At 69.9% G+C, this 56,866-nt stretch carries 53 protein-coding genes (1 of these 53 cut by a window edge); 32 read left to right on the forward strand and 21 right to left on the reverse strand.

Going from position 1 to position 56,866, the window contains the following annotated elements; genetic code table 11:
• The coding region (locus tag QSK05_RS10310) for a hypothetical protein (protein ID WP_285596512.1) at positions 1-233 on the forward strand (233 nt) is incomplete at its 5' end.
• Positions 234-480: 247 nt separating this feature from the next.
• Here QSK05_RS10310 and pgl read toward each other — a convergent pair.
• From pgl to tkt, 6 genes are all read right to left on the reverse strand, one after another.
• Positions 481-1,245: a 6-phosphogluconolactonase gene (gene pgl, locus QSK05_RS10315; protein WP_285596514.1), complete on the reverse strand. Its 765-nt coding sequence runs from the start codon at positions 1,243-1,245 to the stop codon at positions 481-483.
• Positions 1,242-2,171, reverse strand: coding sequence for a glucose-6-phosphate dehydrogenase assembly protein OpcA (locus QSK05_RS10320; protein ID WP_285596517.1), 930 nt, complete (start codon positions 2,169-2,171; stop codon positions 1,242-1,244). Before QSK05_RS10320 ends, pgl begins: the two co-directional genes overlap by 4 nt.
• The gene (gene zwf / locus QSK05_RS10325; protein ID WP_285596518.1) at positions 2,168-3,712 is read right to left on the reverse strand and encodes a glucose-6-phosphate dehydrogenase; all 1,545 of its coding nucleotides are present in this window, start codon (positions 3,710-3,712) and stop codon (positions 2,168-2,170) included. The genes QSK05_RS10320 and zwf overlap by 4 nt, the downstream gene beginning before the upstream one ends.
• 176 nt (positions 3,713-3,888) lie before the next feature.
• Positions 3,889-5,514 (reverse strand): phosphoglucose isomerase-related protein, encoded by a 1,626-nt coding sequence (locus QSK05_RS10330; RefSeq protein WP_352301016.1) that lies wholly within the window; start codon positions 5,512-5,514, stop codon positions 3,889-3,891.
• Between the two features lie 41 nt (positions 5,515-5,555).
• A complete protein-coding gene (tal, locus tag QSK05_RS10335) occupies positions 5,556-6,677 on the reverse strand; it encodes a transaldolase (protein ID WP_285596521.1) in 1,122 nt (373 codons plus the stop codon).
• Positions 6,678-6,833: 156 nt separating this feature from the next.
• Positions 6,834-8,945, reverse strand: coding sequence for a transketolase (gene tkt / locus QSK05_RS10340; RefSeq protein ID WP_285596522.1), 2,112 nt, complete (start codon positions 8,943-8,945; stop codon positions 6,834-6,836).
• A 354-nt stretch (positions 8,946-9,299) separates the two neighbouring features.
• Between tkt and QSK05_RS10345 the strand changes: the two genes are divergently transcribed.
• The 11 genes from QSK05_RS10345 to QSK05_RS10395 all read left to right on the forward strand — a co-directional run bounded on the left by QSK05_RS10345 (position 9,300) and on the right by QSK05_RS10395 (position 18,841).
• Entirely contained in the window at positions 9,300-10,346 is a 1,047-nt protein-coding gene (locus tag QSK05_RS10345) for a heme o synthase (RefSeq protein WP_502879753.1), read from the forward strand.
• Positions 10,347-10,449: 103 nt separating this feature from the next.
• Positions 10,450-11,346 (forward strand): LLM class F420-dependent oxidoreductase, encoded by an 897-nt coding sequence (locus tag QSK05_RS10350; protein ID WP_285596527.1) that lies wholly within the window; start codon positions 10,450-10,452, stop codon positions 11,344-11,346.
• 122 nt (positions 11,347-11,468) lie between these two features.
• The gene (locus tag QSK05_RS10355; RefSeq protein ID WP_285596529.1) at positions 11,469-14,054 is read left to right on the forward strand and encodes a putative bifunctional diguanylate cyclase/phosphodiesterase; all 2,586 of its coding nucleotides are present in this window, start codon (positions 11,469-11,471) and stop codon (positions 14,052-14,054) included.
• A 20-nt stretch (positions 14,055-14,074) separates the two neighbouring features.
• Positions 14,075-14,968, forward strand: coding sequence for an aminoglycoside phosphotransferase family protein (locus tag QSK05_RS10360; RefSeq protein WP_285596531.1), 894 nt, complete (start codon positions 14,075-14,077; stop codon positions 14,966-14,968).
• 71 nt (positions 14,969-15,039) lie between these two features.
• The gene (locus QSK05_RS10365; RefSeq protein ID WP_285596534.1) at positions 15,040-15,345 is read left to right on the forward strand and encodes a hypothetical protein; all 306 of its coding nucleotides are present in this window, start codon (positions 15,040-15,042) and stop codon (positions 15,343-15,345) included.
• Between the two features lie 47 nt (positions 15,346-15,392).
• Positions 15,393-15,707: a sulfurtransferase TusA family protein gene (locus QSK05_RS10370; protein WP_285596536.1), complete on the forward strand. Its 315-nt coding sequence runs from the start codon at positions 15,393-15,395 to the stop codon at positions 15,705-15,707.
• Positions 15,708-15,876: 169 nt separating this feature from the next.
• On the forward strand, positions 15,877-16,197 hold the full coding sequence (locus QSK05_RS10375; protein ID WP_231481783.1) for a histone-like nucleoid-structuring protein Lsr2: 321 nt from the start codon (positions 15,877-15,879) through the stop codon (positions 16,195-16,197).
• Positions 16,198-16,245: 48 nt separating this feature from the next.
• Positions 16,246-17,019 carry an SDR family NAD(P)-dependent oxidoreductase gene (locus QSK05_RS10380; protein ID WP_285596542.1) on the forward strand — a complete coding sequence of 258 codons (774 nt, stop codon included), beginning with the start codon at positions 16,246-16,248 and terminating at the stop codon, positions 17,017-17,019.
• Positions 17,020-17,217: 198 nt separating this feature from the next.
• Positions 17,218-17,856: an NAD(P)-dependent oxidoreductase gene (locus QSK05_RS10385; RefSeq protein WP_285596543.1), complete on the forward strand. Its 639-nt coding sequence runs from the start codon at positions 17,218-17,220 to the stop codon at positions 17,854-17,856.
• Between the two features lie 25 nt (positions 17,857-17,881).
• The gene (locus tag QSK05_RS10390) at positions 17,882-18,259 is read left to right on the forward strand and encodes a winged helix-turn-helix transcriptional regulator (protein WP_285596544.1); all 378 of its coding nucleotides are present in this window, start codon (positions 17,882-17,884) and stop codon (positions 18,257-18,259) included.
• A gap of 318 nt (positions 18,260-18,577) precedes the next feature.
• Positions 18,578-18,841, forward strand: a complete 264-nt coding sequence (locus QSK05_RS10395) for a hypothetical protein (RefSeq protein WP_285596546.1) — start codon at positions 18,578-18,580, stop codon at positions 18,839-18,841.
• Positions 18,842-18,856: 15 nt separating this feature from the next.
• On the opposite strand, the gene QSK05_RS10400 is transcribed toward QSK05_RS10395, so the two are convergent.
• Positions 18,857-20,014, reverse strand: coding sequence for an epoxide hydrolase family protein (locus QSK05_RS10400; RefSeq protein ID WP_285596548.1), 1,158 nt, complete (start codon positions 20,012-20,014; stop codon positions 18,857-18,859).
• 84 nt (positions 20,015-20,098) lie between these two features.
• Between QSK05_RS10400 and QSK05_RS10405 the strand changes: the two genes are divergently transcribed.
• The 3 genes from QSK05_RS10405 to QSK05_RS10415 all read left to right on the forward strand — a co-directional run bounded on the left by QSK05_RS10405 (position 20,099) and on the right by QSK05_RS10415 (position 22,129).
• Entirely contained in the window at positions 20,099-20,752 is a 654-nt protein-coding gene (locus tag QSK05_RS10405; protein WP_285596550.1) for a GDSL-type esterase/lipase family protein, read from the forward strand.
• A 220-nt stretch (positions 20,753-20,972) separates the two neighbouring features.
• Positions 20,973-21,563, forward strand: coding sequence for a hypothetical protein (locus tag QSK05_RS10410; protein ID WP_285596552.1), 591 nt, complete (start codon positions 20,973-20,975; stop codon positions 21,561-21,563).
• On the forward strand, positions 21,563-22,129 hold the full coding sequence (locus QSK05_RS10415) for a signal peptidase I (RefSeq protein ID WP_285596554.1): 567 nt from the start codon (positions 21,563-21,565) through the stop codon (positions 22,127-22,129). Before QSK05_RS10410 ends, QSK05_RS10415 begins: the two co-directional genes overlap by 1 nt.
• Positions 22,130-22,149: 20 nt before the next feature.
• Here QSK05_RS10415 and QSK05_RS10420 read toward each other — a convergent pair whose 3' ends face one another.
• The gene (locus QSK05_RS10420) at positions 22,150-22,674 is read right to left on the reverse strand and encodes an ATP-binding protein (protein ID WP_285596557.1); all 525 of its coding nucleotides are present in this window, start codon (positions 22,672-22,674) and stop codon (positions 22,150-22,152) included.
• 178 nt (positions 22,675-22,852) lie between these two features.
• Positions 22,853-23,299: an STAS domain-containing protein gene (locus QSK05_RS10425; protein ID WP_285596559.1), complete on the reverse strand. Its 447-nt coding sequence runs from the start codon at positions 23,297-23,299 to the stop codon at positions 22,853-22,855.
• A 162-nt stretch (positions 23,300-23,461) separates the two neighbouring features.
• Between QSK05_RS10425 and QSK05_RS10430 the strand changes: the two genes are divergently transcribed.
• Entirely contained in the window at positions 23,462-25,153 is a 1,692-nt protein-coding gene (locus QSK05_RS10430; RefSeq protein ID WP_285596561.1) for a SpoIIE family protein phosphatase, read from the forward strand.
• Positions 25,154-25,185: 32 nt separating this feature from the next.
• On the opposite strand, the gene QSK05_RS10435 is transcribed toward QSK05_RS10430, so the two are convergent.
• The gene (locus QSK05_RS10435) at positions 25,186-26,124 is read right to left on the reverse strand and encodes a GIY-YIG nuclease family protein (RefSeq protein ID WP_285596563.1); all 939 of its coding nucleotides are present in this window, start codon (positions 26,122-26,124) and stop codon (positions 25,186-25,188) included.
• Positions 26,125-26,513: 389 nt separating this feature from the next.
• On the opposite strand from QSK05_RS10435, the gene QSK05_RS10440 reads away from it, so the two are divergent.
• The gene (locus tag QSK05_RS10440; protein WP_285596565.1) at positions 26,514-28,514 is read left to right on the forward strand and encodes an AfsR/SARP family transcriptional regulator; all 2,001 of its coding nucleotides are present in this window, start codon (positions 26,514-26,516) and stop codon (positions 28,512-28,514) included.
• Positions 28,515-28,630: 116 nt separating this feature from the next.
• Entirely contained in the window at positions 28,631-29,191 is a 561-nt protein-coding gene (locus QSK05_RS10445; protein WP_285596567.1) for an RICIN domain-containing protein, read from the forward strand.
• A 43-nt stretch (positions 29,192-29,234) separates the two neighbouring features.
• On the opposite strand, the gene QSK05_RS10450 is transcribed toward QSK05_RS10445, so the two are convergent.
• On the reverse strand, positions 29,235-30,098 hold the full coding sequence (locus tag QSK05_RS10450; protein ID WP_285596569.1) for an SMP-30/gluconolactonase/LRE family protein: 864 nt from the start codon (positions 30,096-30,098) through the stop codon (positions 29,235-29,237).
• Positions 30,099-30,422: 324 nt separating this feature from the next.
• On the opposite strand from QSK05_RS10450, the gene QSK05_RS10455 reads away from it, so the two are divergent.
• The gene (locus QSK05_RS10455; RefSeq protein WP_285596570.1) at positions 30,423-31,448 is read left to right on the forward strand and encodes a zinc-dependent alcohol dehydrogenase; all 1,026 of its coding nucleotides are present in this window, start codon (positions 30,423-30,425) and stop codon (positions 31,446-31,448) included.
• Positions 31,445-32,461, forward strand: a complete 1,017-nt coding sequence (locus QSK05_RS10460) for a zinc-dependent alcohol dehydrogenase (RefSeq protein WP_285596572.1) — start codon at positions 31,445-31,447, stop codon at positions 32,459-32,461. Before QSK05_RS10455 ends, QSK05_RS10460 begins: the two co-directional genes overlap by 4 nt.
• 50 nt (positions 32,462-32,511) lie before the next feature.
• On the opposite strand, the gene QSK05_RS10465 is transcribed toward QSK05_RS10460, so the two are convergent.
• The 3 genes from QSK05_RS10465 to QSK05_RS10475 form a co-directional block, all read right to left on the reverse strand.
• Positions 32,512-33,102, reverse strand: a complete 591-nt coding sequence (locus QSK05_RS10465; RefSeq protein WP_285596574.1) for a class I SAM-dependent methyltransferase — start codon at positions 33,100-33,102, stop codon at positions 32,512-32,514.
• A 67-nt stretch (positions 33,103-33,169) separates the two neighbouring features.
• Positions 33,170-33,619: a hemerythrin domain-containing protein gene (locus QSK05_RS10470; protein WP_285596576.1), complete on the reverse strand. Its 450-nt coding sequence runs from the start codon at positions 33,617-33,619 to the stop codon at positions 33,170-33,172.
• Between the two features lie 102 nt (positions 33,620-33,721).
• Positions 33,722-36,043, reverse strand: a complete 2,322-nt coding sequence (locus tag QSK05_RS10475; protein ID WP_285596578.1) for a hypothetical protein — start codon at positions 36,041-36,043, stop codon at positions 33,722-33,724.
• A gap of 211 nt (positions 36,044-36,254) precedes the next feature.
• Between QSK05_RS10475 and QSK05_RS10480 the strand changes: the two genes are divergently transcribed.
• From QSK05_RS10480 to QSK05_RS10505, 6 genes are all read left to right on the forward strand, one after another.
• Complete coding sequence (locus tag QSK05_RS10480; protein ID WP_285596580.1) at positions 36,255-36,611, forward strand: DurN family substrate-assisted peptide maturase; 357 nt, start codon at positions 36,255-36,257, stop codon at positions 36,609-36,611.
• A 57-nt stretch (positions 36,612-36,668) separates the two neighbouring features.
• Positions 36,669-36,905 carry a cinnamycin family lantibiotic gene (locus QSK05_RS10485; protein ID WP_285596582.1) on the forward strand — a complete coding sequence of 79 codons (237 nt, stop codon included), beginning with the start codon at positions 36,669-36,671 and terminating at the stop codon, positions 36,903-36,905.
• Between the two features lie 123 nt (positions 36,906-37,028).
• The gene (locus QSK05_RS10490) at positions 37,029-40,247 is read left to right on the forward strand and encodes a type 2 lanthipeptide synthetase LanM family protein (RefSeq protein WP_285596584.1); all 3,219 of its coding nucleotides are present in this window, start codon (positions 37,029-37,031) and stop codon (positions 40,245-40,247) included.
• 25 nt (positions 40,248-40,272) lie between these two features.
• Positions 40,273-41,184 (forward strand): Nif11-like leader peptide family natural product precursor, encoded by a 912-nt coding sequence (locus QSK05_RS10495; RefSeq protein WP_285596586.1) that lies wholly within the window; start codon positions 40,273-40,275, stop codon positions 41,182-41,184.
• Positions 41,181-42,119 carry an ABC transporter ATP-binding protein gene (locus QSK05_RS10500; RefSeq protein WP_285596588.1) on the forward strand — a complete coding sequence of 313 codons (939 nt, stop codon included), beginning with the start codon at positions 41,181-41,183 and terminating at the stop codon, positions 42,117-42,119. The genes QSK05_RS10495 and QSK05_RS10500 overlap by 4 nt, the downstream gene beginning before the upstream one ends.
• 1 nt (position 42,120) lies before the next feature.
• Positions 42,121-42,999: an ABC transporter permease gene (locus QSK05_RS10505; protein WP_285596590.1), complete on the forward strand. Its 879-nt coding sequence runs from the start codon at positions 42,121-42,123 to the stop codon at positions 42,997-42,999.
• A gap of 1 nt (position 43,000) precedes the next feature.
• Here QSK05_RS10505 and QSK05_RS10510 read toward each other — a convergent pair whose 3' ends face one another.
• The gene (locus QSK05_RS10510; RefSeq protein WP_285596592.1) at positions 43,001-43,753 is read right to left on the reverse strand and encodes an AfsR/SARP family transcriptional regulator; all 753 of its coding nucleotides are present in this window, start codon (positions 43,751-43,753) and stop codon (positions 43,001-43,003) included.
• Positions 43,754-44,325: 572 nt separating this feature from the next.
• Here QSK05_RS10510 and QSK05_RS10515 point away from each other — a divergent pair.
• The 3 genes from QSK05_RS10515 (at position 44,326) to QSK05_RS10525 (ending at position 47,500) form a co-directional block, all read left to right on the forward strand.
• Positions 44,326-45,042, forward strand: a complete 717-nt coding sequence (locus QSK05_RS10515) for a GNAT family N-acetyltransferase (protein ID WP_285596594.1) — start codon at positions 44,326-44,328, stop codon at positions 45,040-45,042.
• Positions 45,043-45,104: 62 nt separating this feature from the next.
• Entirely contained in the window at positions 45,105-45,806 is a 702-nt protein-coding gene (locus tag QSK05_RS10520) for a glutathione S-transferase C-terminal domain-containing protein (RefSeq protein WP_285596596.1), read from the forward strand.
• A 101-nt stretch (positions 45,807-45,907) separates the two neighbouring features.
• Positions 45,908-47,500 (forward strand): LCP family protein, encoded by a 1,593-nt coding sequence (locus QSK05_RS10525; protein ID WP_285596598.1) that lies wholly within the window; start codon positions 45,908-45,910, stop codon positions 47,498-47,500.
• Here QSK05_RS10525 and QSK05_RS10530 read toward each other — a convergent pair.
• The 5 genes from QSK05_RS10530 to QSK05_RS10550 all read right to left on the reverse strand — a co-directional run bounded on the left by QSK05_RS10530 (position 47,497) and on the right by QSK05_RS10550 (position 53,313).
• Positions 47,497-48,822 (reverse strand): sensor histidine kinase, encoded by a 1,326-nt coding sequence (locus QSK05_RS10530; protein WP_285596600.1) that lies wholly within the window; start codon positions 48,820-48,822, stop codon positions 47,497-47,499. The two genes, QSK05_RS10525 and QSK05_RS10530, sit on opposite strands and share 4 nt — an antisense overlap.
• A complete protein-coding gene (locus QSK05_RS10535) occupies positions 48,815-49,489 on the reverse strand; it encodes a response regulator transcription factor (RefSeq protein ID WP_285596602.1) in 675 nt (224 codons plus the stop codon). Before QSK05_RS10535 ends, QSK05_RS10530 begins: the two co-directional genes overlap by 8 nt.
• A 90-nt stretch (positions 49,490-49,579) precedes the next feature.
• Positions 49,580-50,917, reverse strand: a complete 1,338-nt coding sequence (locus QSK05_RS10540; protein ID WP_285596604.1) for a carbohydrate-binding protein — start codon at positions 50,915-50,917, stop codon at positions 49,580-49,582.
• 108 nt (positions 50,918-51,025) lie between these two features.
• The gene (locus QSK05_RS10545) at positions 51,026-52,504 is read right to left on the reverse strand and encodes a glycosyl hydrolase family 18 protein (protein ID WP_285596605.1); all 1,479 of its coding nucleotides are present in this window, start codon (positions 52,502-52,504) and stop codon (positions 51,026-51,028) included.
• A gap of 224 nt (positions 52,505-52,728) precedes the next feature.
• Positions 52,729-53,313: a TetR/AcrR family transcriptional regulator gene (locus QSK05_RS10550; protein WP_285596607.1), complete on the reverse strand. Its 585-nt coding sequence runs from the start codon at positions 53,311-53,313 to the stop codon at positions 52,729-52,731.
• Positions 53,314-53,366: 53 nt separating this feature from the next.
• Between QSK05_RS10550 and QSK05_RS10555 the strand changes: the two genes are divergently transcribed.
• Positions 53,367-54,776 (forward strand): FAD-dependent monooxygenase, encoded by a 1,410-nt coding sequence (locus QSK05_RS10555; RefSeq protein ID WP_285596610.1) that lies wholly within the window; start codon positions 53,367-53,369, stop codon positions 54,774-54,776.
• On the opposite strand, the gene QSK05_RS10560 is transcribed toward QSK05_RS10555, so the two are convergent.
• Positions 54,777-55,076, reverse strand: a complete 300-nt coding sequence (locus QSK05_RS10560; protein ID WP_285596612.1) for a CBU_0592 family membrane protein — start codon at positions 55,074-55,076, stop codon at positions 54,777-54,779.
• A gap of 126 nt (positions 55,077-55,202) precedes the next feature.
• On the opposite strand from QSK05_RS10560, the gene QSK05_RS10565 reads away from it, so the two are divergent.
• Together QSK05_RS10565 and QSK05_RS10570 are read left to right on the forward strand one after the other, a co-directional pair.
• Entirely contained in the window at positions 55,203-56,123 is a 921-nt protein-coding gene (locus tag QSK05_RS10565) for a LysR family transcriptional regulator (protein ID WP_285596614.1), read from the forward strand.
• 37 nt (positions 56,124-56,160) lie between these two features.
• Positions 56,161-56,866, forward strand: partial view of a diacylglycerol/lipid kinase family protein gene (locus QSK05_RS10570; protein ID WP_285596616.1) — the 5' portion only. 167 nt of this gene lie beyond the right edge of the window; the window shows 706 of its 873 coding nt (coding positions 1-706); the start codon lies at positions 56,161-56,163; the stop codon falls past the right edge of the window.

Genomic DNA, 56,866 nt, shown 5'->3' on the forward strand with positions numbered 1-56,866 from the left:
CCGAGCCCGCGGTGGAGAAACTGATCGAGAAAGATCTGATGAACTCGACCGAGCGCACAGCCCGCCGCACCCGCCGCTGGCAGAACGACCTGGCCTGGCACGCCAACCGGCAAGACCGGCTACGCCGGGCGGCTGCATCGGTGTCCAGTTCCCCGGTAGGACGTCCGTCTCCCCGGCCTCCGTGGGGGGAGGGCACGGAAAAGCTTGCAGACTACGGAAGTCCACCTTTCTAACCGGTCTGCGCAGAGAAGGCGACGCGGGAGAATGGAGAGTGATGCGGGGATGATGTCAGAGTCTGGCAGGCGGGCTGACCAGTGCCGAGCCGAGCCGAGCCGAGCCGAGCCGAGCCGGGCCAAACGAAGAACGGCGCCGGGATCAGAAGAGATCCCGACGCCGTCCGGATGGCGGTCCACTGGAACACGGGCACCACTAAAACACGGGCACCACTAAACACGGGCACCACTAAAACACGCTGGACGCCTACAACTTCGAAGCGGCCGCCCGGTCAAGCAGCCACAGTGTGCGCTCGGTGCCCCGCACCGCACCGGCGGGCAGGTCCACACCGCCGAGCGCCTGGGAGACAGCCTCGGCCTTGCCCTCGCCACCGGCGAGCAGCCAGACCTGACGGGCCGCGCCGATGGCACCCAGGGTCAGCGAGATCCGCTCCGGCGGAGGCTTCGGCGACTCACGCACGGCGATCGCCGTGCCCTCCGTCACCGCGTAGCCGGGGTGACCCGGGAACAGCGAGGCCACATGGCCGTCCGGGCCGACGCCGAGCATGAGCACGTCGAACGCCGGGACCCCGGGAACCGCAGACCCGCTGGGGGAGAGCTGTTCCCGTGACGCGGCGGCGGCCGTGGCCAGCTCCGCGGTGTAGGCCGCGGCGGCACTGTCCAGGTCGTCCCCGAACTCGCCGTCCGAAGCAGCCATCACGTGCACCCGCTGCGGTTCCAGCGGCAGCGCGTCCAGCAGGTACCCGCGAGCCTGTACCTCGTTGCGCTCCGCGTCACCGGCGGGCAGGAACCGCTCGTCGCCCCACCAGAGGTCGACACGGCTCCAGTCCACGGTGTCACGGGCCGGTGAGCTCGCGACCGCCTTGAGCAGCGCGCCACCGTTCGAACCCCCGGTGAGCACCACGTGCGCCACACCCCGGGCGTTCTGGGCGTCGCTGATCGCGGTGATCAGGCGGGCCGCCGTGGCGGTGGCCAGCTGCTCGCCGTCGGCGAAGACGAAACGCTCGCTCATGCGGGCACCGCACCCTTCAGGCGCGGCATGCCCTTTGTGAGGACGTCGCTGAAGAGCTCGTCCTCCTCGAGCCGGCGCAGCTCCTCGATCAGGCAGTCCACGTCGGTGCGGCGGTGCAGCGCGACCCGGCGTACGGGCTGGCCGGGCTGGGTCATGGTGGCGACCGTGCCGTCCTCCCGCACGATCGAGATGTCACCGGAGGCGCGGGTCAGCGTGACACCGACCATGCCGGTGCCGGCCTCGGTGTGCTCGATCGTGACCGGGCACTCCAGTGCGTAGGCCAGCCAGGCGGCCATCAGCTCGACGCTCGGCTTGTCCTGCGCGCCCCGCACGACAGCCGAGGTGACCTCCTCGTACGGCGGCTGGTCCAGCGCCGCCGCGAGCAGGGCCCGCCAGCGGGTGATCCGGCTCCAGGACAGGTCGGTGGTGCCCGGGGCGGTGACCGAGGCCAGACGGGACAGGGCCGCGCGCGGGTCGGCCGCCTTCGAGGAGTCGACGATGCGGCGGGTGGCCATGGTGCCGATGCGCTCGTTCACCGGGTCGGCCGGGGGCTCGCCGGCCCACCAGACCACGACCGGTGCGTCCGGCAGCAGCAGCGGGGTGACCAGGGCGGAGCCATGGTTGGCGAGCTCACCGAACAGGCGCAGCACCACGACCTCGGCGGCCCCGGCGTCACCGCCGACCCGGATCTGCGCGTCCAGCCGGGAGTCGCCGTCGGTGGAACCCCGCACGATCACCAGCACGCGGGAGGGATGCTCCCGGCTGGCGTCGTTCGCCGTGCCGATGGCGTCGTCCGAACCAGATTCGTCGGTGACCAGGATCAGCGTGAGTACGCGCCCCTGGGCGACCGCGCCGCTCTCGCTGCGGGCCTCGACGAGCCGCTTGCTGATCTCGTTGGTGGTGGTGTTCGGCAGGTCGACGATCACGGGACCCTCCAGCTGCGTCCGTCGCGGGAAAGCATGTCGTGGGCAGAGGCCGGGCCCCACTGGCCGGGGTAGTAGGCCTCGGGCTGCTTGCCGGCGCTCTCCCAGTGCTTGGTGAAGGGGTCGAGGATCTTCCAGGAGAGCTCGACCTCCTCGTGGCGCGGGAACAGCGGCGGGTCGCCGAGCAGGACGTCGAGGATGAGCCGCTCGTAGGCCTCGGGGGAGGACTCGGTGAACGATTCGCCGTAGCTCATGTCCATGTTGACGTCGCGCACCTCCATCGCCGTGCCGGGCACCTTGGACCCGAAGCGGATGGTGACGCCCTCGTCGGGCTGTACGCGGATCACGATGGCGTTCTGGCCGAGCTCGCCGGTCGCGGTGTTGTCGAACGGCAGGAACGGGGCTCGCTTGAACACCACGGCGATCTCGGTGACGCGGCGGCCCAGGCGCTTGCCGGCCCTCAGATAGAACGGCACCCCGGCCCAGCGACGGGTGTCGATGTCCAGGCGCAGTGCCGCGAAGGTCTCGGTGATCGAGTCGGGCGCGATGCCGTCCTCCTCGAGGAAGCCGATGACCGCCTCGTTACCCTGGTAGCCCTTCGAGTACTGCCCTCGGGCGGCCGCCGAATCCAGGTCGGTGGGCACGCGTACCGCGGAGAGCACCTTCTCCTTCTCCGCGCGCAGGTCCTTGGCGTCGAAGGAGATGGGCTCCTCCATCGCGGTCAGCGCGAGCAGCTGGAGCAGGTGGTTCTGGATCACGTCGCGGGCCGCGCCGATGCCGTCGTAGTAGCCGGCCCGGCCACCGATACCGATGTCCTCAGCCATCGTGATCTGCACGTGGTCCACGTAGTGGGCGTTCCAGATCGGCTCCCACAGCTGGTTCGCGAAGCGCAGCGCCAGCAGGTTCTGCACCGTCTCCTTACCCAGGTAGTGGTCGATGCGGAACACCGAGTCGGGCGGGAACACCGACTCCACGACCTCGTTCAGCTCACGGGCGCTCTCGAGGTCGTGCCCGAAGGGCTTCTCGATGACGACGCGGCGCCAGGAGTCACCGTCCTGGCGGGACAGGCCGGAGCGGGCCAGCTGCTTGGTCACCACCGGGAACGCACCCGGCGGGATGGACAGATAGAAACCGTAGTTGCCGCCGATGCCGCGCGTCGTGTCCAGCTCGGCCAGGACCTCGGCGAGCCGGTCGAACGCGGCGTCGTCGTCGAAGTTGCCCTGCACGAAGCGCAGACCTTCCGCCAGCTGCTCCCACACCTCGGCGCGGAACGGCGTGCGGGCGTAGCGGCTCACCGACGACCGGACCTGCTCGGCGAAGTCGGCGTCGGACCAGTCGCGGCGGCCGTAGCCGACCAGGGAGAAGCCCGGCGGCAGCAGCCCGCGGTTGAACAGGTCGTAGATGGCCGGCATCAGCTTCTTGCGGGCCAGGTCGCCGGTGACCCCGAACATCACCAGGCCACTGGGCCCCGCGATCCTGGGGAGCCTGCGGTCACGGTCGTCGCGCAGCGGATTCTCGCTGGCACTCACCCGGGTCGGGCTCACCGTTGTTCCTTTCAGAGCTAACGACAAACGAAAATGGTGGACGCCGGTCACGCCGGCGTACGCACGTACTGGGGGCCAAGTCCGGCGAAGCGCCCGGCATTCCCGTCACGTACACGCGAAGGGTGGTTCTGCTGGTCCGGGGACCAGCAGAACCACCCTTCGTCGGGCACTGGTGACTACCTGCTGAGCACCTGGATCAGCTGGGCCAGCCCGGCCTTACGGTCGGTCAGGTGCAGGCGCAGCACCGGACGGTCGTGCTCGGCGAGCACGGTGGCGTCACCGGCGGCCTGGGCCGCGATGAGCTGACCGAAGGTGAACGGCCGGTCCGGGATCTCCAGGTCGTCCGCGGAGTCCGCGGTGATCTGGAGGTAGACCCCGACCGGGGCGCCGCCCTTGTGGAACTGCCCGGTGGAGTGCAGGAACCGCGGTCCCCACCCGAAGGTGACGGGGCGGCTCGTGTGCTTCGCCAGGGCGTCGCGCACCTGCGCCAGCTCGCTCTCGGCGAGCCGGTCGAGGTAGGCCATGACGGACAGGTAACCGCGGCCCGGCAGCTGCGCGAGCAGCGCGTCCACGGCCGCCTCGACGGTGGTGGCACCCTTGAGAAGACCGGGCGTGGCCCGGATCTCGATGCCACCGTCGACGGCCTCGGCCGTCTCCGGCTCGGGGCGGGCGTCGAGCATGCCGCGGGCGGCGGCCTTCGCGCTCTCCACGTCGGGCTGGTCGAACGGGTTGATCCCGATCAGGCGCCCGGCCACCACGGTGGCGTACTCCCAGAGCAGCATCTGCGCCCCGAGAGGCCCGTTCACCGTGACCGCGGCCACGGCGGAGGAGTCGGAGGGCGCCGCGGTGGCGTCCGAACCGACCGGTGCCAGTCGCACGACGACCGTGTCGTCGCCGGGGGTGGTGACGTCGGCCGCCGTGGGGGAGGCGACGACCGGCAGCAGGCCGGTGCCCTCCTTGCCCGTGGACTCGGCGATCAACTGCTCGACCCAGTCGCCGAAACCGCTGATGCCCGAGCCGTAGTCGGCGAAGACGGTCTTGTCGCGGAAGCCGCCCGAGGGAGCCGGCGAGCCACCGATGACGGCGCCCAGCACCAGGCCCGGGTTGGCCTCGCTGTCCTCGGCCAGCTGGTCGCTGACCCCGGCCGCCTCGTCGAGCAGCTGGCCGATGTCCGCCCCGGCCAGACCGGACGGCACCAGGCCGAACGCGGTCAGTGCCGAGTAACGGCCGCCGATGGTCGGGTCGGCCTGGAAGATCGCCCGGTAACCGGCCTCCTGGGAGGCCTTCTCCAGCGGCGAGCCCGGGTCGGTGACCACGACGATGCGGCTCTTGGCGTCGATGCCGGCCTTGGTGAAGGCGTCTTCGAAGATCCGGCGCTGACTGTCGGTCTCGAGCGTGCCACCGGACTTGCTGGAGACCACGATCACCGTGCGCTCCAGCTCGACCAGGGCGGCGCGGACCTGACCGGGATCGGTCGAGTCGAGCACCACCAGGTCGACACCCGCGGTCTGGGTGATGACCTCGGGAGCCAGCGACGAGCCGCCCATGCCGCACAGCACGACCCGGTCGATGCCCTCGGCGAGCAGCTCGGCCCGCAAGGACTCGATCGGCTCGACCAGCGGCCGGGAGGAGTCGGCCAGGCCGACCCAGCCGAGCCGGACGGAGGCCTCGGAGACCGCGGCCTCTCCCCAGAGGGTGGGGTCCTTGGCCAGGATCCGGGAGGCCACCTTGTCGGCGACCAGCGTGGCGAGGTGCTTCTCGAGCGCCTTCAGTGCGTCCGGGCCGGCCGGGGTGACGGTCACGTCAGCAGCCACGTCGTCGGCGGGCCATACGTCAGCCTCGCTCACTCGGACACCCGGGCCTTGGCCCGCTCGAGCTCGTCGGTGATGGAACCGAGCAGCTCGCCCCAGCTCTTCTCGAACTTGTCCAGGCCCTCGACCTCGAGCAGGTTCACCACGTCGTTGTAGTCGACGCCGGCGTTCGCCAGGGCGTCCATCGTGGCGGTGGCGGCGGCGTAGGAGCCGGTCACCGTGTCGCCGGTGATGACGCCGTGGTCGAAGGTCGCCTCGAGCGTGGCGCCCGGCATGGTGTTGACCGTGTCCTTCGCGACCAGCTCGGTCACGTACAGGGTGTCGGGCAGCTTCGGGTCCTTCACACCGGTGGAGGCCCACAGCGGACGCTGCACGTTGGCGCCGGCCGCGGCCAGCTCGCTCCAGCGGGCGGTCGCGATGGACTCCTCGAACGCCTGGTAGGCGAGCTGGGCGTTGGCCAGGCCGGCCTTGCTCTTCAGCGCCAGGGCCTCGTCGGAGCCGATCGCGGTCAGGCGCTTGTCGATCTCGGTGTCCACGCGGGACACGAAGAACGAGGCGACGGAACGGATGGTGGAGAGGTCGATGCCCTTGGCCTTGGCCTGCTCCAGGCCGGCCAGGTAGGCGTCGATGACGGCGCGGTAGCGCTCGAGGCTGAAGATCAGGGTGACGTTGACGCTGATGCCCTCGCCGATCACGGCGGTGATCGCGGGCAGGCCCTCGACGCTCGCCGGGATCTTGATCATGGCGTTGGCGCGGTCGACGGTCGCCCAGAGCTTCTTGGCGCTGTCGATCGTGCCGGCGGTGTCACGGGCCAGACGCGGGTCGACCTCGATGGACACCCGGCCGTCCTGGCCCTTGGTGTTGTCGAACAGCGGCTTGAAGACGTCGCAGGCGCTGCGCACGTCGTCGGTCGTGATCTCGAAGACCGCGAGGTCGACATCCGCGTTCTTCTTGGCCAGGGCGTCGACCTGGTCCTGGTAGCGGTCACCCTTGGAGAGGGCGTTCGCGAAGATCGTGGGGTTGGTGGTGACCCCGACGACGCCGCGCTCGTCGATCAGCTTCTGCAGGTCGCCGCTTTCCAGCAGCTCACGGGAGAGGTCGTCGAGCCAGACCGAGACGCCATTAGCGGCAAGGTCTTTCGTAGCGTTGGACAAGATGTGCCTCCGGTTGCGGTCGCCGTGCGGCGTCCGCACGGCTCATCGTCGAAACCGGCCCTGCCGCCTGGGACTGCGTCGGCACAGGCGGCGGGCCGGGTGGTTCTGGTCGTGCTAGTGGTGCTGGTGATGCGAGGAGCTGCCGGGTGCCGAGGCTCAGGCCTCGGTGCCGCGCAGGCTCTCCTTGGCGGCGTTCACCACGGCCTCGGAGGTGATGCCGTACTCCTGGTAGATCCGCTTGTAGTCAGCGGAGGCGCCGTAGGTCTCGACGGAGACGCTGCGACCGGCGTCACCGACGAAGTCGCGCCAGCCGAGGGCCAGACCGGCCTCGACCGAGACACGGGCCTTCACCGTGTGGGGCAGCACGCTCGCCTTGTAGTTGGCGTCCTGCTCGTTGAACCACTCGACGCACGGCATCGATACCACGCGGGTCGGGATTCCCTCGGCCTGCAGGGTCGCCCGGGCCTCGACCGCGAGCTGGAGCTCGGAGCCGGTACCGATGAGGACGACCTTCGGGTCGCCGCCGTCGGCCTCGGCCAGGATGTACCCACCGCGGGCCACACCCTCGGGGCCGTTGAAGCCGGGGGCCTCACGGTCGAAGGTGGGGAGGTTCTGGCGGGACAGGATCAGGCCGACCGGGCCGGAGTTGCGCTCCAGCAGAGCACGCCACGCCCACGCCGTCTCGTTGGCGTCACCGGGACGCACGATCGAGAGGTTCGGGATCGCGCGCAGGGCGGCCAGGTGCTCGACCGGCTGGTGCGTCGGGCCGTCCTCGCCCAGACCGATGGAGTCGTGGGTCCAGACGTAGGTGACCGGGATGTTCATCAGCGACGTGAGCCGGACGGCGCCGCGCATGTAGTCGCTGAACTGCAGGAAGGTACCGCCGTAGGGGCGGGTGTTCCCGTGCAGGCGGATACCGGCCAGGATCGAGCCCATCGCGTGCTCGCGGATGCCGAAGTGCAGCGTGCGGCCGTACGGGTTACCGGTCCAGGTCTCCGTCGAACGGTGTGACGGGATGAAGGACGGCTCGCCCTTCATCGTGGTGTTGTTGGACTCGGCCAGGTCGGCCGAGCCGCCCCACAGTTCGGGCAGCACCGGGGCCAGGGCGTCGAGGACGGCGCCGGAGGCCTTGCGGGTGGAGACGTCCTTGCCGGCCGGGAAGGTCGGCAGCGCGCTCTCCCAGCCGTCGGGCAGACGCCCGGCGGCGAGACGCTCGTGCAGCGAGGCCTGCTCGGGGTTCGCGGCCTCCCACTTCTTGAAGCCCTCGAGCCACTGCGTCTTCAGCGCCGCACCACGGTCGACCGCGCCGCGGACGTGCTTGAACACCTCGGGCTCGACGACGAAGTCCTGGTCGGTCGGGAAACCGAGCAGTTCCTTCGTGGCCTTGATCTCGTCCAGGCCGAGCGCGGAACCGTGCGAACCGCCGGTGCCCTGCTTGGTCGGGGCCGGCCACGCGATGATCGTGCGCAGCAGGATGATCGACGGCTTCGAGGTCTCGGCCTTGGCCGCCTCGATCGCGTCGTGGAGGGCCTGGACGTCCTCGACGTACTCGCCGGTGACGGTCCAGTCCACCTTCTGCACGTGCCAGTGGTACGCCTCGTACCGCTTGGCAACGTCTTCGGTGAAGGCGATGTCGGTGTCGTCCTCGATGGAGATGTGGTTCTGGTCGTAGATCACGACCAGGTTGCCCAGCTCCTGGTGACCGGCGATCGACGAGGCCTCGGCGGTGACGCCTTCCTGCAGGTCACCGTCGGACGCGATCACGAAGATGTTGTGGTCGAACGGGCTCGTGCCCGGAGCGGCCTCGGGGTCGAACAGGCCACGCTCACGACGGGCGGCCATCGCCATGCCCACGGCGGAGGCGAGGCCCTGGCCCAGCGGGCCGGTGGTGATCTCGACGCCGGCCGTGTGGCCGTACTCCGGGTGGCCCGGGGTCAGCGAGCCCCAGGTGCGCAGCGCCTTGAGGTCTTCCAGCTCGAGGCCGTAGCCGGCCAGGAAGAGCTGCACGTACTGCGTGATGCTGGAGTGGCCGGCGGAGAGCACGAACCGGTCACGACCGACCCAGTTCGGGTCGGTGGGGTCGTGCTTCATGACCTTCTGGTAGAGCATGTAGGCCGCGGGGGCGAGGCTCATGGCCGTGCCGGGGTGCCCGTTGCCGACCTTCTGCACCGCGTCCGCGGCGAGCAGGCGCACGGTGTCCACCGCGCGCTTGTCCAGGTCGGTCCATTCGAACCTGTCATTGGCGCTTGTTGCCGCGGTGTCTGTCACGACGATCCGGATCCTTCCCTTGCATGGTCTTCTCAAGATCGAGCCTAGACCCGGCGGGTATACCCAGCCGTTCCAGACGCGGGTGAACTCTTTCAGGCGAGCTGGCACCGTTGGTGTCCGGACAGATTTTACGTCAGCCCGACGACAACGAGGTCACGAGGGGTGGGTGTGAGATCCGCCCGCTGACCGTTTCGGAACGCAGGCGCTGGTCCTGAACTGCGCAGACACCGCGATCGCGGATCGCTCCGGTGCATCACTAGGGTTACCCGGACGTTCTGCCGAGCTTCTAGAAGGGTTACGGGGTGCCGCGTCGGAAGAGCCAAGAGCCCCGCGTAGAGTGACGACCGTCCGAATCTGAACATCGAGGGAATTGTGACTGCAGTCGAACCTCGCCCGGCACCGGCCTCGGGGCTGACGGCGCCGCCAACGCATGTCCCGACCGTGCCCGCGCTGAGGGCCGCCTTCCCGGAGCTGACGGGTGAGAGCGAGCTCTTCCTCGTCCGCGCCCGCCGCAGCCTGAAGGTGCGCCGGACGGTGCTCGCCTATGTCGCGCTGACCAAGCCCCGCATCATCGAGCTGCTGCTCGTCACCACTGTGCCGGCGATGATGCTCGCCGAGCGGGGCGTGCCGTCGCTGTGGCTGGTCCTCGCCACGCTCTTCGGGGGATCCCTGGCGGCGGGCAGTGCCAACGCGCTGAACATGTACATCGACCGCGACATCGACGCGGAGATGAAGCGCACCGGCAACCGCCCGCTGGTCACCGGTGAGGTGAGCCCCCGCGGCGCCCTCACCTTCGGGCTGGCCCTGGGCGCGATCTCCGTGGTGGTGCTGGCCGTTCTGGTGAACGTGCTCTCGGCGCTGCTCGGTCTCGCGGCCATCCTGCTGTACGTCGTGGGTTACACGATGATCCTGAAACGCCGCACCCCGCAGAACATCGTGTGGGGCGGCGTGGCGGGCTGCCTGCCCACGCTGATCGGCTGGTCGGCCGTCACGAACAGCCTCGACTGGGCGCCGTTCGTGCTGTTCGGCATCGTCTTCCTCTGGACCCCGCCGCACTACTGGCCGCTGTCGATCAAGTACCGCGAGGACTACGCCAAGGCCGGCGTGCCGATGCTGCCCGTGGTCGCCGACCCGGTCGTGGTCGGCCGGCAGATCGTCGTCTACTCGTGGGCCATGGTGCTCTGGTCGTTCCTGCTGATCCCGGCCGCCGACACCGGCTGGCTCTACACGATCGGTGCGGCGGTGTCCGGCGGGTACTTCCTGCTGGAGGCGCACCGGCTGTACGGCCGGGCCAAGCGGCAGGAGGCCGAGCTCAAGCCGATGCGGCTGTTCCACGGCTCGATCACCTACCTGACCGTGGTGTTCCTGGTGGTCGCGCTCGACCCGCTGCTGCACTTCTGAGCCATTTCTCACGGCTTCTTACAGCTTCTTACAGCGGGGTCGGAACACTTCTCGGTGTTCCGGCCCCGCCGCGGTTTGTCCCGGGCCTGACATCCTGACGTCCATGCGGATCGGACTTCAGGTCAACAAATTCACCTGGGACGGCGGCCCGGCCGAGATCGGCACGACGTTCGGGAGGATCGCCCGGGACGCCGATCAGGCCGGACTGTCGAGTTTTTGGGTGATGGATCACTTTTTCCAGATCTTCGGTGGTTCCGAGCTGGAGATGCTCGAGGCCTACACCGCGCTGGGTTACGCGGCCGCCCTGACCGAGCGGATCACACTCGGCACGCTGGTGACCGGCGTGACCTACCGGCATCCGGGCCTGCTGATCAAGACCGTCACCACGCTCGACGTGCTCTCCGGGGGCCGTGCCTGGCTCGGGATCGGCACGGCCTGGCACGAGGAGGAGCACCGTGGTCTCGGCGTGCCCTACCCCCCGACGGCCGAGCGGTTCGAGCGTCTGGAGGAAACGCTGCAGATCGCGCACCGGATGTGGGACGGCGACGAGAGTCCTTTCGAGGGCCGGTACTACCAGCTGGAGCGGCCCCTGAACTCCCCGCCGGCCCTGAACCGGCCGAAGATCCTCATCGGCGGCGGCGGGGAGAAGAAGACGCTGCGCCTTCTCGCCCGGTACGGCGACGCCTGCAACCTGTTCGACGGCCCGGACCCGGCCGTGATCCCGCACAAGCTCGCTGTGCTGCGGGGGCACTGCGAAGCGACGGGCCGGGACTACGCGCAGATCCACAAGACCGTGCTGAGCAACCTGTTCCTCACCCGGGACGGCGCGGACGGGCGCAGCGAGACGCCGGCCCAGGCGATCGAGCGGCTTTCGAAGCTGGCTGCGCTCGGTGTGGACGAGGTCATCGTCAACAGCCGGGTGGTGTCGCAGCCCAGGGTGTTCGACCTCTTCGCTGAAGTGGCCGAAGGGCTGGCCGGGGTCGTGCCGGCCGGACGCTGAGCTTCCTTTGCGTGCACACCCGCCGGTCGTCGCTGGGCCGTCCGGGTCAACTGCCCGCGGCCGCGCGAAAACTCGTGACGCTGTGTACTTGATTCGGTTCGGGCCCGGCCGATCTGGTGGTCATGAAGGAGACGACGGGCGTCCTGGTGGCCCGGCCCCTACCGCTCGTCCTCCCTCTTCTGGGGCTTCTCACCCTGGTCGTCATGGCCGGTCACCCGGACCTGCAGCCGTGGTTGCTGCTGGCCGGGACGTGGGTCTCCGTGGGTACGACGCTCGGTGGGATCGCCTGGTACCGGCCCGCCGAGTGGTTCACCTGGTGCCTGGTCGCGGGAATGCTGGCGTTGTGGGGCGGTGCGGGTCTGGTCGACCTGCTGTTCGGAAGCGGTGCGGTGCTCGGCGCGGTGCTGGTGTCGGCGGGGCAGGTCTGTGCGGTGGGCGTCGTGATCCGGCTGTTCTGGATCCGGCGCCGCGGTGAGGATGCGGGCAGCACGGGTACGGATGCAGGCAAGAGCGCTGGTACGGACGCGGGCAAGAGCGTGGGTAGGGACGCGGGCAAGAGTGTCGGTACGGATGCGGGCAAGGCTGGTGCAGGTGTCAGTGGTGCGGGCGGTGTCGGTAGTGCGGGTGGTGTCGGTAGTGCGGGTGGTGTCGGTAGTGCGGGCGGTGTCGGTAGTGCGCGCAGTGTCAGTGGTACGACCGGTTTCGGTGGTGCGAGCAGCGTCAGTGGTGCGGGCAGTGTCAGTGGTGCGGGCAGCGCGAGTGGTGTGAGTTCGGGTGTTGCTGACGGGAAGACGCGGTGCATCTCCTTCCCCGGCGCCGGCGAGGAGTTCGGCGGGCGCGGTGACCGGTTGTCCCGGTACGCCGACCTGCTGCTCCTCGTCGGCGTCTTCGGCGTGGTGGTCGCCCAGATGGTGGCGACCGTGCACGTCCTGCCCAACGGTGTCTCGGTCACGGCCGCGATCGTCCCGGTCGTGGACGTCGTGCTCGGCGGTCTGCTGGTGCGGTTCCTGATCTCCCGGGACCAGGTGCCGCGCAGCACCTTCCTGGGCGTGGCCGCAGCCTTCCTGACCATCGTCAACGATCTCGTGGTCGTGGTCGGGACGGGGGAGCGCGCCCCGGCGAGTGCCCTGCTCGGCCGGCTGGCGGCCGCGGTCGCGGTCGGGCTGTTCATCTGGGCCCCGCTGGAACCCTCGATGCGGGCGGCCTTCTCGCCCGCGTCCCTCCTTCGTCGCCGTTCCGAGTCGTCGCGCCTGATCGCGCTGATGCCGCTCGCGGCCGTGCCGGTGCTGCTGTACCTGGTGGGCCGGGACGACGCCGGCCGGCTTCCCGATCTGGTCTATGTGCTGACCGGTGTGCTGGTGGCCCTCGTGGCGCTGGTGCGGGGGGCCGCCGCGGTGCTCGACAACGAGCGCCTGATCGAGAGGGACTGGTACACCGGCCTCCTCAACCGTCGCGGGATGGTACGGGCCTTCCTCGAGCTCGATCCGTCACCGGAACGGCCCTGGCAGGTGGCCCTCCTCGACATCGACGACTTCAAGCAGGTCAACGACACGTTCGGGCACTACGCCGGGGACGACCTGCTGGTCCAGATCGCCCGTCGGCTGCGCGGTCAGCTCGGGCCCGGGGCGGTCATCGCCCGGCCCGGCGGCGACGAGTTCCTGCTCATGCTCCCGCCCGGCCACCTGCCCGTCGACGCGATCCGCGAGCGGGTGTTCACGACACCGTTCACCGTCGCCGGGCACGAGATGCCGGTGCGGGCCAGCTTCGGTGTCACCGAGGTCAGTGACCCCGGGCGCGACGAGGCCGAGGTGCTGACCGAGGCGGACATCGCCCTCTACTCGGCCAAGGCCGCGGGCCGCAACACCGTGGTGGTGTACGACCCGAAGCAGCGCGAGCAGGTGCTCGGCCGCCAGACCATGCTCACCGACCTGCGTCGCACGATGGACGGGGACACCACGGCCGGTGTCTTCGAGGTCTACTACCAGCCACTGGTGGAGCTCGGTACCGGTCTGATCACCGGCTGCGAGGCCCTGATGCGCTGGCGGCACGCCGAGCGTGGCATCGTGCGCCCCGACGACTTCTTCGGCCTGGCCGAGACCTCCGGCCTGGCTGGTGAACTCGACCGCTGGGTACTGCAGGAGGCGCTCGGCCAGGTCGCGGCCTGGGGGGCCGAGGGCATCGGCTCGATCTACGTCAGCGTGAATCTCGGTCGCACCAGCATGCTGGACCCCCGCCTGGCCGACGCCACGCTGGAGTCCTTGGCGTGCGCCGGGGTGCGGGCCTCGCAGCTTCACCTGGAGATCACCGAGCATGACGAACTGCCGCCCGAGGCGGGCGCTCTGGCGCTGGCCCTGCTCACCGAGGCCGGTGTGCGCGTGAGCCTGGACGACTTCGGTATCGGCTACACCTCACTGGCCTACCTGCACCGTTACCCGGTGCGCCAGCTCAAGCTCGACCGCTCGATCACCTGCAACCTGCAGACCGCGCAGACCTCACCCCTGCTCGAGGGGATCGTGGCTCTGGCCCGCTCGCTCAAGGTCGACGTGGTGGCCGAGGGCATCGAGACCGAGCCCCAGCGCGAGCGCCTGGCCGATCTGGGCATCGCCTACGGCCAGGGGTACCACCTCTGCCGTCCCCAGCCGGCGGCCCTGATGACGACTCTGTTGCGCGAAGCCGGCGCCGCGAAGCTGATCCCCATCTCGTCGTGATCAGGTGACACCCTGGGCGCATGTCACGAACGCCCCCGTCCGACGTGGAGATCACCGCCGACACGGTGCGCCGATTGCTGCGCGAGCAACATCCTGACCTGGCGCCCGAGCCGGTCACCGTGCTCGCGAACGGCTGGGACAACGTCATCGCCCGGGTCGGTGACGATCTGCTGGCCCGACTTCCGCGTCGTGAGAAGGCCGCGCAACTGGTTCTTGCCGAGCAGGCCTGGCTTCCCACGCTGGCCCCGCGACTTCCGCTCTCGGTTCCGGTGCCGGTGCGTACCGGCGTCCCCACGTCTTTCTACCCCTACGCCTGGAGTCTCACGCCGTGGCTGCCCGGCCGCCCGGTGGTGTCGGGCGACGGCGGGACGGCCGAGATCGACCCGCTGGGAACGGCTCTCGCGCTGGGGGAGTTTCTCGGCGCCCTGCATCACCCCGCGCCGCCGCACGCTCCCACCCACCTGACCCGGGGCGTCCCCCTGCTCGATCGCCGGGTTCTTGACGACCGCAATGCGGCCCTCGTGGCTGACGGGGCCCACCTCGTCGAAGCCCTGGAGACCGGCCGGGACGTGAAACCGTGGCCGCACGAGCCGCTCTGGCTGCACGGTGACCTGCATCCGGCCAACATTCTGGTGCACGAGGGGCAGATCGGCGCGGTCATCGACTTCGGCGACATCACCGCGGGCGATCCGGCCACCGACCTGGCCGTGGCCTGGATGCTCGTCCCGGCGCATACCCGGGACGCGTTCTGGGGGCAGTATGCGCAGGCTGTGCCCTTTCTCGACGAGAACCTGGTGGTCCGGGCCCGGGCCTGGGCCGCCGCGTTCGCCCTGGTCTTCCTCGCGAACTCCGCGGACAATCCGCAGATGGCGGCGATCGGGCGGGCGACCTCCCGGGCCCTGAGAGCTGAATGACGGACGATGTGAGCCTTTTGGTCCCCAGGGCCCCTGGGTGAGGGGCGGGAGTGCGGTGTTACGGTCGCGATATGCGTCTTCCCACGGCAGCAGTCACGGCAGGTTCTCTCATCGGGGGCTGGCAGGTCGCCCGCCGCACCGGCGTCCGGCCCCTGGGCGGTGTGGTGCTCGCGGCCGGCGGGGCGCTGGCCGGCCGGGAATGGGCGCGCAAGACCGGGCCCGTGACCACCGGCGTGCTCGTCGCCACGTACGTCGGGGCCTTCGGCCTCAGCCATCCCCTGGCCAAGAAGGTCGGCGCCTGGCCCTCGGTGCTCGCGGTCTCGGCCGTCACCGCCGCGGCCTCGTACGTGGTGTCCGACCGGCGCCGGACGCCTTGATCGCGCTGACCCCTTGATCGCGCTGACCCCTTGATGCGGAGGTGGACATGGATGCAGAGGTGGACATGACCGAGCCTCTCGTCGTCGACGGCACCGGGATGCTCTGCGTGCGCCTGCTGATCAAGCTGCGCGGGGTGGTGGCACAGGCGGATCCGGGCACGGTCGTGCACGTGCTCACCACCGATCCGGCCGCGCCCATCGACCTGCCGTCGTGGTGCCACCTCACCGGTCATGAATATCTCGGGCCGGTCGGGGAGCACCCCGCCCATGTGGTGCACGCGGTGAAGGTGACGGCCGGTGCGCGACGCACCCGCCCCGATCGTCCATGGCATCTGGAACCGGAATCCGGGCCGTCCGATTGACACGAATGGCGTCGGCATTCGACAGACCGTGCGCTTCGCGAATGCCGGGACCGGATAAAACGTCCGTCTGCGTAGTCGTCTGGTCCGTCCGGGTGAATGGTGCCCTCGGCAATTAGTCGGTGGCCACCCCGAATTACTCCTCGCCACAATCTCGCCCTATGCTCTGCTCATGGCGCAGAGAACAATTGTGGAATTCACCGACGACCTCAACGGAAAGCCCGCGGCCGAGACGGTCACGTTCTCGCTCGACGGCAAGACCTATGAGATCGACGTGACCGACAAGAACGCCGCGAAATTGCGTCAGGCTTTCGAGCCCTGGACCGAGAGCGCGCGTCGTCTCACCAAGTCCGGCCGCACCATCCGTAAGGTCGCCACCGACGTCGACACCGCTGCTGTGCGTGCCTGGGCCGCCAGTAACGGCATCGAGGTCTCCGCCCGTGGCCGTATCTCCTCGACCGTGCTCGAGCAGTACCGCGCCGCCGGAAACTGATCGAAACCCGATCGAACGCGGGCCGGTTGTTCCTCTAGGTTGACCGGCATGCATCCCGCGGTGGAAAGACTCTTCTCCTGTGCCGGGCGCACGGCGCTGATCACGGGCTCCAGCTCTGGAATCGGGCTGAGCATGGCCGAGGCGATCGGCCGGGCCGGTGCACAGGTGATTCTCGTGGCGCGTCGTGAGGCGCAGCTCCGGGAGAACACAGAGCGACTGCGGGACGACGGCGTGGAGGCCGGCTGGATCACGGCCGACCTCTCCGACCGTGACGAAGCGGCGCGCGTGGCCGAGCAGGCGCAGACCCGGTTCGGTCCTGTCGACATTCTGGTGCACTCGGCCGGCCTGAACCTGCGGCCCCCGATGGACGAGCTCACTCCCGGCGACTACGACCGCATGATGGCCGTCAACGTCGACGCCGCCTTTCTGCTCGGTCAGGCCCTCGGCCCGGTGATGGCCGCACGTGGCTGGGGCCGGATCATCAACATCGCCTCGCAGCAGTCGGTGCGGGCGTTCGGCAACAGCGGCGCCTACGGCATCTCCAAGGCCGCGGTCACCGGCCTCACCCGTTCCCAGTCCGAGGCCTGGTCGTCGCGGGGCGTGTGCTGCAACGCCGTCGGCCCGGGGTTCGTGAGAACCCCGCTCACCGAGCCCACCTTCGCCATCCCCGGCCGGGCCGAGGCACTCGCCGCCCGCACCCAGATGCTCCGCAACGGTGAACTTCCCGATTTCGCGGGCGTCGCGGTCTGGCTGGCCTCGGACGCCTCCGCCTACGTGACCGGGCAGACCGTCTTCGTGGACGGCGGGTTCTCGGTCGCCTGAACCGATCTCGATCCGCACTCCAGCACAGGACGCCGGTGGTCACCACCGGCGTCCTGTGCTGTCGGTTTGGGCACGGGTTTCGCACAGCCCTCAGGGATCTGCCCGCTGGCGTTCTGGCCATCTGGCCATCTGGCCATCTGGCCATCTTGATACTATCTTTTCGGTAGTAGCTATCCGCCAGCAAGTAAGGAGCCCGTCGTGGCCAAGGTCGTTGTCTTCGGAGTCACGGGATATGCCGGTAGCCGGATCGGGGTCGAGCTCGTGTCCCGTGGTCACAAGGTGGTCGGCGTCGCGCGCCACACCCAGGACGTGGACGGCCGCATCCAGGTGCTTACCGGGTCGATTCACGACGCCGCGTTCGTCGCGGACGCGGTGAAGGGCGCCCAGCAGATCGTCGTGGCGCTGCGTGCGGAGCCGGGCGAGGAGGGGGAGCCGCAGCTGATCGACGCGCTGCCGCTGCTCACCCGCCTCTCGATCGAGAACGGCGCCCGCCTGAGCTTCGTCGGTGGGGCCGGTTCGCTGAAGGTCGCCGAGGGCGGCCCGGCGCTGGTCGAGGGCGCGGAGTTCCCGGACGCGTACAAGGGCGAGGCGCTCAGCCACCAGGCGATTCTCGGGGCCCTGCGGGAGAGCGATGCCGCTCTGGACTGGTTCTACGTCAGCCCGGCCCCGGCCTTCGGTTCCTGGAACCCGGGCGAGCGCACGGGCAGCTTCCGGGTCGGCGGCGACGTGCTGCTGCCCGGCGCCGAAACCGTTTCGGGTGACGACTACGCGATCGCCTATGTTGATGAGATCGAGGCGGGGGTGCACCGGCGCGAGCGCATCGGTGTTGCTTACTGAGCCTTCTTGTGTCGGAGAGGATGTCGTGAACCAGGACCGGCCGTTCGACCCGTACAGCCCGGACTGTCCCAGCCGGGGGCTCGTCGACCGGATCGGCGACCGGTGGACGATCCTGATCATCGGCGTCCTCTCCGCCGGCCCGGCGCGGTACCGCGACCTGGCCGAGAAGGTCGGGGGGATCTCGCCGAAGATGCTGTCGCAGACGCTGAAGGCCCTGGAGCGCGACGGGCTGATCGTGCGGCAGGCCTTCGCCGAGGTGCCGCCCCGGGTGGTCTACGAGCTCACCGCGGCCGGGCGCACGCTGGAACCCCTGCTGCTCGGCCTGGAGGAGTGGGCCAAACGGCACATGCCTGGGGTGCTGGAGTCCCGGGCCCGCTACGACGGGGTCCCGAAGGCCGGTTGACCGCACCCTGTCCGGTGCTCCCGGCCCGTCCGATCACGCGAAACCGCTCACGTGAGACCGCTCACGTACGAGAGGGTGCGCTTCGTGGTCGGTCGCGCCGGTTCCGGCCGGTCCGGGCCGGGGTAGGACGGTGCTGACCTCGGCGGCTGTGTCCGGCAGCCGGGTGCCCGGTGAATCCCGGCCGCCCGGCCCGCTGAGCTCAAATGCACTCCAACGTGGCGCGGATCACGTTCGTGCGGTTGCCAAATCGCGCAATATCCGGAGGATGAAACCAGGAGGACCTGACGCTGTGTCGTCAGCCTTTACTGGAGGTTCATCGTGAATGCCCTGAGCCCAATGCTTTCCCGCGACGATCTCTTCGAGAGTGAGTTCGAGGACGAAGACGTCGCCGAAGAGTCCGAGCCGATCGTCGCGGTCACCCGCGACGCGGAGACCGGCTACGTGTCCGTCGTGCTCAATGAGCGTGCACGTCAGGCACTTTCCGCCGTGATGAAATGCATCGACGACGACTGTCTCTCCGAGAACTACGACTACTCCTGGGATGCCGAACGGGTTCTCGCAAGCTTACGTTCGGCGCTGTAGTACGGCATCGATCAGCTATTGATCAGTATGGGCCCGGGCTCGCGAGACAACGCGGCCCCGGGCCTTTTTCATACTCTGCAAACTCTTGCGTACTTCCTGCACGAAGACGTCAGGCTGTTCCCACGCACCGAAGTGCCCACCCCGCGCCGGTTCACCCCAGTGCACGATCTGGGTGTACCGATGCTCGGCCCAGTGCCTCGAGGGCCGCGGCACCTCGCGCGGGAACACGGTGGCGGCCGTCGGCACCTCGATCCGCGGCAGCGCGTCCGGGTCGGTGAACCAGGCGCTGACCTCGGCGATGCTCTCCGCGTACAACCGGGCCGACGAGGCGCCGCTGCGCGTGAACCAGTACAGGCTGAGGTTGTCGAAGATCTGCCGCCGGGTCAGGACCTCGCCGTCGGTCCAGGCCAGGAGCTTCTCGCCGATCCACGCCAGCAACGCCGCGGGGGAGTCGGCGAGCGCGTAACCGATGGTCTGGGGTCGGGTCTGATGAACGGCCGAGTACGCCGAGCCCTGCGCCGCCCGTTGCGCCAGTTCGTCCCGGGCATCGCGTTCGGCCGGGGTGGGCACCTCGCCGGGATCGGGTGCTGCCAGGGGCGGCACCAGATGGATCCCGAAAATCCGCTGTGGATGCTGCATGCCGATGCAGGTGCTGATGCTCGTGCCCCAGTCGCTGCCCGAGGCGACGAATTCCGGGTACCCCAGCTCCGCCATCAGAGCGGCCCAGGCGTTCGCGATCCGGTGCACGGTCCACCCCGGCTCGACCGGCTTCCCGCTGAACCCGTACCCCGGCAGCGACGGCACCACCACGTGGAAGGCCGGCTCACCGCTGGTCAAAGGCTCCAGCGCATCTTCGTATTCGAGGAACGACCCGGGCCAGCCGTGGGTGAGCAGCAGGGGAGTGGCATCGGGGTCGACCGACCGCACGTGCAGGAAGTGGACGTCCAGGCCATCGATCCGGGTGACGAACTGCGGGATCCGGTTCAGGCGCCGTTGTGTGCGCGGCCAGTCGTAACCGTGCGCCCACTCCTCACACAGCTCCTGGACCAGCGACAGCGCAAGCCCTTGCGTGCGGTCCGTCCTCGTGCCGGCATCCGGCCAGCGGGTGTTCTCCAGGCGCCGGCGCAGGTCCTGGAGATCGTCGTCGGCGATGTCGATGAGGAAGGGGCGCATGCCCCAGCTCACCCCTTCCCGGATGACGGCGCCACTGCGGGTACAGTCCGGATTCTTTCGCACCGGACGGAGGGGAGGAGTGTCGTGCGCGACCTGCGGATCTGTTATGTCGGTGATTCCTTCGTCGCCGGTGCCGGCGACCGGTCGGGGCTGGGTTGGGTGGGCCGGGTCGGCCGGGCGGCGATGGTGGACGAGGAACGTCTCGGGTTCGTCTACACCGGGTACAACCTCGGAGTGCGGAGGGACACCGCGCCGATGGTCGCGGCCCGGTTCGTCGCCGAGGTGACTGCGCGGCTGGTCCCGGCGCAGGACCGCCGGGTGGTGCTCTCGTTCGGCGCCAATGACACGACGATCGAGAACGGGTCGCGGCGGGCGGAGACGGAGGAGACCGTGGCGGCGCTGCACCGGATCCACCGGGACATTCACGGGGACATTCACGAGGACATCCACCGGGGCGCCCACCGGGATCTGGAGGGTACCCGCCTGTTCGTGGTCGGGCCCCCGGCCGTCGACGACGACGCCCACAACGAGCGGATCGGGGCCCTGAGCGTGGTGCTCGAACGGGAGGCGGCGCTTCTGTCGGTCCCGTTCGTGCCGGCCTTCCCGGTGACGGAGCAGGACCCGGTGTGGCGGCGGCAGGTGCGCGAGGGAGACGGCGCACATCCGGACGCGGGTGGGTACGAGGTGCTGGCGGAGCTGGTCCGCGACCCGATCCTGCAGTGGATGAGTGGTGGATGAGTGGTGGATGAGCGTGGCGGTGTCACGCCCCGTTGAAGAACTGTCGGCCCGGGTCACCGCTCGGAGCCGTTCGGGGTACGGCTGCTCCGAATGACGTGATCCGGGTCCCGAACGGCGACACTCCGTCAACACCTCGACCCGCGGGACGACAGGGGGTGCGAACCAGAGACCGGCCGAGGTCCATCAGGGATGCCCGGCCCGATCCCGGGAGGACCCGTCCATGCGTGCAGCCACCCGTCGGCGGATCGCCGTTCCGGCCGCCATTGTCTCGGGTGTGCTGGTCAGCGGGTTGCTCGTGTGGCACACGTCGTACGCGGCGTTCACCGCCTCGTCCGCCAACCTCGGCAGCAGCTTCCAGGCCGGATCGGTGGCGATCAGCGACAACGACGCCGGCTCGGCGCTGTTCACCGCGACCGCGATCTCTCCCGGTGCCTCGGCGCAGAACTGCATCACGGTCACCTACGGCGGCACCCTGCCGGGGAGCGTCAGACTCGCCGCGGCCTACACGGACACGGTGACAGCGGGAGCGAACGACCTGGCGCAGTACCTCACCTTCAAGATCGAGGAGGTCGGGCTGACCGGAACCTGCGACACCCCCAGCGGTATGACCGCGGTCGAGATCCTGGCCTCGGCGACCACCCTGGCGACGAAGGTGAGCGGGCTGGCGGCGCCGGGCTCCGACATCAACTGGAACAGCGCGAGTAACGGGCAGCAGAGGCGTTACCGGTTCAGCTACGTCCTCCAGGACAACAACAACGCCCAGAACAAGACCGCAGGCGTCGGTTTCACCTGGACGGCGTCGAGCCTCTGATGACCGTCCGACGCTTCGGGAGCGGCCTGCTCTCCACCGGCCAGCTCCTCTCGATCGTGGCGCTCGCGATCGCCGGTGGGCTGCTGGTCTGGGCGGTCCTCCCGATGGCGCTCGGGATGTCCACGCACGCCGTGGTCTCGGGCTCGATGACGCCCCAGGTGGACGTGGGCGACGTGCTCGTCTCCCGTGAGATCGGTCCCGACTCCCTGAAGCCGGGCATGGTGGTGCTGTTCAAGGATCCGTCGCGACCGGAACGCGTGGTCTCGCACCGGATCAAGGAGATTCACGACGACGGGTCGCTGACCACCCAGGGCGATGCGAACCCGAGTGTGGACCCGGTCCCCGTCCCGGTCGGCAACGTGCTCGGGGTGGCCGCTCTGCGCATCCCGTGGATCGGGTACCCGGCCGTGTGGTTCGGCAACGGCAACTACGGACTGGTGCTGCTGACCCTGATCGGGCTGACGACGGCCACCTCGCTGGCCGCCTGGCCCGATCCGAAACCGGTCGGCCCGCCGCCCGGTGAGGAACCCTGGCCCTGGCTGGTGCACCTGCGGACGCCGGTCTGATCAGAGAACGTCGTGCCTGATCAGAGGACGTCGTGTTCGGGTCGTGGGTCGCTGCCGGACCGGGAGAGCCCGGAACGCGGCTGTTGCAGCAGCTGGAGGAGCTCGTCGGGCGGGCTGTCGGGCACCTCGGCCCACACGGTCTTCACGCCGCCGTCGACGTACCAGCCGGCGCCGGAGGTCAGGGACAGCACGATGGCCAGGCCCCGCCCGCCGATCTGGTCGGTGTCGAGGGAACCGACCGTGGGCCGCAGATCGGGGGCCCCGTCGTCGATACCGATCAGCCAGGCCCGGGCCGTGGAGCGCAGCCACGCGCGCACCGGCTGCCGACCGTGACGCAGGGCGTTGCCCGCCAGCTCGGTGAACACCACTTCCAGCCGTCGCACGGGTGCGGCCAGCAGCGGATAGGCGGAGGGCATCACCAGGGGTGGGTCCCGCACGCAGAGGGCCGTCAGCGCCTGCCGGGTCGGGCCGAGGGCCGCATACCCGGTGACCGGCCAGGTGCCCTGCGTGCTGCGCAGGAGTTCAGGGGGACGTTCCTGGGGCAATGAAAGAATGACGAAGCTCCTAGCCGGTCGTCGCAGCGTCCTGCTCGGCCGGGCCGAACGCGGAAGAAAACCTGAAAGCAAGGTCGGCCTCGTACGGTCAGACTATGGTGCGCCCGCACCGGCCGCGCGGCGGAGTGATGCACGCGACGGGTTGCCGACCGAAGCCGGTCGAAGCCGGTCAGGGTGTGGGGAGCCCGTCCGGGCCGGGCCGGCCCTCGACCCACTCGAAGAGCGTGCCGGCGCCGGCGACCGACAGCATCTCCTCGACCAGCGGGGCGGGACCACAGAGAGTGATGGTGCCGCCCTGGGAACGGATCGACGCGGCCACCCGTACCAGGAACGAGATGCCCACCGAATCGATCATGACCACGTGCCGTACATCGACCATGATCGGCATGTCCCGCTCGATCGCGTAGCCGCCGGCTTCCTCGAGCTCCTGCGTCTGGTCGATGTCGATGGTGCCGTGCAGCAGGACGACCACGTAGCCGTCCTGGTCGTAGACGGACACGTCACCGCGGGCCGCCGGTTGCGGGCGCAGGCGGGGCCGGGGACTGCCGTCCACGTCGACCGAGTGCAAATGCCTCGGGCGTGCTCCCGCCAGGTCCGTGTCTTCCTCGTCCTTCATGGATTCCCGCCCGTCCGCCTGCACCGATCACGATTTCGTGCGTCCTGTCACCCTACGAGAGGGCACCGGAGATCAGGTCCGCCCGGGCAGCAATCCCGTTTCTGGAATCTGTGCATGATAATCACTCCGTGCATATCTGGTGGCGCGGGCAGGATCCGCAGCGTGGATGAGGCGACGCCGGACCGGTCCGCCGCGCCGCACGAGGCCTGGCTCAGCCTGGACCGTTACACCCAACTGGTGCGTGACGTACTGAACACCCCGGCCGCCATCGTCTCGGTGCTGACCGAGCACGCTCAGACCTTTCCCGGGGCCTCCGGACTGCCCGAACCCTGGCAGAGCCAGCGCTGGACCCCACTGGTGCACTCGGTCTGCCTGCTGGTGGTGGACAGTGGCGCCCCGGTCGCCGTCCCCGACGCCCGTCTGGACCATCGCACGAGCCACAGCCCGTCCATCGAGGAACTGGATCTCGTCGCCTACCTCGGGGTGCCGCTCAGCCAGGGTGGTCAGGTGGTCGGGGCCCTGTGCGCCATCGACAGTGAGCCCCGGACCTGGACCGATCGCGACATCGACCTGCTCACCGGCCTGGGCGCGGCCTGCTCGGCGGAACTGACCCTGCGTGACTCGCGCGCCCGGGCCCGGGCCCGTCAGCAGGAGGCGGAGTCGGCCCGCGACGCCGCCGAACGGGACGGCTACCAGGCCCGTACCGCGCAGAAGCACTTGGAGCTGCGCACCGCCGCCTCCGAACGTTCGGATCGTCAGTCCCGGCTGCTGCTGTCCATGGCCGAGGCCCTGACGGCGACCACGACCGTCGACAGCGTGATCCAGGTCGTGCAGCACGCCGCCACCACCTTCCTCGACGCCGAGAGCGCGCAGTTCGACCTGGCCGAGAGCGATGTGCCCGTCGTCCCGGACGGAGGTGACCCGCGCCGCTCGCTGCGCGTGCCGCTGTCCGGTTCCCTGCCCGGTGAACTGGCCCTGACCTGGTCCAGCGACGAGGAGACCCGAGCCTGGAGCGAGGCGGCCGAGCAACAGCAGGCCGAGGTGGTGGAGATCGTCACCTCGCTGGCCCACTACGCCTCCACCGCGCTGGACCGCGCCATCCTGCTGCAGGAGCGCCGCAGTGCCGCGGCCACGCTGCAGCACGCCATGCTGACCACCCTGCCCACCCGCCCCGATCTCGAGCTCGCGGCCCGCTATGTGCCCGCGGCCAGCTCCAACCAGGTCGGTGGCGACTGGTACGACGCGGTCGCCATCCCCACCCAGGACGACGGCGGCCCCGAGCACATGGCCGTCGTCATCGGTGACGTGGCCGGTCACGACATCGACGCCGCCGCCACGATGGGCCAGGTCCGCAGCGTGTTGCGGGGGTTGCTGGTCGACAGCCCGCGCCCGCCGGCCGAGATGATCACCCGGCTCGACCGGGCGCTGGCGCGGCTCGGCCTCGCCACCTGCTCGACGCTGGTGCTGGCCATGCTCTACCGCAACCCCGGCGAGACGACGGCCGGGCGCCTGGCCTGGGCCAGCGCGGGTCATCCCCAGCCCGTCCTGATCCGCGCCGACGGTACGACCGAACTTCTGGACGGCGTGCCCGACCTGCTGCTGGGCATCCCGCTGGAGCTGCCCCGGCAGACCCGTCACACCGAGCTGAACCGCGGCGACACGCTCGTCCTCTACACCGACGGCCTGATCCAGAAACCCGGCCGCCCCCTGGCCGAGGGGCAGCAGCGCCTGATGGCCAGCGCCGCCGAGCACCAGGGACTACCGCTGAAGGAGGCACTCGACCGGGTGCTGCAGGACCTGATCACCGGGGCCCCGGACGACGACTGCGCGGTGCTGGGGCTGCGGCTGGTCTGAGGTCCGGTCTAGTCAGGTCTGGTCAGGTCTGCTCACCGCACCGGGTGCGCCGCCAGCTTCGCGGCCAGGGAAGCGTTGCGGCGCAGGAACGATGACCACTCGTCGGGGCTGTCCGGGTCGTTGTCCGGTTCCCGGGTGGGGTTGCTGCCGCCTCGGGGGGAGACCTTCTGGTGCCAGTCGTACAGGCGGCCCGCCTTCACCCGGAGCCGGAACTGCATGTCGTCGCTCCAGCCCACGAGGTCGGCGTCGGCGCCGCCGTGAACGGTCGCCCGCTGGGGTGAGGTGATCCAGGTCAGGGCCTCGATCTCGTCCTGGATCCGGGCCGCCAGCTCGAAGAGCAGCTCGCCTGCGGCGGCGTCGCGTCGCTCCTGCAGTTCTTTCAGCGCGCTCGGCCCGGCCTCGCCGGCCCGGCCGAGTACGGCCGCGATCGTCGCCAGCAGGGCCGGCCGGTCCAGCGCGGTCACGCCCCGGGTCGCGGCCAGGTCACGCTCGGCCCCGACCAGCCGGGAACCGGTGTAGGCCAGGGGATAGCAGCGGGCCAGGGCGGAGATCGCGGTGCGGGCCCGGCCCGAGCCCAGGTAGGGCCCGAAGAAGAGCCGGCCGTCGGCCGGGTCGGGCCGGAACGTCAGGTCCAGACGGGGTGAGCCGGGAGAGTCGTCCAGCCGCAGCCAGACCGGCGACTCCAGGCCCCCGCGCACCCGGTTCCAGCGCGGCTTGCGGTGTTCCAGCAGATTGCGTTCGGCCCAGGCCGCCTCGTGCTCGGAATCGCAGACCAGAGCCTCGATCCGGGCCACCTGCGGCATCATCCGGCGCAGCCGGGGCCGGTCGCGCAGGTCGCCCCAGTACGAGCCGACGCGACGGCGCAGGTGTACCGCCCTCCCGACGTACAGCACCTTGCCGGTGTCGTCGCGGAACCGGTAGACGCCCGGTTCGGCGGGCAGCAGGGCCACTGCGGCCGGACGTGTGCTCACCCGCCGCACTCTACGGCCGCCCGGTGCGAGCCCGGAGCCCCCTCTCCTGATGCCCTCCGGGTGAAGGACCTCGCGTTCGGGCAAACCCGCGATGGGCGCGGCCGGATCGGCGGATCATCAAGCCGGGTGTCATTGATCATGAAGGGAGCCAAAAAACGAGGACTCATTCATCGGCTTGTACGCCGGCTCATCCACCGGCTCATCCACCGACCCGTACGCCGGCCCGGACCGCCGTCGCGGGTCTCATCACCCAGGGCCAGCACGCCCTACGGCATGAGGGGGACCTGCGGGAGGCCCGGCGCCGGTTCGAGGAGGCCTGGACCCGGGCGGACCGGGCGAGTCTTCCCCGGGAGAGGGCGCAGGCCGCTCTCGGTCTCGGTGGCCTGTGGGTGCACGAGTACCGTGAGGACGCGCTACGGGCCAGGGTTCTCGCCCGGCAGGAATGGTGTGCGCGGCATCCGGAGACCCCGGCCGATCTCGCCCTGGCCCTGCGGGCCCGGGTGGCCGCCGAACTGGACTACCAGGACGGTACCCATGCCCGCATCCTGGCGGTGCTCGAAAAGGTTCGGGAAGTCGGTGATCCCGAGATCCTGGCGACGGTGCTGAGTCTGGCCCACCACTGCCTGCTCGGGCCGCAGCACGGTGACCTGCGCACCCGGCTGGCCGAGGAACTTCTGCTCACCGCGGGGCGCTCCGACCGACCCGGTGACGCACTGGCCGGGATGCTCTGGCTGACCGTCGACCAGTACTTGGGCGGTGACCCGCACGCCGGGCGATCGCTCGCCCGGCTGCGGGAGGCGCTGAAACAGCACGACCATCAGGCCTTCGGCTACGCTGCCGCGGCCATCGAGGTGATGCTGGCGATCCGCGAGGGGCAACTGGACCGGGCCGAGGTGATGGCCGCCGAGTGCGCCGCGCTGGGTGAACGCTGTGGTGACGCCGACGCGAGCGGCTGGTACCGCGGGCAGCTGATCACGATCCGCTGGTTCCAGGGCCGTCTGGGGGAGCTCCTTCCGGTGCTGAGGGCCGAGGTCGACTCGTACGCCCTCGGCGCGCAGGACGATTCGCTGTTCTCGGCGCTCGCGGTCTCGGCCGTGGCTGCCGGTGACGACCTGGTCGCGGCGGGGGCCGTGGCCCGGCTGGGTGGGCCGGGGCTGGGTAGCTGCGGGCTGAGTGCCGTCCCGGCGTCGAGTGCCTGGCTGGTGACCGTGAACGGTGCGGCCGAGGCCGCGTTCCGTCTGCAGGACAGGGAACTGGCGTCGACGGTCTACCGCCTGCTGATACCGCACCAGGACCTGCCGGTCTGCGGCAGCCTGGCCATCACCTGCTTCGGGTCGGCCCACCAGGCGCTCGGGCTGGCGGCCCTGACGGTGGGTGGCGTCCCGGCCGGGATCTACCACCTGCGCCGGGCGGTGCAAGGCAATCTGGCGCTGGGTCACTGGCCGGCCCACTGCCTTTCGCTGCACCGGCTGGGCCACGCGCTGCTGCGGTACGGAAACTCCCAGGAGCGCAGAGAAGCCTCGGATCTGCTGGCGGCCGCCGAGCGGGAGGCCGCCCGGCTCGGGATGATCCTGCCCACTCAGCCGACCCCGATGTCCGCCCCGGCCCGAAATCCCGAACCGGCAACGACGTCCACCATGAACTCGATGAGTGAGCAAGTCCGGATCCGCCTGCTGGGAACGGCCGGGATCGTGGTGAACGGGGAGGTCCAGGTGATCCCGGGCCGGCGCCGCCGGACGGTGCTGAGCGTGCTGGCCCTGAACGCCGGTGAACTCGTCGGGGCCGATCGTCTCGTCGACATCGTCTGGGGCGAGAAGGTTCCCCGTACCGCGGCCAACACCCTGCAGAGCCACGTCTCCTACCTGCGCCGGGTACTGGGACCCGCGGCGCGCATCATCAGCCAGTCACAGGGGTACGTGCTCGACCTGCCCCGCACGGCGGTCGACGCCGGTCTGGCCGAGCACCTGATCCGGGCCCAGGGCGACGGTCCGCCGACGGCGGCCGGCGTGCGTCCCCTCACCGAGGCGCTCGCCCTCTGGCACGGAGAACCCCTGGGCGACGTGGAGAGCCACCCGTGGTTCGAGGTCCAGGCCCAGCACCTGGGGCAACTGCGGCTGCGGGGCACGAAGATGCTGGCCCGGGCGCACCTGCTGACCCGGCAGAACACCCGGGCCGTGGACCTGCTGACCCCGGCGGTGCGGGAACACCCGCTGGACGAGCAGCTGTACGAACTCCTGATGCTCGCCCACCACCGCCAGGGTCTGTCCGGCCAGGCTCTGGCCGTCTTCGAGAATGCGCGCGCAACATTGGGGTCGGAGCTGGGTGCCGATCCCAGCGGGCCGCTGCGCGAGCTGCACATCGCGATCCTCCGCCAGGACCCGGGGCTGTAGCGGTTCCCGTTTCAGCGCCGTTCCAGCGGTGCCGGGCAGGGTTGATACCAGCAGACGATCGATCGGCCCGGACCGGAAATGCTTTCGGTTCGGATGTTTCCGAGAGGAATCTCTGAATGCGCTCTATCGTAGGTCGTTTACTCGCCGCCACCGTGCTGGTGGCCGGCGCGCTGATCCCGGCCGGGGCTGCGGCGAACGCCGCGTCATCGTCCGACGCCCCGGTGAAGCCACTGCTCAGTGGTGTCTTCAAGCAGATCAAGAACTCCGGCACCAACCTGTGCCTGGAGCCGGAGAACCAGTCCACGGCCGTGGGGGCCAATCTCGTGCAGATGCCGTGCGTGAGCAGCGGCGTCGAGGGTCAGGCCCAGGGCTGGCAGCCCCTCTACGTCGGGAATAATCACTACAAGTTCGTGAACCAGCTCAGCGGGCTGTGCATGAGAAACCGGGCCACGACCAACGGGTCGGTCGTCCACCAGTGGGGTTGCGCCACGATCAGCGATGAGGAGTACAACACCGGTGCGACGCTGCCCGCCGTCGCCAAGATCGAGTCCCGGCTCCACTGGACGGACAGTGGCGCCTGCCTCGACGTACCGGGCGGCCTGGCCACGATCGGTGCCCGCCTGCAGATGTACAAGTGCAACGGCACCCCGGCCCAGATCTGGGTCAACGGCTTCTGAGCCGTAGAGGGCGCCTCCGGAAGGACGGGCCTTCCGGAGGCGCTCACGGCTGGGCCGGTTCCAGTGGCGCGGGCCGCCAGGGCGTGGTGGGCAGTCCGCGGTGGGTCGTGCGGAGCGTCAGCACGCAGCCCGCCCGATCGGTTCGGGGGACGCCCGCCACCGCCTGGTCCGCGGTGGTCACCACCAGCAGGTCGAGGCCGGGGCCGGTGAACGCGCAGCTCGTGGTCAGGGGCGCGCCCGTGTCGAATTCCTCGAGCAGCACGCCGCGCGGCGAGAGCACACGGATCTGCCCGGCTCCCCAGACCGCGACCCAGAGGTTGCCGGCCGTGTCGACGGTCAGGCCGTCGGCGCCGCCCATCGCGACCAGCAGGTGCCGCCGGCCGGTGGCACCGGTGTCCGGGTCGTAGGAACGTCTCCAGATCATCCCGGGGACGGTGTCGACCTGGTACATCGTGGCGCCGTCGGGGCTCCAGCCCAGACCGTTCGACAGGCTCAGGTCGTCATCGACCACGGTGACGCCGCCGTCGTGCTCCAGACGCCAGAGGCGCTCGGAACCCCGGCGGCCGTCCAGGGCCATGCTGCCGATCAGGAAACGCCCGTCCGGGTCGCACTTCCCGTCGTTGAGGCGGCTGTTCACCCGGTCCGGCACCAGGGACACGGTGGCGACCACGTCACCCGGCACGTCCACGTGTTCCAGCCCGCGCTGCCGGGCCAGCAGCAGGTCACCGGCCTCGCTGTGGATCACCGCGCTCAGCGTGGGTTCCCGTTTGAGCACCACCCTCGGCGAGTCCAGACCCTCCCAGACCCGGCCACCCTCGATGTCCACCCAGCGCACGATCTCGCGTTCGGCGTCCCACATCGGGCCCTCACCGAGCACGCAGTGCGCACCGTCGACGATCTCGAACATGCTCGTGCGACTCCCTCGGCTACCGGTCACTGATCGCGCCGGCCAGGGGGCCCGGATCGTCCCCCGAGCACCACGCGTCACTGCGCACGCGCTGAACGGTAACCATCTCCACGCCCACCCGACCAGACCCCGGCACCAAACGGTCACCAACGGTCGGAAAGCCACAGTCGAACCGGGTGCCGGAGGGGGGACACCGTCGCGCAGGAGTGCGGCGCCCGGCCTGCGCCGGGCTGCTCGCCGGCCCTGGTTCCGGGACGATTCGTAACGTATAAGGGTGTTTCGTCCGGCTCCGCCGGTTCCGTCCGGTCCAAGGAGTGGTCCCGCATGCGCGCGCTGGTACTCGAAGATTTTCACCGCCTGGTCGTGGCCGATCGGCCCGACCCGGTCGCCGGGCCGCACGATGTGGTGCTGGACGTCGCCTTCACCGGCATCTGCGGCTCCGACCTGCACGGATACACCGGCGTCAGCGGTCGCCGCGAGCCCGGCCAGGTGATGGGTCACGAGAGCGTGGGCCGGATCCGATCGGTGGGCGGCGAGGTCACCGGTCTGCACACCGGTCAGGTGGTGACGTTCAACCCGGTGGTGGCGCCGCCGACCCCGGCCTGGGCCGGCCGGGAGCATCTTCACCCGGGCAAGTACGTGCTCGGGGTGCGGCCCGACATCGACGCCGCCTTCGCCGAGCAGGTGCTGGTGCCCGCGCGCAACGTTGTGCCCCTGCCCGACGGCATGCCGATCGAGCACGGTGCGCTGATCGAGCCGGTCGCCGTGGCCGTGCACGCCGTGCGCCGTGCCGGGGCGCGGGACGCCCGCAACACGCTGGTCGTGGGTGGCGGGCCGATCGGTCAGGCGGTGGTGCTGGCGCTGCGGCACGCCGGGGTCGATCCTGTTCTCGTGAGCGAGACCGAGGCAGCGCGGCGGGAACTGGTCGAGCAACTGGGAGCGGTGGCGATCGACCCCCTGGATGCTGCCACCGGCCCGCTGGCCGAACGGGTGGAGGCCCGGTTCGGGCGGCTGGCCGACGTCACCATCGATGCCGTGGGGGTGGACGCGAGCCTCGCCGACGCCCTGATCGCCACCCGGGTGGGTGGCGTGGTCTGCCTCGTCGGCCTGGGGCAGCCCCGGGTGTCCCTCGACGCGTTCGAGATCACCACCACGGAACGGTCCCTGGTGGGCAGCTTCACCTACTCGGTCGACGACTTCCGCGAAGCCGTGCGGCTCGTCGCGCAGGAGACCACCGCATCCTCCACCCTGATCAGTCGCGTCGTGCCCCTGGACGAGGCCCCGGCTGCCTTCGCATCGCTGGCGGCGGGCGACGGGACGCCGGGCAAGGTGCTGGTGGCGCTGTCGTGAAAGCCTTGGTCGTCACCGGTCCGGGGCAGGCCGGGGTGCACGACGTGCCGGCACCGAAAGTGGCTGCCGGACAGGTGATCGTCGACGTCGAACGGGTCGGGGTCTGCGGCACCGACGCGGAGTTCTTCTCCGGGCACATGTCCTACCTGGCCACCGGGCACGCCGCCTACCCCCTGCGCATCGGTCACGAATGGTGCGGCCGCGTCAGCGAGGTCGGGCCCGGGGTCGACCCCTCCTGGCTCGGGCGACGGGTCTGCGGCGACACCATGCTGGGCTGCGGCACCTGCCGGCGGTGCGTCGGCGGCCGGCAGCACCTCTGCGAGGACCGGTACGAGATCGGCATCCGCGGCGGCTGGCCCGGCGCACTCGCCGAGCAACTGCCCGTGCCGGTGTCAGCCCTGGTCGCCCTGCCCGACGCGGTGGACGAGGTGGCCGGCGCCCTGATCGAGCCGTCGGCGAACGCCCTGCGGGCGGTGCGGGGCGCTGCGGTACAGCCGGGCTCGCGACTACTCGTGGTCGGGCCGGGTGCGATCGGGCTGCTGAGCGCGCTGATCGCCCGGGCCGCCGGCGCCGAGGTGAGTATTGCCGGTCAGACTCCCGAAAGTCTGCTCTTCGCGTCCACGCTCGGGTTCGACCAGGTCTCGACCCTGGAGCAGGTGAACCGGGCGAAGGGTTTCGACGCGGTGATCGACGCCGCAGGTGGCCCGGACGTTCCCGCGCTCGCCGCCGAGCTGGTCGATCCCGGCGGCCGCGTCGTGTTCATCGGGCTCGCGGCCGGGCCCAGCCAGGTGGACACCCGCTCGCTGGTGCTGAAAGACGTCACTGCGGTGGGAGTTCTGTCCGGGTCGGGTGCCCTGGCGGGCGCGGCCGACCTTTTCGCCCAGGGCGTGGTGGATCCGCGTCCGCTGGTCGCGGCCACCGTCCCGCTGGAGGGGGTGGCGCCGGTGCTGGCCGGGCGCCGGCCCGGAAATGCGGGGCCGGGCCCGAAGATCCACGTGGACCCACGGCTGTGACCGACGGGAGTTCGGGCAGGTTTTGCATGATCACGAAGAAATTCATGCGTTCAGGCGGCTGACAGCACCGCCACGATGAAGTCCGAGTCCGGTGCGAACGGGCGCAGGTCCCAGGTGCTCAGCAGGAGCTCGGCGACCAGGTCGGCCCGGTTCGCGTCGCCGAGGAAGTCGTCGAACTCGTAGCCACGACCGGCTCCGAAACCGATGACGACGCGTCCGCCCGGTAGCAGATGCCGACGGAAACGCCGCAGGATCTCGCCCCGGGTGGAGGGGGCGCAGAACGTCATCACGTTGCCGGCGCAGACGATCACGTCGAAGGCGGTGCCGGGCAGGTCGAGCTCGGAGAGGTCGCCGACGAGCCAGGTCGGGCCCTGGTGGTCGTCCTCGGCGGCGGTGATGAGGGTCGGGTCGATGTCCACCCCGATCACCTCGTGGCCCTGCCCCGCCAGATACCCACCGAGCCGGCCCGGACCACAGCCCGCGTCGAGAATCTTCGATCCCCGCGGCACCATCGCGTCGATCATCCGGCCCTCACCGTCGAGATCGGCGCCCTGCTCCGCCATGGCCCGGAAACGGTCGATGTACCACTGGGAATGACTGGGATCGTCTTCCACCCGGCGTAGCCAGAGGTTCTCCTGCATGCCCGTTCCACCTCTGTTGTCACTCGATACCTGACGTCTGAAGGGCATCCTAGAGGGGAGCAGACGGTCACAACGGACCCAGGACCTCCTCCGGCGACGCGTCCAGGGCCAGCCCTTCGAGCACGGTGAGGAGCATGCGTTCCTCGTACCGGAAGTGGCTCTCCATGATCGCGGCCACACCCTGGAGATGCCGCTGCAGTTCGCCTGGCGTCGCGGCCCGGTCGACGGCCGCCTGCAGGCCGCTGATCAGGTGACCGATCATCGAGTGGTCCTGCTCCAGTTTCCGCAGCGTGCTCTGCAATTGCGGGTGCGCCGCCGCGATCGCCGGGAACAGGGTGCGGTCCTCTCCCCGGTGATGCCCGTCGAGGGCCGAGCAGAACCCGTGACAGAACAGCAGAAGATCGCGGGGGTCCGAGGTGTCCCGGGTGACGGCGAGGGCCTGGCGCAGCCGCGCGTGCACCCGCCGCAGTTCATGACTCCAGGCCACCAGCCTGGCCTTCTCGCCGCCCTCAGACACGAGGGGGCGAAGGGAACGACGTGAGCATCGTCGTACTCCTTCAGCTCCGGCGCCTCCACACCTGACACGGCCTGCCACCGATGCGCGACGCTGGGTACGAGATTACAGCACCTGCACCGTGCCTGTCGTGGCCCGGCCGTCGCGCTGTGAGGGCACCAGCACGCCGTCACCGTCGGCCGCGATGGCGGTGAGGGTCCAGACGTAGGTGCCCGGCACGCGGTTCCCGCTGCGACGCCGGCCGTCCCATCGCAGATCTCGCACGCTGCCGGACCCGGTGTCGCTGCCGTGCAGGTACTGGATCGTCCGGCCGCGGGGATCAGTGATCTTCAGACGGACGTCCCGGAGCGGCTTGGTGGCGTCGAACTGCGGTCGCCAGATGGCCCCGGAACGTATCCGGGGCCCCGCCAGCGTTCCGAAAAGCCTTGGCCGGTAACGGTGAGGGAAGAGGAGCTGGGCATCGACACGGGACTTCCGGTCGGGGTCGTACGTCTCCCGGGCGACCGCACCGTCATCCACACTGATCCGGTCGATCCGGCCCGGCAGTCTCACCGGTTCCGCGTGCGGGTCGGTGAGGTCGAGCACCCGGCCGTCGTAGAAACCGTTGACCCAGCCCAGCATGCCTTCGGCCAGGGTGATGTTGATCCGCGTCGCCCCGCTCCTCGCCCCGACCGGGACCTTCCGCTCCGCGCCCGTCCTCAGATTCTTCACCACGATCACCCTGGACCGGCAGTTCACCCAGGCGACGGTGTCCGCCCAGATCGCCACCTGCTGCTGGTCGCTGCACACCCCTGCCTGTGGACCGCGGAGCCGTCGTGGACGTGGGTGCCGGGCATCGTCCAGCCAGACGCTGTTGCCGACCGAGCCGAAGGCGCCCTGGTCGATTCGGGTGTAGACGAGGGTCGAGCCGAACAGGTCGATCGAGTCGATCGACAGGTGGTCCTCGGGGCGGTAGAGAACTGTTCCGTCGGGCCGGTAGACGATGCCCTGGACCGCCGCGAATGGGCCGGAGAGGTTGACGTTGCCACCCCATCCCTCGATGCGCCCGGTGACGGCCGTGCCGTCGAACAGGCGGGTGCTGTCACTGAGGCGATCGGGTGGTGACGGGTCGTTGAGCACGCTGCGACCGGCGGACACCGCGAACTGGGGTGTCAGGCTGTAGGCATACCCGCTCATCGGGACCGGGAACTGCTTCTCCGCGGTGAGGCGCACCGGTGACCGGCCGGACATCTTCCGCGACCACAGAGTTTGACCGACCGTGCCGGCCAGTGAGTCGTCGGCCCAGTACAGGCGCCCGGCGTTGAGCGTGGGGTCGGTCTGGGGGAAGCCGTAGGCGGGGACGGTCGCGGTGCGCGTGACCCTACCGTCGGGGGCGACCGCGTACACGCCCGCGGTGCGGGAGTCGCCCCCGACCGCGGTGAGGAACCGGTCTCCCACGGCGGCCAGTCCTCGGCTGCCGGCCGGGACCTCCACCGAGCGGACGTCGTCGCCGTCGGCCACCCGTAGGAAGGTGTGGTGGTCGGCCGAGGCCAGGTAGGCGACACCGCCGTCCCCGCTCACCAGGGAGGGTTCTACGGAACTCGCCGGGTCCGGGCCCGGTACGGCCGAGCTGCTCACCTCACCTCCGTGCAGGCCCCGACGGTGGAGCATGGCCGTCCCCGGGTCGGCCTGGGTGAGCCAGGCGACCTGCCCGGCCCCGACGGCGACCTGGACGACCGGATCAGCGGGATCGGCGATCGTGCGGCGCGAGCCGTCCGCGAGGGAGATCAGGTCGACGTGGTGTGCGGAATCCTCGTCCGTCCAGCCCTCCACCACGTACCCGTCGCCGGGGGCGAGGATCCGGCCGCCGTGCAGCCGGCCGAGATCGCGGCCGCCCAGCGACGGCGGGTCGGTGTTCAGCGGAGTGTCCTCGAACAGCCGGGCATCAGTGATCGGGGTGACGGAACTGCCGGCGGCCTGGGTGCTCAGCCAATGGTCCCCGACCACGGCCAGGGGCTCACCGATCGCGCCGGCCAGGACATCGTCACCGGTGCGCAGATGCATCCGGTGGGCCTCGTAACCGTATTTCGGGATCTGTGACGTCACCCAGGCCAGGGACGATCCTCCGACACCGACCAGCCGCAGCGACATGTTGTGTCTCGCCTCGCCGAAGGTACGGGCGGTGAGCCGGGATCCCTCGACCCCGGTGAGAACCGTCCCGACGCCCCAGCTCTCCTGCGCGGTGCCCTGTTCGACCGCCACACCCCCGGCGGAGGCGCCGATGAGCCGGAGGGAGGTCGCCAGGGTGTGTTCCGGTACTGATACCGGCCCTGGGATTGGCTCTGGGACCGGCCCGGCAGCGGCCGCGGCCGGACCGGCGGTGATGGTCACCAGCGCCAAGGCGAATCCGGCCACACCGGACGAACACCGAAAAATGCTGTCCAGCATGATGTTCCCCCCGTTGTTGAGGTCGGACCCTAGCCCGGGCGTCGCTGCCCGGTCAAAGTTCGGGATCAATGGACGCCCTCTGGCCTGCGGTGACGCAGTGGTGAGAGCGAAGTGAAAGTCGAGTGAAAGAGGAGTGAAAGACGCCGGGCATAGCGTCGTGGGTGTCAGCGAGGAACGGACCGGACGAGGAACGGACCGGAGAGGGAGCGTCATGAAGCACTCGGAGTTTCCGGTGATCTACCCCGAGGTCGACACCATTCGCCAGGTCCAGGAACTGCTGATCCTGGCCTCGGCGCTGCGCCCGGACGGCGAGCTGGCCGGGGCGCTGCGGGTGGCTCTCGACGTTCCGGGGCATTGCGTGAGCAGCCGGATGGAGCCGGTGACCGACATTCATCCGCACACCCTCAAGTACTGGCTGGAAAAGCTCTGGATGTCCGGCGACCTCGGCCCGGCCGAGCGGCGCCTCGTGGAGTTCCAGAACACCAGCGACAACATGGTCGCCGCGACCCGTGAGCTGCTCGATTTCGAGCGTGACTCCGGATTCCGGCTGGTGGCCGAAAAGGTCTAGCCGCCAGAGCGGTTAGTAAGAAGAGCACGATCCGCACACCATCGAGGAGGCACCATCGTGAACACCACGCTTCTCCAGCAGGCCGCTGTCGACAGCGAGTTCCGCGCCCTCATCGAGGCCGACCCCACCCGGTTCGGGGTCACCGGCGCCACGTTGCCGGCCGAGGTCGAGGCACCGGACCAGGAATCGCTGGACTTCTTCACCGAGGGAGTTTCCTCCCTGGAGATCTACGCCTGCGAGTCCTCGTGCAGCTTCGGTCCGTTCACCATCGTGTGTGACGGCGGAACCAAGTAGGTCGCACCCCCGGATCTCCTGGTGGGCCGGTCGTCCCCACGGCGACCGGCCCACCGGGGGCCACCTCGTCCTTCCGGCCACGCGTACCGGCCACACCTACCGTCCGCATCAGGAGGGCTGATCATGACCAGCACCGTGGTCCGCGACGAAACCGTCACGGGCAGTGCCCCTTCGCTCCGGCTGGCGGCGCGCGCGGCCAATCTGGCCGAGCGCACCGCCGTGGTCCGGCAGCTGGAACGCCAGGGTCGTCTGCCCGGCGCGCAGGAGGTGCCGCCCGCCGATGCCTTCCAGACCTGGCGCAACGAGCGCACAGCGGGGAAACTCGCGGACAAGTTCGGCCAGGAGGCCCTTCACCGTAACCACCCGCCGCGTCACACGAAGGACGACATCGCCCACATCCTTGAGTTCTACCGGCGTTTCGAGGAAACCCTGGCCCTGGAGGAACACCCGGGCGATCAGGCGGAATATCTGGAACACCTGCAGGAGAGCTGGCTGCCGACCTACCGCGCCGCCCTGCACGGCTATGTTCCCCCCGCCACCAAGCGGTACGACCGTCTGGCGGTCGCCTGCGCACCGTTCCTGGAGCTGCTGGAGACCGAACTGAGGGCCGAGGTGGCCCTGGCCGGAACGGACTTCGCGCCCCAGGTGGTCGAGGAGCTCGGCCACCACCTGCTCGGCCGGTTCGAGCTCGCCGTGGCCTGGGCTCTGGAGGCCGAGGCCAACGTGCACCTCAGCCGGACCGGCCAGAAGCCCGAAACAGGCGACTACCTGGCCTTCCTGGACGCCACCTTCCGCGACGAGAGCGCCTACCACGAGTTCTATCTGCGTTTCCCGGTGCTGGGACGCTGGCTCGCCGAGGCCACCGGCCTGGCCCTGCAGACCGGGCGTGACCTCATCACCCGGCTCGACGCCGACGGGGACCTGCTCGCGATCGAGCGGGTCACCGCCGTGCGTCCCGGGAAGTCCGACTACCACGCCGGGGGCCGCACGGTCGTCATGGTCGAGGTGGAGACGGCCCAGGGCCCCACGTCGTACGTCTACAAGCCGCGCGACATCAGCGCCGAGGCCGCCGTGCAGAAGCTCCTCGGGATCCTGAGCGCCGAGGCGGGCACCGGATCGGCCGGGCGCCGCGTGTGGCTGCGGCCCGGGTACGGCTACGAGGAGATGATCCCGGCCGGCCGCAACCACGTCGAGACCTTGGAGCAGGCCCGGCAGGTCTACCGCGACCTGGGTGCGCACCTGGCGACGTTCTACGTGCTCGGCGGCACCGACCTGCACCTGGAGAACATCATCGTCGCCGACGGCCACGCCCACGTGTGCGACTGCGAGACGGTACTCGGGGTGCTGCCGACCGGTCAGAGCCGTCCGGCGGGAACGCTTCTCGACTCGGTGTTCAAGACTGCCCTGCTGGAGTGGCCGAGCTCGAAGCAGGGCGAGGGCACGATGCGGATCAGTGGGTACGCCGGGGGCGAGGCCTACGAGATGCCCGTGCCGGTGGCCACGGTCAACGACACCACGCTGAGTTTCGAGGCCGGGGTGCGGCACCGGGCCGGGATCCGGGTGGAACCGGATGCGGCGAACCGGGTCTTCCTCAACGGTGAGCTGGTGCGGCCCGAAGACCACGTGGCCGACATCATCGAGGGTTTCGGGCAGGTCTACGCCTGGTTCGAGGCCGATCCGAAGCGCACGGCCGGTCTGGTGCGGGAGCTCTTCGGCCGGGCGCCGATCCGGTTCATCAACTGGGGCACCCAGATCTACAGCCAGCTGCTGATGGCCTCGCGGCACCCGCGCTGCCTGACCGACCCGCTCGAGGTGGACTGGCTCTTCAACACGATGCGCACGTTCCCCCGCACCTGGGACGCCGACGGTGTGCTGGCCGACCGGGAATTGCGCTCGATGTGGCGGCTCGACGTGCCCATCTTCACCGCCCCGGCCGATGCCGCCCACCTGGTGCACGACCACGACGAGCGCCTGGACAGCCCGCTCGACGCCAGCCCGGCCGAGTTCGCCGCCGGGCGCATCGCCCGTCTGGACCGGGCGAACCGCGAGCAGCAGCACCGGTACATCGCCGCGAGCCTGTCCGCCGCCGAGATCAGCAACCCCGACTTCGTGGAGACCTGCCTCGACCACGCCGCCCGCATCGGTGAGCACCTGTGCGAGCAGCTGCGGCCCGACGATGCGCCGGCTCCCTGGGAGTCGTGGGACACCAGCCGGGACATCGACGGCGACCAGGGCATGGCCCGGGTCGACGTGGAGGCCGATCTTTATCTCGGTTCTGCCGGGATCGCGCTGTTCCTGGCCCATCTCGACGCCGCCCGGCCCGACCCGCGCTTCCGCGCCGCCGCCCGCCGGGGCCTGGACCACGCGCTGCGGGAGGTCGACCTGACCCGGCCCGGCGCCTTCCAGGGCGTGGGCGGGCTCGTCTACCTGCTCAACCACCTGGGAAAGCTGTGGGACGACGCGTCGCTCACCGCGACGGCCCGGGAGTTCCTGCCGCGCCTGGCCCATCTGGCCGAGATCCACGACTCGAACGACATTCTCACCGGCCGGGCCGGCCTGGTGCCGGTGCTGCTCGGCCTCGCCCCCGATCCGTCCGACGTGAGTGATCCGGCCGTGGCCCTGGCCCACCGGTGCGGCGAACTCCTGCTGGACCGGGCCGTGGAAGGTGACCACGACGTCCTCAGTTGGCCCCTGACCGAACCCGACGAAGCGACCGGCAACCTGACCGGATTCGCCCACGGCGCCGGGGGTATCGGGTGGGCCCTGATCCTGCTGGGCACCACCGCCGGTCGGGACGACTGGACCGCGGCGGGTCGGCGGGCATTTGCCTACGAGGCGAGCCATTACGACGGCGACGTACAGGACTGGTACGACCTGCGCCGGCGGGGCGGGGGCGTGCAGAAGAACGGCCGCCACTACGCGAACGCCTGGTGCAACGGCGCCGCCGGTATCGGCCTGAGCCGGATCTCGGCCTGGCACCTGCTGGGAGGTGACGACGAGCTGATGCTGCGCGAGGCCCATCAGGGGCTGGCCGCCACCCTGCGCAACCTCACCCAGCTGCGCAACGACACGCTCTGCCACGGCAGGTCGGGGAATGCCGAGCTGCTGCTGCGTTTCGCCCTGCTGAAAGAGGAGCCGGCGTTCCAGCTGGAGGCCAATGTGCAGGTGCAGAGCCTGTGGCGCAGCGTCGACGAGGCGCTGGCCGGAACCGCCGAGGGCACCGCCGGATTCTTCCCGGGGCTCATGCTCGGGCTCTCCGGGTTCGGTCTGCACCTGCTGCGGCTGGCCCGTCCCGATCAGGTGCCCTCGGTCCTGCTGCTCGACCCCCCTAACGACCTCTGAAAGAACCGATGGAAGGAGAACCCTCATGTCCGTCCACGCGTCCGAGGCATTCCTCCGGGTCATGCACGACACCCCCGAGGTGGCCCAGCAGCTGAAGGCGACCACCGGCATCCAGGAGGTGGTCAGGCTGGGGCACCGGCACGGGTTTGATTTCACCGAGGGCGATTTCCGCGAGGCATCGACGGTCTTCCGCCCCTCCGGAGCGGCGTCCGCCCCGGTGAAGTCCCTCTCCAAGCCGAGGAACACGACCTTCCTGCACCACGAGTACAGTCTGGACGAGGTGGAGGGGTTCGAGCCGGTCCTGGCCGAACTGCCGCGGCTGAAGGTGAAGCCACCGACGGTCGACCTGGCCGAGTTCGACCGCAGCTACCGGCCCGACGACGCCTCGTCCACCAACCGCTCGCCCTCCGACCCGGCCTACCAGGAGTGGCACCGGGCGATGAAGCAGGGGAGCTGGCTGGACCCGGAAGGTGTGAAGCGTCAGGTGCGCCGCGACTTCCACCTCGTGAACCTCGACGAGACCATCGAGTACCCTGGCTACGACGCCTACTTCGACGCGAAGACCCGCACCGTGGCGGCGCTGGAGAAACTCTTCGGCACCGAGATCCGGTTTTCCGGCAGCATGTGGTACCCGCCGCACAGCTACCGCCTCTGGCACACCAACGAGGACCAGCCCGGTTGGCGGATGTACGTGGTCGACGTGGACCGGCCGTTCGAGAACGGGCACGACACGTCGTTCTTCCGCTACCAGAACCCGCAGACCGGCCAGATCGTCACCCTGCACGAGAAGCCGCGTATCGTCAGGTTCTTCAAGGCCGAGCAGGATCCCGACCGGTTGTTCTGGCACTGCATCGTCAACCCGACCGACCGGCACCGCTGGAGTTTCGGGTTCGTGGTGCCCGACGACTGGCAGGACAAGATCCGGATCCGGTCATGACGAGCGCACCGGCCGTCGAGGCCCGGGACGTGTACAAGAGTTACCCGGGTGTCGACGCGGTGCGCGGTCTGGACCTGACCGTCGGGCAGGGGGAGTTCTTCGGCTTCCTCGGCCCGAACGGGGCCGGTAAGTCGACGACGATCTCGATGCTGTGCACGCTGGTGCGCCCGACCCGCGGCCGCATCGAGATCGCCGGGCACGACACGCAGAAGGTGCCCGACCGCGTCCGTAGGCAACTGGGTCTGGTCTTCCAGGAAGACACGCTGGACGGCGAGCTGACGGCGGGTGAGAACCTGCGGTTCCACGCCGACCTCTACGCACTGCCCCGGGTCGGCCTGCGCGAGCAGATCGAGGCCAAGCTCGCCCTGGTCGGTCTGCGCGAACGCCGCGACAGCCTGGTCCGCACCTTCTCGGGAGGCATGCGACGGCGGCTGGAGATCGCCCGGGGCCTGCTGCACCGGCCCCGGGTGCTCTTCCTCGACGAGCCCACCGTCGGGCTGGACCCGCAGTCGCGCAACGGCATCTGGGAGCACCTGCGCGCCGCCCGCCGCCAGGAGGGCACCACGCTCTTCCTCACCACGCACTACCTGGACGAGGCCGAGCAGTGCGACCGGATCGCGATCATCGACGGCGGGCGGATCGTGGCCCAGGGCACCCCCGACGAGCTGAAGGCGGTCATCGGGGCGGCCCGGATCGGGCTGCGGACCGGGGACGACCGGGCGGCGGCCCGGACCCTGCGGGAGAAGTTCGGTCTGGAGGCGGATCCGGTGGACGACGGGCAGGGTCTGCGGTTCCGGGCGAAGGACGGCGCCCGCCTGGTGCCGCGGCTGTGCGCCGGGCTCGACGTCCCGGTCTTCGAGGTCACCGTGACCCGGCCCAGTCTGGACGACGTGTTCCTGCACCACACCGGCCGCACCATCCGGGAGGAGGGCTGACATGAGCGTGATCACGAGGGTCGCGGAGCCGACGGAGTACGCCGGGCCCGGCGTCCGGGAACGGGTGCGGCAGGAGCTGCGGGCCGGGTGGATGGTCTGGCGCCGCGAGATGCTGCACCTGCTGCGTGACCGCACCCGGGTGGTGATGTCGCTGTTGCAGCCGTTCCTGTTCCTGCTCGTGCTCGGCGTCGGGCTGTCCCGGCTGATCGACTCGGTCGGGACCGCACCGGGCGCCGGGCCCGCCTACCTGGTGTTCCTGTTCCCGGGCGTGCTGGTGATGGCCGTGCAGGCCCCGGCCGTCTCGGTCGGGGCGTCGATCGTCTGGGACCGGCAGAGCGGTTTCCTGCGGGAGATGCTCGTGGCCCCGGTGCGCCGCAGCACCCTGCTCATCGGCAAGTGCCTGGGCGGGGCCACGGTGGCGGCCGTGCAGGGGGCGGTGGTGCTGGTCGTGGCCGGTGTGGTCGGCGTCCCCTACCGGCTCGACCTGTTCCTGCTGCTGTTTGCCGAACTGCTGCTGGCCTCGCTGGTGATGACGGCGCTGGGTGCCGTGGTGGCCGTGACCATCCAGCGGATGGCCACCTTCCATACGGTGCTGGGCGCGCTGATCACCCCGGTGCTGTTCCTGTCCGGCGCGATGTTCCCGCTGGCCTCGATGCCGGCCTGGATGGCGGCCCTGGCCGTGCTGAACCCGCTGACCTACGTCATCGACGTGATGCGCCGCACCGTCGGGGCCTTCACCACCACCGACGGCACCCCGCTGGCCGGGCCGGTGACCTGGGCGGGCCGGGAACTGCCGGTGGCGCTGGAGGTCGGGCTGGTGGTGGGCTTCGTGGTGGTGCTGCTGGGCGTGGCCGTGCGCCGGTTCTCCCGGGCCGAATAGCTCAGGGTTCCTCGCTGCGCAGGATCGCCAGGTGCAGCTGCTGCAGGTCGACCCCCGGATCGACGCCGAACTCGTTGCGCAGCTGGTTCTTGAGGCGCCCGTAGGCCTGGAGTGCCTCCACCTTCCGCCCTCCGCGGTAGAGGGCCAGCATCAGCTGGCGCCACAGCCGCTCGCGGTACCGGTGGCGGCCGGTGAGTGCCTTGAGCTCGGCCACCACGTCGTCGTGGTGGCCGAGCTCGATGTGCACGTCGTTGCGCCGCTCCACCACCTGGAGCCGTTCTTCCTGCAGCGTCGGCACCACGTCGCGGTGCAGCGAGTCGCTGGCGACCCCCGACAGCACCGGGCCCTGCCACAGACCCAGGGCCTCGTCGAGCAGGTGCGACTCGGTGTCGAGGTCATGACACCGGTCGGCCCGCTCGGCCTGGGCCGACAGCTCGCGGAACCGCAGCAGGTCCAGCTCGGCCGCGTCGGTCGTGATCAGGTAGCCCCCGGCGGCCGTCTCGAGCTTCGGCATCGGGTCGAGGGTCTGCCGCAGCCGGGTGACGTAGGTGTGCAACGCCGCCCGGGGGCGCTGGGGAGGTTTCGACCCCCACACCCGGTCGACGATCTCGTCCACCGACACCACCCGGTTCGGGTTCAGCAGCAGGGTGGCCAGCAGCGTGCGCTGCCGGCCGGCCGGTACCTCGATCCGCCGCGTGCCCACCCTCACGTCCAGCGGCCCGAGAACCGCGTACCGACGGGTGTCGTCCGTCATTGATGCCCCCACCCCGTGTGCGACTCAGATATCAGTGACCCGCCGGTCTCCCCACGCGGCGGGACTGAATGGTGACCCGGTCGCCCACGTTAACGGATATCGACCGCACGGCAATTCGGCAGCGATCTTTATCTTCACGAACTAGTCACGAGGACAAGCAGTTTCGCGGTTTTCACCATGCGTCAGGTGTCGGGCGAAAGACTCCTGGTTTCATTGAAACTGCTGGTGGGCGGCTATTCCCGGACTGTCCCGAATGTTTCCGGGGAGTATTTCGGGACGGTGAACGGAGCGGTTGTCCGGTACCTACTCCCGCGTTTTCATGAGTTCGGTCCTCACGGAATCCTCATGATCGGTCCTCCAGTGTCTTCCCGCCGGGGTGAAAGGATCGCCTCCGGTGGGAGAGGACCGTCATGACCGGGACCTTCGTCGACATCACCCGGGAGCGCCCGGCCGACCGGTGGGACGACCTGCTGCGCCGGGTGGTCTGCTGTCTGCCTTGACCGTGGTTGCCCGGCAAAGCTCCTCCGTGATGCACTGCCCACGACGTAGCGATCTCTCGAGGGAACGGCACCATGACGAACGACTCCAGCAACGGGCCGACCCACCCGCTCGACCGCCCGTCGTACAGTTCCCTCACCGGCCCGCACCGGCGGTTCGCGATCGGCACCGCCCGCGCCGTGCGCTACCCGGCCGACGTCTCCCCGATGAACGGGATGTCCGACGCGGCCGACCCGCAGGCCTGGGCCGACCTGGGTGAACTGACCGGCCCCGGCCAGACCGTGCTCCTGCCCGGCCCGGCGAGCACCATCGATCACCTTCCGGCGGGTTGGGAGGTCGTGATGAACCTGCCCGGCGTGCAGCTGGTGGCCACCGACGCACTCGTCACCGCGCCCGACCCGGAGCTCCTGACGCTCGGCGCCGGTGACGTGGACGACATGCTCGATCTGGTGGCCCGCACCGAGCCCGGCCCGTTCGAGCGCCGCACCATCGATCTCGGCACCTACCGGGGCGTGCGGATCGACGGCAAGCTGGTGGCGATGGGTGGCGAGCGCTTCTACCCGCCGGGCTACACCGAGATCAGCGCGGTCTGCACCGATCCCGCCCAGCGGGGCCGGGGCCTGGCCAGTCGCGTGATCCGGGCCGTCGCCCACGGCATCCGCGAGCGCGGTGACGTACCGATGCTGCACACGGCGGCCGTCAACACCACCGCCGTGCGTCTCTACGAGGGCCTGGGGTTCGCGGTCCGCTGGCACCCGACCTTCTTCGTGTTCCGCACGCCCGCCGCGTAAAGTCTACTAATCTTGTCCTCTTCGCCGACCGCACGAGCGCCGCGGCTCACCGCAGCACCCTGGTGATCGCGCTCGCCGGGCTCGGCGACGTGGTCACGGTGTCGATGGTGGACGAGGCCCCGGCGCCGGTGTCCCGGCACCGCCATCGGCTTCCCGGTCTGGAGGAGGCCTATCGGGCCACCGACGCGCAGTTCGCCGGGCCGGCCATCGTGCCGGCCCTCTGGGACCGCGACACCTACCGTGTGGTGAGCAACGATTACCCCACTCTGGAGCGGGATCTCGCCACTGAGTTCGCCGACTGGTCCACCACCGGCGTCCAGCTCTACCCACGCGACCGGCAGGCCGAGATCGACGAACTGGACCGGTGGCTCGGCCCGGTCGTCGACCAGGGGCCCTCGCGGCTGCGGATCGGCAGTGACCGTAACGGCGAGCGGGCCCGCGCCCTGCTGAACAAGGCCTTCGCCCGTCTCGACCGCACTCTGTCGAACTCGCGTTACCTTCTGGGAGAACGACTCACGCTGGCCGACGTGCGTCTGTGGGTGACGCTCGTACGTTTCGGGGCCGACGTGGGCCGCCCACAGCGGATCTCGGCCGAGCTCCAGCGGTTCGCCAGTCTCTGGGCCTACGCACAGAATCTCTACGAACGTGAGGAGTTCCGCGTCACCACCGACGCCGAAGCGCTGCGGCGCCCGTCGTTCGGGGCCTGGCACAGAGCTTTTCGTGAGGACCGGCGCACGGAGAGTGACGGGCCTCAAGGGCACTGACCCTGGCGTTAACGATGGTTCAGGTGCGGTTCAGGGTCCGGGCGCGACCATGCCAGCGTGGTCCCCAGAAACTGCGTGACGCGCCGTGTGGATGTCCGGTCGTGAGCCAGAGGAAAGCCCAGCGGGATCTGGAGCGACAGCTCGACGGAGCGCGACCGATGCGTCACTCCCGCGGTCACCGGTACGGAGGCTGGGGCAAGTACGTGCTCGGCACCGTGGTGCTGCTGGTCGCGAGCACCGCCGGCGGCGGGGCGTACGTCTACCAGCACCTGAACGGGAACATCGCGTCGTCGGCCCTGTTCAGCGGCACGACCGGCAGTGCGGGCGTGCAGAAGGCCGACGAGCAGGGCCGCTTCCCGATCAATGTCCTGGTGATCGGCACGGACTCGCGGCAGGGCGAGAACTGCAAGCTCGGAGGGGCCTGTGACGACACCGGTTCCAACGCCGACGTCGAGCTGCTGGTGCACGTCTCGGCCGACCGCACCAACATCACCGCGATGAGCATTCCCCGCGACACGATGACGGACATGCCCGGCTGCGAGGACTCGACCACCGGCCGGAGCGTCGGGGCCCGCTTCGGGCAGATCAACAGCGCCCTGGCCTACGGCCCGGGCTGTTCGGTGGCCGCGATCCACCAGCTCACCGGCATCACGATCGACCACTTCGCGATGGTCGACTTCGCCGGCGTCATCAAGATGTCCGACGCCACCGGCGGCGTGCAGGTCTGCGTCAGCGGAGACGTCTACGACACCTACTCGCACCTGAAGCTGTCCAAGGGCAAACACACGCTCAAGGGCGAGGCGGCCCTGCAGTTCGTGCGTACGCGCCACGGTTTCGGCGACGGCAGCGACCTGGGCCGCACCTACGGCCAGCACGCGTTCCTGTCCGCGTCCATCCGTTCCCTCAAGGACAAGGGCACGCTGCTCAACCCGACCAAGTTGTACGGGGTGGCGAACGCGGCGACCAGCGCCCTCACGGTGGACGAGGGCCTCGACAGCATCCCGAAGCTGATCGACCTGGCCACGGAGTTCAACAAGGTCGACACCGACCGCATCACCTTCACCACGATGCAGACGGCGGCCGACCCGGACAACGCCAACCGGGTGGTGCCCGCGGCGGCCGCCCAGAAGCTGTTCGCCACGATCGCCGAGGACCAGTCGCTCTCCAAGGCGAAGTCGACGACCTCCACCCCCACGGTTGCCGCCACGACGGCCGAGGTCGAGCAGGCGGCCAGCACCAGCTTCACCGTCGAGGTGCGCAACCGCGGCGGCCAGGACGGCCGGGCCTCCGCGCTGACCCAGGTACTTCAGAAGCAGGGCTACGACCAGGCCGTCACCGACTCCTCGTCCGGTGATCTGGAGAGCCGCACCGCTGTGCTCTACCCCAAGGGCAAGGTCGACCAGGCCCAGCAGCTCGCCGCCGACCTGGACGTGCCCTCGTCCCTGTTGCAGAAGAGCACGGACGTCGACGAGGTCACCCTGGTCATCGGCCAGGACTGGAGCACCGGCAACACCTATCCCAAGAGCACGACCAAGCAGCGCAAGGAAGCCCTCACCGACTCCCACGCCTCGACCGCCAAGAAGGCCGAGTGCGTGCCGGTGAGCACCTACAACACGGTGAAGTACAACGGCGTCCCGATGACTCCGGGCCAGGCCTACGCGGCGGCGACCAGCAAGAAGGACTCGGACGACTAAACGCTGGTCGGCAGGTGCATCTCCAGCCGGGCGCCGCCCAGGGTGGAGGTGTCCAGCCGGGCCGAGCCGCCGGCGTCCCGGGCGGCCTCGGCGATGATCGCCAGGCCCAGGCCGGCGCCGCCGCGGTCCCGGTCGCGGGAGTCGTCACGCCGCTCGAAGCGGCGAAAGACGCGCTCGCGGTCCTCGACCGGAACTCCGGGGCCGTCGTCGTCCACCCGCAGCACCGCGTGGCCACCGTCGTCGTGCAGGCCGAGAGCGACGGTGGTGCGGGCGTGACGGCGGGCGTTCTCGGCGGCGTTGCGCACGGCCCGGGTCATCAGGGCGATGTCGGCGACCACGCGGGCCGGGCCCACCCCGGTCGCGTCGACCCGCACGCCCAGGGCCCGTAGTCGGGCGCCCTCGGCCAGCACCAGGTCGTCCAGGTCGATCTCCTGCCGGTTCACCGAGCGCCGCTCGTCCACCCGGGCCAGCAGCAACAGGTCGCTGACCAGTTCCTCGAGTCGGGCGGCCTCGGTGTCCACCACCTCGGCCAGGCCGGTGAGCGTGGTGGCGTCCGGGTGCAGCAGGGCCACCTGGGCGTGCTGACGGATGGCGGCCACGGGGGAGCGCAGCTCGTGCGAGGCGTCCGACACGAACCGCTGCTGCACGTGCCGGGCGGTCTCCAGGCGGGCGAGCATGTGGTTCATCGTCTCGGCCATCCGCGCCACCTCGTCCCGTCCGGGCGGGGCCACGATGCGCCCCGAGGGGTCGTCGCCGATCTTCTCCACGTCGGAACGGATCTGCTCGACGGGGCGCAGCGAGCGCCCGACCACCGTCCAGGTGAGCGCCGCGACGAACAGGCTCACCGCCGGCACCCCCGCCCCCAGCAGCCAGCTCGCCGAGCGGGTGGCGTCGTCCGCACCCTCCAGCGAGCGCGCCACCACGATGTACTGCACGACGCCGTCCTGAAGGCGCACCCGGCTGGAGCGCACGGTCCAGCGTTCGCCCATCAGCCGCACGACCCGGGGCCGGCCACTGACCGGCAGGGGCGGCACCTCGGCGAAGTCGTCGTCCGCGACGGCCACCACGTGCCCGCCGCGCTGCAGCTGGATGATCACCTCGTCGGCCTCGAAGGGGGGCAGCACGCCGCCCGCCTCGGTCTCGCGGGCGAGCTGCACCGCCTGCTGACGCGCGGTGGTGGACTGCGCCCGGCTCACCTGGGAACGCAGCAGCAGGACGAACCCGGTGGCGCCGAGGGCGAGCACCAGCAGCACGATGATCGTGGTGGCGGTGGTGATGCGGACCCGCAGGGAGGTCGAGGCGTACCGCCGGCGCTCACGCATCGTCCACCAGCCGGTACCCGGCGCCGCGCACGGTCACGACGGTCTCCACCCCGAACGGCCGGTCGATCTTGGCCCGCAGGTGCGCCACGTACACCTCGACGATGTTCGGGTCGCCCTCGAAGTCGTCGTCCCACACCCCGTTGAGGATGTCCTGCTTCGACATCACCGTGCCCGCGCGCCGGGCCAGGAAGGCCAGCACCGCGAACTCCCGGCTGGTCAGGGTGATCGGTGTGCGGCCGCGCCGCACCTCGCGGGAGGCCGGGTCGACCACCAGCGTGCCGACGGTCAGCAGGGTCGGGCGCTCGGGCCGTCCCCGCCGGACCAGGGCGCGCAACCGGGCCACCAGCACCGGGAACTCGACCGGTTTGACCACGTAGTCGTCGGCGCCGGTGTCGAGCCCCTCGACCTGGTCCCAGGCTCCGTCCTTGGCCGTGAGCATCATGATCGGGGTCCAGTTCTGCTCGTCGCGCAGGGTGCGGCAGACCTCGTACCCGTTGAGCCCGGGCATCATCACGTCCAGCACCATCGCGTCGTACTGCACCTCGCGGGCCCGCCAGAGCCCGTCGATCCCGTTCTCGGCGACATCCACCGAAAAGCCTTCCGCGACCAGTCCCCGGCGGATGCCCTCGGCGAACCGGGCCTCGTCGTCAACCACCAGGACTCGCACGGCAGCAGTCTGCCTCCTGGCGGTTGAATCCCTGCTGAAGGGGTGGGGCGAGTCACCGGGCCGGGTTCCCGGCCCGGTGACCCCGGGGTTTCAGTGCCGGAAGGTGAAACTGTCCAGGTCGACGAAGTCACTCGGTTGCCCGGACGAGAACGTCAGGTAGACGTCGTGCGTGCCGGTCACGCCCGACAGTGATCCCGGCACCTCCCGGTAGCTCTGCCAGCCACCGGTATTGGCGACCGCGATGGTCGAGACCGGGCTCGCCGTGGCGCTGTCCAGCCTCACCTCGATCAGGCCGCTGACCCCGGCGGCGGCCCCGGACGCGACCTTGGCGGCGAAGGTGTGGGCCGCCGAGGAACCGAAGTTCACGCCGTTGTACACGGCCCGGTCGCCGTTCGCGATGTAGCCCAGCTTCTTGCCGCCGCCGTCCACGTCAGCGATCTGGGTACCGACCTGGCTGGTGTAGCTCTCGGCCTCGATGGTGGCGTAGGCGTCCCGGTTCCCGCCGGTCGGGGGAGGGGTGGTGCCGCCCCCGCTCCTGCTCGAGACCGTCACGTAGTCGACGGTCATCGGGACCCCGGAGGCCGTGGACGCGGTCGGGTTGCCTGGCCAGCCGCCGCCGATCGCCACGTTGAGGATCAGGAAGAAGCCGTGGTGCGTGGCGTTGTTCCACGTCGTGGCGTCCATCTGGCTCGCCGAGACGGAGTGGAACTGCTGCCCGTCGATGTACCAGCGCAACTGCTCGGGCGAGGTGCTGCGGTCGAGTTCCACCGCGTAGGTGTGGAACCCGCCCTGCAGGGTGGGACTGAAGCCGGACCTGCTGCCGCCCAGCCCGTTGTACTCGTTGCACGGCCCGCCGGGCGCGACCCCGCAGTGCAGGGTGCCGTAGCCGGTGTTCACCCCGTTGACGTTCTCCATCACGTCGATCTCACCGACGCCGGGCCAGTTGGTGTAGTTGCCGCGGAAGGCGTCACCGAGCGACCAGAAGGCCGGCCAGATGCCCTGCGCGGCGGCCCCGGTCACGTTCGGGAGCTGGATCCGGCTCTCGAACCGCACCACTCCGCCCGCCGGGGCGGCGAAATCGGTGCGCTGGGTCTCGATCCGGGCGGAGGTCCAGTTGCCGGAAGAGTCGCGCAGCGGGGTGATCCGCAGGTTCCCGTTGCCGTCGAGACTGACGTTCTGGGTGCGGTTGGTCATCTCCTCGATCTCACCGGTGCCCCAGTTCCCGGCGCCGCCGGGATAGCTGTGCCCGAGATCGAAGAGCCAGTTCCCCGAGGAGGGAAGGGTGTTCGCGGTGCCGTTGAAGTCGTCCGACCAGACGGTGGTGAAACCGGACGGCGGGGCGGGCACGGCGGCGGTGGCCGGGGTGCTGCCCAGGAAAACGGCCACGCACGCGGTGGCCAGAAGGGCGGAGGTACGTCGGAAAGACATGTCAGAGAATCCTCTTCGTCGAGGTTCGCCAAGGTTCCGCGGGAGAGAGGGCGCCCGGCCCTGTGTCAGGGTGAGGGCCGGGCGCCCCGATGTGGTGTCTGCCCAGTATCAACCCAGGCCGCTGGAGACGGCCTTCGTCAGCTCGGCGCCGGTGGTGTCACCGGACAGTTCCCAGGCGAAGGCTCCGCCCAGGCTCTGCTGCTTGGCGTACGTCATCTTCCCGGCGATGGTGGCGGGCGTGTCGTAGCTCCACCAGTTGCTGCCGCACTTGGCGTACGCGGTGCCGGCCACGGTGCCGGTGGACGGGCACGAGGTCTTGAGCACCTTGTAGTCCTCGATACCGGCCTCGTAGGTGCCCGGCGCCGGCCCGGTGGCGGAACCACCCGGTGCCGCCTGGGAGACTCCGGTCCAGCCCCGGCCGTAGTAGCCGATGCCCAGAAGCAGCTTGCTGCTGGGGATCCCGAGGCTCTTCAGCTTCGCGATCGCCGTGGCCGAGTCGAAGCCGGTGATCGGGGCCCCGCTGTAACCGGTCAGCGGCGAGTGCGGGGCGGTCGGGCCGTCGGCGTCGAACGCACCGTAGAAGTCGTACGTCATCGGCAGGTACCAGTCCACGTACTGGGCCGCCCCGGCGTAGTCGGCCTTCTCGATCTTGCCGCCGGAGGTGCCGTCGGCGGTGATCGCGGAGGTGACCAGGTCGCTCCCGAACGAGGTGCGCAAGGCTGCCATCAGCTTGCGGTAGGCGTCGAAACCGCTGGTGTCGGTGGTCAGGCCGGTGGCGTTCGGGTACTCCCAGTCGATGTCGATCCCGTCGAAGACATCGGCCCAGCGGGGGTCTTCGACCAGGGCCCGGCAGGACTGGGCGAAGGCGGTGGGGTCGGCCGCCGCCGCACCGAAGCCGCCCGACCAGGTCCAGCCGCCGAACGACCAGATCACCTTGAGGTTCGGGTACTTCTTCTTCAGCTGGCGCAGCTGGTTGAAGTTCCCGGCGACCGCCTGGTCCCAGGTGTCGGCCGTACCGCTCACGGAATCCGCTGCGGTGAAGGTCTTCTGGTAGTCGGCGTAGGCGTCGCCGATGGCGCACTTGCCCCCGGTGACGTTACCGAAGGCGTAGTTGATGTGCGTCAGTTTCGCGGCGGCACCGCTGGTGTCCAGCGCCTTGACCTGGAAGTTGCGCTGGTAGGTGCTCCACTCGGTGTAGTAGCCGACGACCTTCTTGCCGCTGGTGCCCGGCGGGTCGGTCGTGGGAGGTGTCGTGGGTGGAGTCGTCGGAGGTGTGGTGGGGGGTGTGGTCGGAGGTGTGGTCGGGTCGGTTCCGCCACAGACTCCTCCGTCCACCCAGACGTCCTGGGCGTTCGCCCCCGGAACGTCGCCGTACGTCCACCATTTCGCGGTCCAGGTATGACCGTTGTAGGTGACGACGGCGCCGCCGGTGTAGGCGACGTCCTTGGCCCAGGTGGCTCCGGAGCAGGTGGCCGCGGCCGCCGACATCGGTGTGGCGGCCTGGGCTCCCATCGGTGACATCGTCGCGACCAGCGCGACTGCTGCCGCGGCGGACAGGCCGACGGCAAGCAAACGAGCACGCTTCATGGCGTTCCCCTTCAGGGCGGGAGTCATGATTAGTGAAGAGTCTTTACGTATTGCTGTTCTCAAAAGATACCCATACAAGGCACGTAAAGGGAAGTATTCAAAATTCCGCACACCGCATTTACGGGAGATTGAAAACCCGGGGTGACGTGGGCGTCCTTACGTTTCGGGCCGGTTAATTTGCGCCCGGTGGTAAGGCTTTCGAGCTCATCGGGATCAGGACGGGATCAGGAACGGCCCAGTCCGGCCAGGCCGGCGTGGATGAAGGTCGTGAGGGTCTCGATCGCCTCGTCGTCGCTCGTGTGCGGCGGGGTCGCGGTGGCGAACGACCACATCAGCCGGCTGACGATCGTCGCGGCCACGATCGGGTCGCCCGGCAGGGCCAGGCCCGACAGGTGCTCGGCGAGGTGCCGCAGATCGGGCTCCAGCATCTCGTCCTGGCGCCGGGCGAACGCCGCGTCCACGGTGGAGGCCTGTTGCAGGGCGACCAGCACGGTGCGGTGCTGCTGCTGGAAGTCCCAGAAGCTCGCGACGTGCCAGCGCACCGCCTCGCGGTCGCGGAAGTCGTCGGGATGGCCGTGTTCCAGGGCCCGCAGGTTGTCGTCGGTCCGGGTGAGCAGGTCGGCCAGCAGGGCCTCGAGCACGCTCTCCTTGCCGGTGAAGTGCTTGTAGAACGAGCCGGTCGCGCGCCCGGCCTCCGCGGTGATGTCGGTGATCTTCGCCTTCAGGTACCCGGTGCGGGCGAACACCCTCACGGCGGCGGCCTTCAGCTCCAGTTCGGTCTGGGCCGCCTGCTGTTTGCGCACGGACATTCGTCTCACCTCCGGGGTTGACGCGACCCTATCGCCGTTCTTATGGTGAACTCATGTTCAGTGAATCAGAATTCACCGTAATCGTCGGTGCCGGGCCGACCGGCCTGACCCTGGCCCGCGAGCTGCAACGGCGCCAGGTGCCCTTCCGCCTGCTCGAGAAGTCCCCGGCGCCGTTCGAGGGATCGCGGGGCAAAGGGCTGCAACCGCGCTCCCTGGAGGTGCTCGACGATCTCGGGCTGCTGCCGGACTTCCTGGCGGTCGGCAGCGAATACCCGCCCCTGCTCATCCATCTGCCCGACGGAACCACGACCACCCGCCGGATGGACGAGCACCACGAGCCCACCGCGTCCGTCCCCTACCCGAACAGCCTGATGGTGCCCCAGTGGCGCACCGGCCAGTTGCTGGCGCAGGGGCTGCCGATCGAGTTCGGCGTGGGGGTGGAGGCCCTGGCCCAGGACGAGCGTGGCGTACATCTCACGCTCGAGGACGGTGAGCATCTCACGGCCCGGTACGTGGTGGGTGCCGATGGTGGACGCAGCACTGTACGTCGGGCTCTCGGCGTCGGTTTCGAGGGGGAGACGCACGAGTCCGAGCAGTTGTTCATCGCCGACGTGAAGCTGACCGGCCTGGGCCGGGACAGCTGGCACATCTGGCCGGACGCCGACGGCCGGTCGATGCGCCTGGGTCTGTGTCCCCTGGCCGGGACCGACGACTTCCAGCTCTACTCACCGGACATGGATGCCTCGGTCGAGGAACTCGTGGCGTCGGCCGACCCCTCGATCACCGTCACCCACGTCGGCTGGACCTCCCGTTGGCGGGCGAACATCCGCATGGCGTCACGCTTCCGGGTGGGTAACGTCTTTCTCGCGGGTGACGCGGCCCACGTTCACCCACCGGCCGGTGGGCAGGGGCTCAACACCGGAATCCAAGACGCGTACAACCTCGGCTGGAAGCTCGCGGCCGCCCGGGAAGGTGATGGCGCCCTGCTGGACACCTATGAGGCGGAGCGGCTTCCGGTCGCCGCGGCGGTGCTCGGCATCAGCACGCAGCTGTACGGGCGGGCGGTGCGGCGTCAGGACGACGCCCTGCGCCGCGACGATCCGGTACTCAAACAGCTCTCCCTGACCTACCGTGAGGGCCCGCTCGCCTGCGAACACCGCACCGAACCGGGCCTTCTGCAGGCGGGCGATCGGGCTCCGGACGCTCCGCTGCACGACGGGCGCCGCGTCTTCGACCTGCTGCGGGGCCCGCACGCCACCTTGCTCGCGATCGGCTGGGAGGGCGAGCTTCCCGAGCTCGGGATTCCCGCCCACCGCATCGACGAGGCCCGGGAGATCTACGACGGCGAAGGGCTGTTCCTGGTGCGCCCCGACAACTACCTGGGCTGTGTGACCTCTTCGGTGGAAGACATCACTGCCTACCTGAAGCAGATCGGCCTGATCAGCGGGCCGGAAACCGCCTGATCAGACGAATTCCGGGATCTGAACGGTCTGGGGAGGAGCTGGTACGGAGGCCGCTGCGGCGCTCTGGCGGCGCGCCAGGAGGGTGGTGACCACGGCGTGGGTGCCGATGGCCGCCCAGAGGAGGTTGGAGACCGCACTGGGCCAGGCCCCGTACATCGAACTGGCGATGCCGCCGGCCATGCCGCCGATCGCGTTGAGGAGTGAGTAGCGCAGGGACGTGGCCGTCCAGCGCCCCCGGCTCAGGAGGACATAGGCGCCGAAAGTGCCCATGGTGCCCAGCCAGCCGAGCATTGCCGCCATCGGAGCAGCCTTCTTTCGATCGTGAGGGAGGGAGCCGGATCGCCGTCTCCCGGCCATGATGATGAGACTCCGGACGCCTTCAGCACAATTGCACTTCACTGCATCCGGCGTTTAGCGTTGCTGAACATGAGGATCGACCCCCGCCGACTCCGGTTCCTCCTGGCCATCGCGCGGGAAGGAGGGGTGCTCGCGGCGGCCGACGAGTTGGGTGTCACGCCGTCTGCCGTTTCCCAGCAGTTGGCCCGGCTGGAGGCCGAAACCGGTTGCGCGCTCGTCACTCGGACGGCGCACGGCATCCTGCTCACCGAGGCCGGGCAGGCCCTGGTGGAGACGGCCGAGGAGATCGAGCGGGCCCTGAACCTGGTGCGCGCCAAACTGCTCGAGGACGAGGTGGACCCGGTCGGCACGGTGCGCGTCGGGATCTTCCAGACCTTCCTGCGGGTCGTCTTCGCCCCCAGCCTGCCGGAGTGGAAACAACGTCATCCCCGCCTGCGGTTCGAGGTGCGGGAAGACGACCAGGAAGAGCTGCTGCGGATGCTGCGATCGGGTGACCTGGACCTGGTGGTGCTGGAACTGGACTCCCAGCAGGCCTCGCCCCGGTTGCCGAAGAACATGACCGAGACACCCCTGCTCGACGAGCCCTGGCGTCTGGTCGTGCCGGCCGGGGCGACCCAGGTCGACGTGGTCGACCTGGCCAAGCAGTCCCTGCCCTGGCTCGGCCCCGACGCCTCGGCCGCCGGTTCCCAGGCCACCCACCGGGTCCGCCGCGCCCTGGGGATCTCGGGCCCGACCGTGCACCGCTACCAGGACATCCAGACCGCGCTCGCCCTGGTCGCGGCGGGGGAGGGCGTGGCCCTGGTGCCGTCACTGGCCCTGATCGGCCAGTCGCACCCGGGGGTCAGCCCGCTCGAGATGCCGGGGCTCGGCACCCGCCGCATCGTGCTGCGGCGCTACGAGGGCCGCAACGTCCCCGAGGCCCAGGACGTGGCGGTCACGCTGATCCGCGAGGCCGCCGCGGCGGTGAGTCTGGAGGAATCGGTCAGCTGACCGTGCCGTTCCGCCCCGGTGACGCCATGATCAGTGCATGCCGTTCGACCGGGTCGTCCTGATCTTCAACCCCCACAGCACCGGTGACGCGAAGGGCAAGGCCCACCAATTGCGGGACGAGGTGCTCGCCGGCCGTCCCGATGCGCGGGTCGAGTTGCTGCCCACCGAGTTCGCCGGACACGCACGCACCCTGGCCCGCGAGGCCGCGGGTGACGGGCGTCCTCTGATCGTCTCTGTGAGTGGTGACGGCGGGTACAACGAAGTGGTGAACGGGATCATGGACGCCGGTGACACCCACGCCGTGGCCACCGTGGTGGCCGCCGGTAACGCGAACGACCACCACCGTGTGACCGCCCCGCGTCCTCTGCCCGAGGCCCTCGCGGAAGACGAGGTGCGGCGGATGGACCTGCTGCGCCTGAGCGTCAACGGCGAGAAGCTCGCCCGGTACGCGCACTCCTACATCGGATTCGGGATCACCCCGGTGGTCGCGGTCGAGCTGGAGAAGGGCACCAAGGGGTCGCTGCGCGAGATCGTCACCGTGGTGCGCTCGTTCAACAACTTCCGGCCGCTGCGGGTCGAGCTGGCCGACGGCGGGCGCATCGCCATCGACAGCCTGGTGTTCTCGAACATCCCGCAGATGGCCAAGGTGCTCAAGCTCAGCGACAACGGCGACCCGGAGGACGGCCTCTTCGAGGTCACCCTGACACCTCACGAACCGCGGTGGCGGGCGGTCACCAAGGCCG

The sequence above is a fragment of the Kineosporia sp. NBRC 101731 genome (genome assembly GCF_030269305.1).
Taxonomy (GTDB): Bacteria; Actinomycetota; Actinomycetes; order Actinomycetales; family Kineosporiaceae; genus Kineosporia.

What these genes read in the sequence shown, in the direction of transcription:
- pgl (WP_285596514.1), bottom strand. Translation starts at nt 1,245, where the DNA reads ATGAGCGAGCGTTTCGTCTTCGCCGACGGCGAGCAGCTGGCCACCGCC.
- QSK05_RS10350 (WP_285596527.1), top strand. Translation starts at nt 10,450, where the DNA reads ATGCGGATCGGACTTCAGGTCAACAAATTCACCTGGGACGGCGGCCCG.
- QSK05_RS10355 (WP_285596529.1), top strand. Translation starts at nt 11,469, where the DNA reads ATGAAGGAGACGACGGGCGTCCTGGTGGCCCGGCCCCTACCGCTCGTC.
- QSK05_RS10360 (WP_285596531.1), top strand. Translation starts at nt 14,075, where the DNA reads ATGTCACGAACGCCCCCGTCCGACGTGGAGATCACCGCCGACACGGTG.
- QSK05_RS10365 (WP_285596534.1), top strand. Translation starts at nt 15,040, where the DNA reads ATGCGTCTTCCCACGGCAGCAGTCACGGCAGGTTCTCTCATCGGGGGC.
- QSK05_RS10370 (WP_285596536.1), top strand. Translation starts at nt 15,393, where the DNA reads ATGGATGCAGAGGTGGACATGACCGAGCCTCTCGTCGTCGACGGCACC.
- QSK05_RS10375 (WP_231481783.1), top strand. Translation starts at nt 15,877, where the DNA reads ATGGCGCAGAGAACAATTGTGGAATTCACCGACGACCTCAACGGAAAG.
- QSK05_RS10380 (WP_285596542.1), top strand. Translation starts at nt 16,246, where the DNA reads ATGCATCCCGCGGTGGAAAGACTCTTCTCCTGTGCCGGGCGCACGGCG.
- QSK05_RS10400 (WP_285596548.1), bottom strand. Translation starts at nt 20,014, where the DNA reads ATGCGCCCCTTCCTCATCGACATCGCCGACGACGATCTCCAGGACCTG.
- QSK05_RS10410 (WP_285596552.1), top strand. Translation starts at nt 20,973, where the DNA reads ATGCGTGCAGCCACCCGTCGGCGGATCGCCGTTCCGGCCGCCATTGTC.
- QSK05_RS10415 (WP_285596554.1), top strand. Translation starts at nt 21,563, where the DNA reads ATGACCGTCCGACGCTTCGGGAGCGGCCTGCTCTCCACCGGCCAGCTC.
- QSK05_RS10425 (WP_285596559.1), bottom strand. Translation starts at nt 23,299, where the DNA reads ATGAAGGACGAGGAAGACACGGACCTGGCGGGAGCACGCCCGAGGCAT.
- QSK05_RS10445 (WP_285596567.1), top strand. Translation starts at nt 28,631, where the DNA reads ATGCGCTCTATCGTAGGTCGTTTACTCGCCGCCACCGTGCTGGTGGCC.
- QSK05_RS10450 (WP_285596569.1), bottom strand. Translation starts at nt 30,098, where the DNA reads ATGTTCGAGATCGTCGACGGTGCGCACTGCGTGCTCGGTGAGGGCCCG.
- QSK05_RS10455 (WP_285596570.1), top strand. Translation starts at nt 30,423, where the DNA reads ATGCGCGCGCTGGTACTCGAAGATTTTCACCGCCTGGTCGTGGCCGAT.
- QSK05_RS10465 (WP_285596574.1), bottom strand. Translation starts at nt 33,102, where the DNA reads ATGCAGGAGAACCTCTGGCTACGCCGGGTGGAAGACGATCCCAGTCAT.
- QSK05_RS10475 (WP_285596578.1), bottom strand. Translation starts at nt 36,043, where the DNA reads ATGCTGGACAGCATTTTTCGGTGTTCGTCCGGTGTGGCCGGATTCGCC.
- QSK05_RS10480 (WP_285596580.1), top strand. Translation starts at nt 36,255, where the DNA reads ATGAAGCACTCGGAGTTTCCGGTGATCTACCCCGAGGTCGACACCATT.
- QSK05_RS10490 (WP_285596584.1), top strand. Translation starts at nt 37,029, where the DNA reads ATGACCAGCACCGTGGTCCGCGACGAAACCGTCACGGGCAGTGCCCCT.
- QSK05_RS10495 (WP_285596586.1), top strand. Translation starts at nt 40,273, where the DNA reads ATGTCCGTCCACGCGTCCGAGGCATTCCTCCGGGTCATGCACGACACC.
- QSK05_RS10500 (WP_285596588.1), top strand. Translation starts at nt 41,181, where the DNA reads ATGACGAGCGCACCGGCCGTCGAGGCCCGGGACGTGTACAAGAGTTAC.
- QSK05_RS10505 (WP_285596590.1), top strand. Translation starts at nt 42,121, where the DNA reads ATGAGCGTGATCACGAGGGTCGCGGAGCCGACGGAGTACGCCGGGCCC.
- QSK05_RS10510 (WP_285596592.1), bottom strand. Translation starts at nt 43,753, where the DNA reads ATGACGGACGACACCCGTCGGTACGCGGTTCTCGGGCCGCTGGACGTG.
- QSK05_RS10515 (WP_285596594.1), top strand. Translation starts at nt 44,326, where the DNA reads ATGACGAACGACTCCAGCAACGGGCCGACCCACCCGCTCGACCGCCCG.
- QSK05_RS10530 (WP_285596600.1), bottom strand. Translation starts at nt 48,822, where the DNA reads ATGCGTGAGCGCCGGCGGTACGCCTCGACCTCCCTGCGGGTCCGCATC.
- QSK05_RS10540 (WP_285596604.1), bottom strand. Translation starts at nt 50,917, where the DNA reads ATGTCTTTCCGACGTACCTCCGCCCTTCTGGCCACCGCGTGCGTGGCC.
- QSK05_RS10545 (WP_285596605.1), bottom strand. Translation starts at nt 52,504, where the DNA reads ATGAAGCGTGCTCGTTTGCTTGCCGTCGGCCTGTCCGCCGCGGCAGCA.
- QSK05_RS10550 (WP_285596607.1), bottom strand. Translation starts at nt 53,313, where the DNA reads ATGTCCGTGCGCAAACAGCAGGCGGCCCAGACCGAACTGGAGCTGAAG.
- QSK05_RS10555 (WP_285596610.1), top strand. Translation starts at nt 53,367, where the DNA reads ATGTTCAGTGAATCAGAATTCACCGTAATCGTCGGTGCCGGGCCGACC.
- QSK05_RS10560 (WP_285596612.1), bottom strand. Translation starts at nt 55,076, where the DNA reads ATGGCGGCAATGCTCGGCTGGCTGGGCACCATGGGCACTTTCGGCGCC.
- QSK05_RS10565 (WP_285596614.1), top strand. Translation starts at nt 55,203, where the DNA reads ATGAGGATCGACCCCCGCCGACTCCGGTTCCTCCTGGCCATCGCGCGG.